Below are 43060 nucleotides of genomic sequence, written 5' to 3' on the forward strand. Positions count from 1 at the left end.
AAGTTCGTTTTGTTATCAAATTACAATGAGGCCTGATGAATGCGAACGTTCTAAATTAGCATTTGATGCCGACAATAGAATGTAATATAATAATAAATTTTTACAGATAAAATAAATATACTTAAGATAACGCCGAATTTATTCAGGAGCATTTGATTTATCCCTTGCTAATATTCTTTATTATAGCATTAGGTTATATCAATTATAAATATAAAAACAATTCAATATATGTTTAGAACATTTAAAAAAGTAGTTATAGGAGAAATATTATGAAGAAATATAGAGATGTAAGAATAACAACAAAAGTAACCTTATCTATTGCAATAATTTTAATAATGGGTTTAACTTTGTTGGTAAGTGTTAGTACTTTTATGTCCTCTAAACAACTATCCCGTTCCCTTGAAGCGCAGATGATGCAGGTGGCTAAAAATAATGCTGAAATTGCACAAGGAGTCTTATCTACATCAGCTAAAGCCACAAAACTTTTGGGTAACTACATAGGTGACGCACTTTTTAGTATCGATACAATCGATAAAGCTGTACCAAGCAAAGTTTTTAATACGTTGATATCACAAAATGCAGGCGACATTGAAAGTTATGCAATTGAAAGCATACATTCCAATATGAAATCTAGTCCTGAAATTGTAGGGATGGGATTATTTTTCGAGCCAAATGCTTTTGATAATGCAATTAAAGATTACACATTATATTTATCCGCAAATGACGTTCAGAATAATACAACTCAAACATATGGAAATTACGAAAATTATGCTAATGAAAGCTATTATAGTATAGCAAAAGATACCCAAAATCTCTATATGACAGAAGTTTATGAAGATCAAGGGATTAACATGATTACGGCCTGTTACCCTATTATTAAAGACGGAAAATCAATTGGTGTAGTTACAGGTGATATTAATATTAATATTTTTGAAGCAATAAACAAATCGGCTACAGCTGATTATGATTCTATGCAATTTTCTATATATAGTGATAATGGTATTAAGATTTATGATATGGCGGGGATAGAAACTATCGGTTCAGAGTTGGACGCGTCAACCAAAGATAAGTTTGAAGCATCAGAACCGTTTATGATTGATTCTGGTATGATTTATGAGTTTTTTAGTCCTATCCAGGCTGGTAACCAAATTTGGTGGTCAAAAGTTTCTATTTCAGAAAAAGAGATGACAAAAGCTGTAAAAAATACTGTTTATATGCAAATTGTTTTAGCCTTTTTCTTTATATGTATTATTTGTATATCTTTATATATTATTGTAAAAAGAATATTAAATCCTCTTGGAAGTATCGTTGATGCATCAAATGACATTGTTAATGGTAGGTTTGATTATCAAGATAAGGCTAATGCAAATGATGAGATCGGCTTATTATCAAAATCATTTGAACTAATGTCACAAAATCTTAGTTTAATCATCCAAGATATCACAATATTATTACAAGAAATGACAAAAGGAAACTTTAATATAGAAAGTGCCTATAGCAATAAATATGTAGGTGATTTTAAACCTTTATTACTATCTTTAGATAAAATAAGCACAGGTTTAAGTGAGACCATTGGCGAAATTAATATATCGTCGGAGCAAGTGTCTTCAGGAGCAGAACAAGTTTCATCCGCATCCCAGTCACTATCTCAAGGCGCCACGGAGCAAGCAAGCTCCATAGAAGAGTTATCTGCAACTATTACTGAAATCGCAGACAAGATTAAAGAGAATGCAAATAATGCAGTTGAAGCAAGTGACCTTTCAAGTGAAGCTGGCAAGAGTGTTATAGAAAGCAATCAACATATGCAAGAGTTAAAGGTAGCGATGACGGAAATTACTAATACATCAAACGAAATTAATAAAATTATCAAAACTATTGATGACATTGCATTCCAAACCAATATACTTGCGTTAAATGCCGCAGTAGAAGCTGCTCGTGCAGGTGCTGCAGGTAAAGGATTTGCAGTGGTAGCAGACGAAGTTCGTAATCTTGCAGGCAAATGCTCACAGGCAGCCCAAAATACAACTTCACTTATTGAAAATTCCATTATTGCTATTGAAAATGGCAGAATTTTGGCAGATGAAACTGCAACTTCACTTGAAGCAGTTGTAACAAAAGTAAGAATAGTAAGTGATAAGGTGCAGATGATAGCACAGGTTTCAGAAGAACAATCGAGTGCAATTGATCAAATTAATGTAGGCGTAGACCAAATATCTTCTGTCGTACAAACAAACTCTGCTACTGCAGAAGAAAGTGCTAGCGCCAGTGAAGAACTTTCAGGACAAGCTCAAATGCTTAAAAGCTTGGTGGATACATTTAAATTGAAAGAAGAAACATTGGAAAAAAAATAAATATTGTTTCAGAATCTGAAGCAAAGCTATAGAGACTATCATTTTAGAATTACTTTCTTTTTTGATTAGTCTCTTTTTTTTATTGTAAAATATAAATGGATATATTGAAAATAATTGTGAATTATCAGCAGGTTATCCTTATAAAATACTTATAATTGACCTTTATACTTGAGAAAACAGAAGTATGGAGTTTTTTTTATGAGAAATATTCTAGAAACTAAAAATTTGTGCAAGAATTATAAATGGAAGAATTTCAGAAATATATAGATTTGTTAATGTATGAAAATAAAAAAAGCAAAAGCTAAACCCCCCTCTAGAAGAATATTTATTATCAAGCGTCAAGCAAATATAAATTGCATTGTGAATTTTTGTGTAGTAAAATAGATTTATTTATTTATAAAATAGAGGGGATGTTTGTAGCATGAAACGATTTATTTCTGGAGTGAAAACCGGATTACCCATATGCATGGGAGTCATACCGATTGGAATTTCTTTTGGCATTATAGCAAGGCAGGGAGGATTAGAATCGTGGCAGGCAATACTGATGTCAATTATCGTATTTGCAGGGGCAAGTCAGATTATGTCTGTAGGTATGCTTGTTCAGGGAGCATCAGTTCCGGCAATTATATTTGCTACTTTTTTAATTAACCTTAGGCATTTAATAATGAGTACATATGTGATGAACAGATTAAAAGAAAAAGGACTGCTGAAAAAAATGGCGTTGGCTTATGTATTGTGTGATGAGTCTTTTGCCTTGTTTTCCATGAGTGAAGAAGGCGAGGATGACGATAAATTTTTATTCGGAATAAATACATCTCTTGGTATTTCATGGATAGTATCCACAGCGATTGGCTGTATTGCACTGAGTGTCTTGCCTGATACCATATCTAAAAGCCTTGGAATAGCTTTTTATGCTTCATTTATAGCTATATTGATACCTAATATTCGAAAAAATATGCAGTTATTTTTTGTCGTGATTATTACTGGAATTATTAACAGTATTTTTGGAATATTTTTTTCGTCCAGCACGGCACTTATACTTTCTATATTGACAGGCGCATGCTTAGGGATGTTCATTATAAAAGACAAGGAAAGGGGTGCGTAGAATGAGGATACTTATTTTAATCATTGGGATGGGAATTGTAACATATATACCTCGAATGCTGCCCGCAGTGCTGGTTGAAAAGATAAGATTTAATAAAAAAACGGAAAAGTTTTTAAGCTTAATTCCTTATACAGCAATGGCAGCATTGATTTTTCCAGGAGTTTTGTCAGTAGATGAAGGAAATATGGCGATTGGGATTGTTGGTGCTTTTGTGGCAGTTATATTGAGCTTGTTAAAGATGCCCATTATGTTAGTAGTAATAGGTGCAATAGTAACTGATATGGTTTTTTATATGATAATGTAGGAAAAATAAACAATTATTTATATAGAGGCTATCATTTTAGAATTATTTTCTATTTTGATAGTCTCTATTTTTTATTGTTAGATACCAACTGGTGTATAGAAAAAAATTCCAAATTATCTATAGTCTACAATAATTATCCTTTATACGTTGCAAAATATGGTAATAATAGATATAATTATGACGTATGATTTATTATTAAATTGTGGGGACAAACCTTAATTGCAATAGTATAATTATGGATACTTAGCTTTATTAGACAATAAATAATTAAATATCATATCATAGCAAGATCCCTCTGTTTTTTAATTATTAGGTTAGCTAAATAATAATTTAGAATAATATCACAAATTATGGAAATAATAGAATTTGTGATATTTTTTTATTATGGAGGATAATATGAAGGTAGGAATTCCAAAAGGGCTGTTATATAATAAGTACCATCCCTTTTTAATTACGTTTTTTGGTGAACTTGGAGCTGAAATCATTACTTCAGCAGATACAAACAAAGATATTCTAGATGAAGGAGTTAAATATTGTGTTGATGAAGCATGTCTTCCTGTTAAAATATTTCATGGACATGTCGCATCAATAAAAGATAAGTGTGATGTTATTGTAATACCAAGAGTAATGCAATTAAGAAAAAATGAATTTATTTGTCCTAAATTTTGTGGACTACCTGAAATGGTAATTAACTCAATTGAAAATATGCCAATATCAATTACCGAGCCTATTTATGCAACTTCGAAAAAAAGTTTGTATAAATGGGCTAAAACTGCAGGAAAAAAAGTAACCAGCAACAACTTTAAAATTAAAAGCGCATTTATCAAAGCATTAAACGCACAAGAAAAGTATCATACCGGAATTCTGGACGAAGGTTTTGACATGAAAATTGCTTTGGTAGGTCATTCGTACAACATTTATGATAATTTCATTAATATGAATTTAGTAAAAAAACTGAACAATTTGGGAATAGGTGTTGAAACGATGGAATTCACTAATAATTTAATAATTGATTTACAAATTGAAGAATTGTACAAAAAACCATTTTGGACATTTGCAAGAGAAAATTACGGATTTGCTGCAAATGCTGTAAAAGAAAGAAAAGTTGATGGAATAATTTATGTTTCATCTTTTAACTGTGGAACGGATTCTGTAATAATAGAACTTATAAAAAGTAATATAGGAAATTTCCCATTATTAATATTGAAAGTTGATGAGCATACAGGCGAGGCAGGAATTGATACAAGAATTGAAGCTTTTGCAGATATGCTTGAAAGGAGGGTGTGCAATGAAAGCGACATTCCCACACATGGGTAATGTATATATAGGGGTTAAAACTCTTTTAGACGGTCTAGGTATAGATTATGTTATTCCTCAAAAAAACAATAAAACCTCCTTAGATATAGGTTCCTTATATTCACCCGAAGAAATATGTCTTCCTTTTAAAATAATGATTGGAAATTATATTCAAGCTATAGAGCAGGGAGCTGACACAATAATTATTCCCGGTAGCTGCGGCCCTTGCCGATTTGGAGAATATTGTGAGCTTCAAATGAATTTATTGAAAAGTATGGGGTATGATTTAAATTTCATTGTGCTGGACTATCCAAAAGATATTGGAATAGAAGAATTAATCAAAAGAATTACAAAAATTTCTTCAAATAGCACTAAGACTACTCTTGAAAAATTCAAAGCACTTTATGATGCTCTTTTAGCAATGAAGTTAATTGACAAAATAGAAGAATTATCTCATTTTTATGCAGGCTTTGAAAGAAACAAAGGAGAATGTAAAAGCATACTGAATGATTGCAAGAATGAGGCAATGAAATGCTTAAGTTCTGAAGAAATGATTCATCTGTTAAAACACTATAAAGAAAAAATAAACCATATAGCCGTTGACATAAACAAAAACCCATTAAAAATAGCAATAATAGGAGAAATTTACACAGTTATTGAACCATACTCTAATTTTTACATAGAAGATAAACTCATGGATTATGGAGTTTCCACAAAAAGAGGACTCACTCCAAGCTGGTGGGTTAAAAATACAATTCTTAGCCCATTTAAATTAAATTCCCTCAATATTAAAAGAAATGCTAAACCATATTTGTCCATTGAAATTGGAGGTCATGCATTGGAATGTGTAGGGGAAGCTGTTACAGCATGTAAAGAAGGTTTTGATGGTGCAATACAAATTTTCCCTATGGGATGCATGCCTGAAATTGTATCAAAATCAATACTTCCTACTATTTCAAAAGACAATGACTTTCCAATAATGTCACTTGTAGTTGATGATATGACAGGTGAAGCTGGTTACATTACAAGAATAGAAGCTTTTATAGATTTGCTTGAAAGGAGGCGGGATAATGTATTATCTGGGTGTTGATGTAGGCTCTGTGAGTACAGACCTTGTATTGTTGGATAAAAACATGAATGTAGTTGAAAAAATTTACTTAAGAACAAAAGGAAATCCCATTAATGCCATACAAGAAGGGTTCAAAGTTTTAAAAGAGAAATATGAAAAATCACAAATTGCTGCCGTTGGCACAACAGGAAGCGGGAGGATGATTGCTTCTGCAATTATCGGAGCTGACTCTGCTAAAAATGAAATAACTGCCCACGCAACAGCTGCTTTAGAAATTGACAAAAATGTTAAAACTATTATAGAAATAGGCGGACAGGATTCAAAAATAATTCTATTAAACAATGGCATCGTATCTGATTTTGCCATGAATACAGTATGTGCTGCAGGAACTGGATCGTTTTTAGACAGGCAAGCTGAAAGACTTGATATTCCCATAGAAGAATTTGGAGATTATGCTTTAAGAGCAACTTCATCGGTAAGAATTGCTGGTAGATGCGCGGTATTTGCAGAATCTGACATGATTCATAAGCAGCAGCTTGGATACAATAAATCTGAAATAATAAGAGGGTTGTGTGATGCTTTGGTGAGAAATTATTTAAACAATATTGGAAAAGGTAAACAAATACTACCAAAAGTTTTATTTCAAGGTGGCGTTGCTGCAAATATTGGAATGAAAGCTGCTTTTGAAAATGTCCTTGGTTTTGAAATATTTGTTCCTGAACATTTCAGCATGATGGGAGCAATTGGTGCCGCCATAATTGCAAAATCAACTGTTAAAAAAACAGGAATTTCAAATTTCAGAGGATTTGAAATTGCAAACAAAAGCATTATATCTCGAAGTTTTGAATGTGAAGGTTGCGCAAATAAATGCGAAGTAGTAAAAATTTTTGAAAACAATAATATAATAGGTTATTTTGGCGACAGATGTGGAAAATGGAGCAACAAGCTTACAGAAACTAAAAAAAATATGCTTGCTTAAAATTCTTAAAACATTATAAAACCCAGATAAATTAAATTATCCGGGTTTATTTTTTTAAACAGCAATATTATCTAATGTATCTAATACATCTAATGCTTCTACCAATACTAAATCTTCGTTTCGCTCTTGGAAACTCTTCAATGCATATTGATTTGTAAACAAAAGAACCGGTCTTTCATAATGATCAAAAACAAGCATGCAACGAGTATTTTGATATTTTTTCAAGCTGTCCGGATTGTCAGTTTTAACCCAACGTGCAACAGTAAAATCTATGTTTTCCATACGAATGTCAGTATTGTATTCATTCACCAAACGGTATTCAAACACTTCAAATTGAAGAATACCTACAGCTCCTAATATAACTTCATTGTATTCATTTTTATAAACCTGTATTGCTCCTTCTTGAGCAAGTTGTTCAACGCCTTTTTGAAAGTTCTTTCCCTTAAGAGAATTTTTAGCGCTTACTCGGCAAAACATTTCAGGAGGAAATGTAGGCAGAGGTTCAAATAATATTTTATCTTTTCCATTAGTTAAAGTATCACCAATTTGGAAATTGCCTGAATCATATATTCCTATAACATCCCCCGCATATGCTGTATCTACAGTTTCACGCTCATTAGCCATTAAGTGAGTTGACTGACTTAATTTCAATTGCTTTCCTGTTCTTGACAATGTAACATTCATTCCTCTTACAAAAGTTCCGGAACAAATTCTTAAAAACGCAAGACGGTCTCTGTGGTTAGGATCCATGTTTGCCTGAATCTTGAAAATAAAGCCTGTAAATTCCTCATCTGTTGGATTAACATTTCCTTTTGTAGTTTTTCTTGCAGATGGTGGAGGAGACATTTGCAGAAAATGTTCTAAAAATTCTGTTACTCCAAAATCAGCTAAAGCTGAACCAAAAAATACAGGTGAAAGTTTCCCTTGTTTTACTAAATCCAAATCAAATTCATTTCCGGCACCATCAAGAAGTTCCATAGCATTTCTCAAATTTTTTAAATTTATAGGATTTAATACTCCATCTAGTTTGTTTGAATGTACGCCTTCGCCATCAAGGTATATTTGTTCCTTTTTTCTGAACAAATAAATTGTATTTCTAAGTCTGTCAAAAATTCCTTCAAATTCTTTTCCACATCCAATTGGCCAAGTTACTGCAACTGAAGGAAGTCCTAAAACTTCTTCAAGCTCCTGCATTGATTCAAGTGGATCCATGGATTCTCTGTCAAGTTTATTAATAAAAGTAAATATTGGAATACCGCGCATGCTGCAAACCTGAAACAGCTTTTTAGTTTGTGCTTCTATACCTTTTGCTGCATCTATTACCATTACTGCACTGTCAACTGAAGTCAAAATACGATATGTGTCTTCACCAAAGTCATTATGTCCTGGTGTATCCATTATGGATATTACTTTATCATCGTATTCAAATTGCATAACTGAGGATGTAACAGATATACCACGTTGTTTTTCAATTTCCATCCAGTCTGATTTCGCAAATTTAGAATTTTTTCTTGCTCTAACTGTACCTGCTTCTCGTATTGCACCTCCGTGCAATAAAAGTTTTTCTGTCAATGTAGTTTTTCCGGCATCAGGGTGTGAAATTATACCAAAGATGCGTCTTTTGTTGATAATATCTATATTATTCATTTAATATCCTTTCTAAAAAATAACAATTATTCTATTCATGGTATTTTACATCAAATTTATATAAATTTAAATATTTATTTTTATTTTTGACAATATATTTTCTTTTAATACTTTAAGAAAGTTTTTTTATTGAACAAATTATTATAAAATGATATAATACTCAAGAAATAACAGGATATAAATAGAAAGTTGGAGAAATATGAGCAGTAGAAAAATAGATTACATAAACAAACACGGAAAACTTGAAAGTAACAAAATAATAGAGTTACAAAACAATAATGAACAATTTTTAATTATGAATTGAAAAAGAAAAACTTATCACATTTTAACATACGGATGTCAAATGAATGAACACGATTCGGAAAAAATATCCGGTATGCTCACATCAATTGGATACGAAGAGACTGACGACGAAAACAATGCTGACCTAGTTATATTTAACACTTGTCTTATACGAGAAAATGCAGAGCTTAAATTTTTCGGAAAACTCGGAGAAGTAAAAGGATTAAAAAGAAAAAAACCTGATATGTTAATTGCCGTTTGCGGATGCATGATGCAAAAGGAAGAAATAAGACAAAAGGTTCTTAAAACTTTTTCTTTTGTTGATATTATATTTGGAACAAACACAATTCACGAACTTCCAAGTTTAATTTATAATGCGGAAATCAATAAGAAAAGAAGTGTTGATATTATTGACAATACTGAACTTATTTATGAAGATATGCCTAAACAAAGAAAGTTTAAATACAAGGCTCTTGTAAATATTACTTATGGTTGCGATAATTTTTGCACATATTGTGTAGTGCCTTATGTAAGAGGGAGAGAGAAAAGCAGAGAACCAATAGATATTATCAATGAAGTAAAAGCTTTGGCAGAAGATGGCTATAAAGAAGTAACACTTTTAGGACAAAATGTAAATTCTTACGGGAATAATTTGAAAAATGGAATTACATTTGCAGAGCTTCTGTATGAACTGAATAAAATTGACGGTATTGAACGAATACGCTTTATGACATCACATCCTAAAGATTTAACAGATGATTTAATCAGGGTTATAAAAGAATGCGATAAAGTATGCAACCATGTTCATTTGCCTGTTCAGTCAGGAAGCAGTGACGTATTGAGAAGAATGAACCGTAAATACACAAAAGAACATTATCTTGAATTAGTTAATAAATTAAAAAAAGAAGTACCGGATGTGGCTATTACAACAGATATAATTGTAGGTTTCCCGGGAGAGACAGAAGAAGATTTCCAGGAAACAATTGACGTAATAAAAAAGGTTAAATATGATTCGGCATTTACTTTCCTTTATTCTATTAGAGAGGGAACAACTGCTGCTTTGATGGAAAATCAAATACCGGATGAAGTAAAGCATGAAAGGTTTGATAGGCTGTTGGATGTTCTGTACCCAATTGTTTTAGATAAAAACCAGCAGTGCATTGGAAAAGTTTATCCTGTTTTAGTTGAATCAGTAAGCAAAACAAGTGAAACATTTTTGACGGGAAGAACTGAACATTTTAGACTTGTTCATTTCAAGGGAAGCGAAGATTTGATAGGCGAAATAGTAAATGTAAAAATAACTAATGTAAAAACATTCCACATGGAAGGCGAAATAGAATAATAGATAGACAAAAGTGGGAAAAGGAGTTGCAATGGCTAAATATACACCTATGATGGAGCAGTATTTCAACATCAAGAATCAGTACAAAGATTGCATACTTTTGTACAGGCTGGGGGATTTTTATGAAATGTTTTTTGACGATGCAATTACAGCATCAAAGGTATTAGAAATAGCCCTTACAGGCCGTGACTGCGGTCAAGAAGAAAGAGCACCTATGTGCGGCGTTCCTTATCATGCAGTTAATAATTATATTTCAAAACTCATTGAAAATGGCCACAAGGTTGCAATATGTGAACAGCTTGAAGATCCAGCAGCCGCAAAAGGAATTGTTAAGCGTGATGTTATAAGAGTAATAACACCTGGCACAATAATTGACCAAAATATGCTAGATGAAAAAAGTAATAACTATTTATGCTGTACTTATATTGACAAGGGTTTTGGCATGTCCTATGCAGATATTTCTACAGGTGACTTGTATGTAACAGAAAATATATCACTGAATGATTTTAATATAAATACCAGCAAGAAATTTGATTTCTTAAAAGAAGAAATATTTAAAATAAATCCATCAGAAATAATAAGCAATAAACTTACAGACAATGATGCAATAGATTCAATGGTCACCTGCACAGAAGTGCTCAGCTATTCTGAATATAAAGAAATAATATTAAAGCACTTCAACGTTGTTTCATTGGATTCATTTGGACTTTCAGACAACAATTATGCAGTGATGTCACTGGGAATGCTGATAAATTACTTGAATCAAACTCAAAAAATATCTTTGGAACACATAAACAAGCTACATTTTTATAATGTGGGAGAATATTTGTACCTGGATTCAAGCACAAGGAAAAATCTTGAGCTCATTGAAACTGTTAGAGGCAAAAAAGGACAAGGTACATTGTATAATGTGCTAGATTATACAATGACTGCCATGGGCGGGAGACAGCTGAAAAAATGGATTGAAGAACCTCTTAAAAATATAAATCTTATTAACAACAGACTTGATGCAGTTGAGGAACTTTACAACAATGTAATGGTTTCCAACAACATAAAGGAATATTTAAAAAGCATTTATGATATTGAAAGGCTCATAAGCAGAATAGTTTACGGCAATTGCAACGCAAGAGATTTAAACGCATTGAAGCAGTCCGTATCAAGTCTTCCTGATTTAAAATCTGAAACATCCGAACTTTCATCTAAATTGTTTGCTGATATTTATGAAAGTTTTGACACTTTAAGAGATATCTATGAACTTATAGACAAATCAATTGTAGATGAGCCGCCAATTTCTGTGAAAGAAGGAGGCTTAATAAAAAGCGGGTATAATGATGAACTTGATGAAATCAAGGAAATAACTGTAAATGGCAAGAACTGGATTTCTGAACTTCAAAACAAAGAAAGAGAAGAGACGGGCATTAAGAATTTAAAGATTGGTTATACAAAGGTTTTTGGCTACTACCTTGAAGTGACACAGTCATATCTAAAAAATGTTCCTGATTATTATATAAGAAAGCAGACTTTGGCAAACTGTGAAAGATATGTTACACCTGAACTTAAGGAAATGGAAGCCAAAATTTTAAATGCCGATGAACTGCTGATAAAACTTGAATATGAGTTGTTCCTGGAAATCAGACAGAATATTAAAGACCAGGTAATAAGAATTCAAGAAACAGCATATAGCATTGCCGTAATTGACACACTGAATTCTTTGGCTGTATCTTCAGTAAAAAATAACTATGTAAGACCTGAAATGAACAACAAGGGATACTTAAAAATAGTTGACGGAAGACATCCTGTTATAGAAAAAATAATGAAAAACGAAATGTTTGTTCCTAATGATACTTTCATAGACAATAAAGAAAAACGCATGTCAATTATTACAGGACCAAATATGGCAGGTAAATCCACTTATATGAGGCAGGTTGCTCTAATAGCTCTTCTTGCGCACATAGGAAGCTTTGTTCCTGCAAAAAGTGCTGAACTTTGTGTATTGGATAAAATATTTACCCGAGTTGGAGCTTCAGATGATTTATCCCAGGGACAAAGTACATTTATGGTTGAAATGAGTGAGGTTTCCAACATCTTAAACAACGCTACAGAAAACAGTCTTTTAATTTTAGATGAAATTGGAAGGGGAACCAGCACATATGACGGCTTAAGCATCGCATGGAGTGTTGTAGAATACATCACAAAAAAAATAAAAGCTAAAACATTGTTTGCAACGCATTACCATGAACTTTCAGAATTAGAAAGCAAGTTAAAAAGTGTTAAGAATTACAGAATATTAATTAAAGAAACAGATGATAAAATAATATTTCTTCGAAAAATTGCAGAAGGTAGCGTAGACAGAAGTTACGGAATTCAAGTTGCAAACTTGGCAGGACTTCCTGATGAAGTAGTTGTAAGGGCAAAGGAAATTTTAAATCAATTAGACGAAAGTGATATAAACAAACCATTTGCCAAAAAGAAAAGAGACAGAGTAACTGACAATTTCCAAGTTTCCATGTTCCAGACAGACCCAGTTGAAAAAAGCAAGAACAAGGAATATAAGGAATTAGCTGAAAATATAAAAAATATTGACATAGACAATTTAACACCACTAAAAGCATTCACACTATTAAATGACATAATAGAAAAGGTAAGACACATTTAAAGAAGGTAAATTATGGCTAAAATACATTTGTTAGATAATGAAACTATAAATAAAATAGCTGCCGGTGAAGTTATCGAAAACCCAAAGTCAATAGTAAAGGAACTTGTGGAAAATTCTATTGATGCAAATGCTGATGAAATAATTGTTGAAATTAAAAATGGCGGGAAAATTTTAATTCGAATAACCGATAATGGAAAAGGAATTAATAAAAATGAAGTTGAAGATGCTTTTAAAAGGCACTGCACGAGTAAAATAGAAACATCAGACGACTTAAATTCCCTTTTTACGCTTGGCTTTCGTGGTGAAGCTTTAGCTAGCATTGCAGCAGTTGCCCGTGTGGAAGTTATCACAAGAACAAATGATGATCCCTATGGCATAAAAATTCACATAGAAGGCGGAGAAATTAAACTTAAAGAAGACGTGGGATGTCCCGTAGGAACTACTATAACCGTAACAGAACTTTTTTATAATGTGCCTGCGAGAAAAAAATTCTTAAAAAGCGACACAGCAGAAAGCAGCAATATAAATGAAATTGTAGTTTCATTAGCATTAAGCAAACAAAATATATCATTTAAATATATAACCAACAATACAATAGCTTTTAGAACACCTAAAACAACTGATTTTATAAATACCATTTCAAGCCTTTATGAAAAAGAACTTTACAACTCGCTTTTAAAAGTTGATTATTGCAGCAATATTGTTAAAATTAATGGTTATACAACTAATTTGAATTATTATAGGGGAAACCGCAAACAGCAGATTATATTTGTAAATGACAGGTTTATTAAACACAAACGCATGAACTATTTCATAGAAGCTGCATACAACACGCTTCTTCCAAAAAACAAGTACCCAGCCTGCTTTTTAAAAATTGAAATAAATCCTTCTCTTGTTGATGTAAATGTACATCCTGCTAAAACAGAAGTTAGATTTCAAAATGAAGATATTGTTCTAAATGAAGTTAAAAAAGCAATATATTCGGCTTTAAATTCAAATAATATAATGAAAGAAATTACAAAAGAGACAATTGTGCCAGATTGTTTATCTAATAAATCAGAAAAAAGCAATAATACTTTCTCAATATTTGAAAATAACAATACCTACGAAAAAAACAGATATAACTCGAATAAGTATGATGATAAGTATGATAATGCTACAAATAATGAGGATTACGAAAATATTACTTTTAAAGAAATTAATTTAAATACAGAAACAACCGGCAATATATTTGATGACATCATTGAAGAATCAGCAGATGAAAAAACAATTAAACAAGAAACATTTTATCAAGCAGAAAAAGTAGAAGAGATACAGCATTCTTTCATAGAAATTGAAGATGAAAAAAACAGCAAAATACCAGAACTTTCGATAATAGGGATTTTAATGAACACATACATTATTTGCGAAAATATTGAAAAATCGGAACTATACATGATAGATCAGCATGCTGCACATGAAAGAATAAATTACGAGAAATTTTTAAATCAATACAACAACAAAGGAATTATTAGACAGGAACTTTTAATGCCTGAAGTAGTTAATTTATCTTATGATGATTATTACGCAACAATTAACAACACAGAAATATTTGAAAATTTAGGTTTTTCCATTGAAAACTTCGGAAATAATGCTATACTTATAAATACTGTACCTGTTATATTCAGAGATTCAAATATTAAGGATATTTTTTATACTATTCTTGATTCCCTGAAAAATATAAATAAAACGAACTTGAATTTAGCATTAGATAAAATAATAAAAAATGCTTGCGTAAAATCCGTAAAATCAGGAGATAAGCTTCATATACCTGAAGTAAAAGCACTGTTAGACAACTTGAAAACAACTGAAAATCCCTATACATGTCCTCACGGACGTCCTACTATAATAAAAATGACAAAATATGAAATAGAAAAAATATTTGAAAGAATCCAAAAATAAAGGAACATTAAATAATGAACAATAAAATAATTGTTATAGTCGGACCTACTGCAGTAGGAAAGACGCATGTATCTGTAGAGCTTGCAAAAAAACTGAACACTGAAATAATATCTGCTGACTCAATGCAAATTTACAAGGGTATGGATATAGGAACAGCTAAAGTATCCAATAAAGAAACGCAGGGAATAATTCATCACATGATTGATTTGATAAATCCAGATGAAAATTTTTCAGTATCGGATTTCAAAAATGATGCTGAAAATATCATAAATAATATGCTTTTAAATAATAATATTCCTGTAATTGTTGGAGGTAGCGGGCTATACATCAATTCTCTTATTTACGACCTAGATTTTGGAAATGCTAAATCAAATAGCCAATTAAGAGATTATTATACTTATTATTATGAAGAACATGGGGAAGATACTCTTTATGAAAAACTAAAGAAAATAGACCCTGAATCTGCAGAAAAAATACATAAAAAAAATGTAAAACGAGTTATTCGAGCTTTAGAAGTTCATGACATAACAGGAAAAAAATTTTCCGAGCTTAACACAGACATCAGAAAACAAAGCAATAAATATGAATGCATCCTTATTGGACTGAGCTTGGACAGAAAAATCCTTTATGACAGAATAAATCAAAGGGTAGATAAAATGATTGAAGACGGCCTTATTGATGAAGTTAAAACTTTAATTGATAAGGGATATGACAAAAATCTTGTTTCTATGCAAGCTATAGGATACAAAGAAATTATTGAGTACCTTGAAGGCAATACAACATTAGAAGATGCAGTAAATATTTTAAAGCGCAACACCAGGAGATTTGCTAAAAGACAATATACATGGTTTTTTAAAGACAATAATGTTAAATGGTTTCAAGTTGAAGATGTAAATGAAATTGACTTGACTTTAGAAAAAATTTATGAATATTTAAAAACGAAAATCTAAGCCGAAAGGAGGAGATTAGATGGTAGCAATTAATATGCAGGATTCTTTTTTAAACAATGTAAGAAGAGAGAAAATTACAATAACAATATTTTTAAACAATGGCTACAAGCTAACAGGAACTGTAACAGGCTTTGACAACTATGTTGTTTTCATTGAAACTGATAAAGGACAACAATTAGTTTACAAACATGCAATAACATCTATATTGCCTTATAAGCAAGTAAGACTTTTTAGTAACGATACAATAGAGGAGTAATAAATGTTGACAGAAGATATATTATGTAAACGGTTTAACGTTAGTAAGACTGTTTTTAATTACGTAACGAAAATTGAAAAAGAAATTAAAGAAAAATATTTTGAACAAATCGAAAAAATAAGGGAATACAATCAATTTAAAGTAATCAGTGCAATGCAGGAGCATAAGCTTGATTATACTAATTTTTATTGGAATACAGGATATGGATATGACGATGTGGGAAGAGAGAAAGCCGAAAAAATATTCGCTTCTGTTTTTCATACAGAAGATGCTCTTGTAAGGCCGTCAATTGCCTCAGGAACTCATGCTTTATACTTGACCTTGTCGGCTATACTTAAATATGGTGATGAAGTTATTGCAATATCAGGGCGTCCATACGACACGCTCCTTACAGTCCTTGGTGAAGAAGGAAATGAACCATGCAATTTAAAAGAAGCAGGAATTATATATAAAGAAATTCCTCTTTATAATAATGATATTGATTGGGAAAGTGCAATTAAATCAGTAACAATGAAAACTAAACTATTGATGATACAGCGTTCGACAGGTTACAGTTTTCGTCCTGCACTGACTATTTCTAAAATAAAAACTGCAATAGAAAAAATACGAGAAGTGTATCCAAATATATATATAATGGTTGACAATTGCTACGGAGAATTCGTAGATGAATTTGAACCATCAGATGTCGGTGCAGATGTAATTATAGGATCTTTGATTAAAAATCCGGGTGGAGGAATATCTCTTTCGGGAGGATATGTAGCCGGCAAAAAAGTTATAATTGACCGAATTGCAAACCGCTTGACTGCTCCAGGTGTTGGAAAAGAAATCGGCCTTACATTCGGAACAACAAGAAATACACTTCAAGGTTTATTTTTTGCACCGCACATAGTAAGTGAAGCCTTAAAAGGTGCACTTCTGTTTGGAGGGGTATTCAGCTCACTAGGTTTTGAAATTACTCCTACATTAGAAGATGGCAGAAGCGACATTGTCCAGGCAATTAAATTTAATAATAGTGATATGGTCATTAAAATATGTGAAGCAATTCAAAGTTCTTCACCTGTTGATTCTCATGTTTCACCAATCCCATGGGATATGCCGGGATATACAAACCAAGTAATTATGGCATCAGGTGCTTTCGTATCAGGCTCATCTATAGAACTTAGTGCAGATGCACCAATGAGACCTCCATATATTGCCTATATACAAGGCGGATTGTTCTACGACCATGCAAAACTTGGAGTTATGCTGTCTTTGCAAAAAATGATGGAGTTTGAAGAAATTAAAAATAAAATATGACGCTAAAAAGCGGCTGTTACCTTAAAATATAAGGTCACAGACGCTTATCTTTCTTAATTTAATATTTTCTAACTACGGCTTTAACTACGCCTAAAATATACGGGTCCTTGATTAAAATAGGGTCCATTGCGTTGTTTTGAGGCTGCAGACGAATGTGGTCCTTTTCTTTATAAAAAGTTTTTACCGTTGCTTCATCATCTATTAGTGCAACAACTATGTCTCCGTTTTTTGCGGTATTTTGAGAATTTACAATTACAAAATCTCCATTTAAAATACCTGCTTCAATCATACTTTCACCTTTTACTTTCAGTACGTAAGATTCTTTATTTCCTACAAAATCAATTGAAATAGGGAGGGTATCATCTACATTTTCAACAGCAAGAATTGGTGCTCCTGCAGTTACTGTGCCTATTATTGGAACATTGACTATTTCTTTTTTAGGAAGATTGCAGCATATATCATCTATATCAATCAATTCGAGAGCTCTTCGTTTATTGGTTCCTTTTTTTAAATAACCTTTTTCTTCTAAAGTGTTCAAGTGAGCATGTACCGAAGAAGTAGAGCTTAAACCTACGGCCTTGCAGATTTCACGGATGGACGGGGGATAGCCTCTTAAAGATAATTCATTCTTTATGTATTGTAATATTTTAACTTGCTTATCGCTTAAGCCTTCATAATTCATGTATCCACCTCTTTTGTTTTTTTATATATTATCATACTTTTCCAAATAAATCAAACATTTGTTTGAGAAAATCAAAAAAACATGTTGACATCGAACTAATGTTCTGTTAAAATTGAAATAGAAAATATGTTCGAGGTGGATTATGATAATATTAAACAAATACAAAGTGAACAATATTAAAAAGTTTAAAAGATTTATGTTTTTATCGATATTATCAATAAGCATGACTGTTTTTACATTTGCTGCAACTTTTAACGCATATTCCAAAGATATACCTCAGTTTGAACTTGTAACAGTAAAAAACGGAGACACTCTTTGGTCAATTGCATCTGATTATTCTGGGGACACAGAAATCAGAGAATTGATTTACAGCATATCAGTAGAAAACAACATAGAAGAAGCATCAATTTACCCTGGAGACGTAATCAAAATACCGCTTAACTAGTCAAATCATTCAGAGGATTTAATTTAACTGCATCACGAAGCTGTTCCTTGTCAATGTGGGTATAAATTTGCGTAGTTGAAACACTTTCGTGGCCTAGTATTTCCTGTAGGGCACGAATATCCACATGTCCATATTGATACATGAGAGTAGCGGCAGTGTGGCGAAGCTTATGTGGAGAATAGTGCTTGCCTGACAAACCTGCTTCTGTCAGATATTTGTCCAACATGTGCTGAACGCCTTTTTGCGAAAAGCGGCTTTTCTTGTTGCTTATAAACAAAGCTTTTTCATGGCCAGGCTTGGGATCAGTCCTTTCTTCAAGATAATCTTCAATGGCTTTAACACATACATCATTTAAATATATTGTCCTTTCCTTGTTGCCTTTTCCTACAACTGTAAGCGTATCTCCCTTAATTTTGTCGATATTTATGCTTATAAGTTCAGACAAACGAAGACCGCAATTTAAAAACAGTGTAATAATGGCATAATCTCGTTTTTCGTTTGTACCGCTTATGGATGTGAGAAGATTCTTGGATTCATCCAGCGACAAAGCCACAGGAAGGCGGCTGTTTTTCTTTGGAGTTTCCAAATCAAGGGCTGGATTTTCCGGAATGAGTTTAACTATGGAATATAAATATTTGAAAAATGAGCGAAGACATGCTATTTTTCTAGCTTTTGTCCTATTAGAATTATTTCTTTCCCTGTCAATATAAGCAATGAAGGAATGCAGATCCATAATTTTAATTTTTTTTAATGTATCAATAGTGACAAGGGAGATGTCTATTTCTTCAAAAACATCAATTTTGTCACTTAATTTAAATCTCATAACCAAAAATCTGTAAAAAGTTCGAAGATCCAAAAAATATTCGTTAACTGTTTTTTCTGATTTGCCTCTGATGGATAATAAATATTCTAGAAAACTGCTCATGGGAGCAGGGCATAAGTCATTATAATTTGTGTACATAATTTTCTCCTTGTTATCGCAGCAAAAATGTCGCAAAATATTTTATAATTTTATTATATACAAAAATTGCATTAAATGCAATTAACAATTATAAATTAATATTTTTAAATTATTATCTAAATAAAATTCATGAAAATATTAGACAAAACAATCAGCAGCTAGCGGGTTAAAATATGAAATTATAAATTTTTGCAGAAAAAGCTGTATTTGTAATATATCGTAAGGTAATAAGTCAAGAAGCAAAATAACTTTTGTTTAAACGCATTTTAGAGGTTCGGATTTTTGAACTTAAAATCAAGCAAATTGATATATCAACGAATTTCGTAGATTTCAATTTATAAATATGCTAAAATATATTCTCAATATAGTTTTAATCTTAAATGTAAAAATCAAATTTGAAAAACTTCTGGATATAAATTATTCCGTAGAAATTCTATAAAAATATAATCAATTAATCATAATTTAATAAATTTAAACCAAGAGACCTAAAACGTTAGAATTGCAAGGATTTAAGCGTCTACCTCGCGTTATAATAATTTAATGTCGCAAAATATCTATTTTGCGACATTAAAATTCGTAATTTATACAGGGATTTTTACCAAATCTCCTCTATTTCATATAAAATTCTTGATTCTTGCGAAACAGCTTTAAATTCTTTAAGCAGCGTTTTAGTTACAGCAGTTGCTGAATTTACAAAACGCCGTAAATAAGGAAAATTAATTATAAAATAGATAGCACCTAATTTTCGCATTTCTTTGAAAATTAGGTGCTATCTGTTTTCCATGAGATTTTCCATAGAGACTCCTCTCATTTTTTACCAAACAATCCTACCTTTTAACTATTAACTATTAACAGATATTTGGCTTTGAAAGATTTCTTTTGAAATCTTACCATCCCTAAATTTATTCATGTCTTCTTTTTATACTACCGGTTATGAATATAACTTATCTAATTGGCTTTCGAAGTTTATCTAATAATTTACCTAAATTACATTTTAAAAGCTTGGCTTTGAAAATATATTGTAGTCCAAATCATTTTATAAATTCTAAACATCCAGTAATTATAACCTACATCATTTTGTACTGTATTACTCGGTCAACACTTATAAACCTATGACAGCTCATATCTCTATAGCGATAAATTCAAATTATCTTAATTAATATTGAGTTATTTAGGCAATAAATTTATTTGGTTTTACTTATATACCCATAGAATATTTCTTTAAACACAATTTAAAAAATTATTTTTAAAAAATAATCTCATTTAATTACATAAACTCTTTAACTCCGATTTAAAAGCTCTATGTTATGAAAACATTTTGTAATAATAATCCACCTACTTTGTTTATACAACCCAGCTAAAACCCATGATAGCTTGGTCAACTATATGTTCATAAACAATATTAGTTTTTTGTGTAAATATGTCACGTTCATAACTAGATGGCAAAAAATCATTTAATACTGAAATTATTTCACTCTTCACTTTTTCTTTTGGTTGAGCATGATATTGCCAACCTACAATAAAAAGTTCGAATTTTTTCATAGTTAATGTTTCATAAAGAGATTTTGCCGCAAGTTTTACCTTTTTCTCTTCATCATGTGTTAATTTGTCTTTTCTTAGAAGATCATAAATTTTAAGTTCTTCTTCACTTAATTCTTCTTTTATATGACGCTCCTCTTCTTGTTTTTATAGCCATAGTTATTCCTTGGTCAACTATTGAATATGAATATTATAACATTAGAAACAGCATAAAATACACAGATGAACAGATGAAAGCATTTGAAGATTCTATTAATTCATATCTAAAAAGCATGGCAAACGCCGCTATTAGTTCAATGCCTACAAAGAAGATAAGAGGTGGATTTTTAGAAGCTGGGTATAAATATCCTAATTTAAAAATGGATTATTACGAGAATACCATCTTTGGATGGAAAAATTATGATTACTTGACTAGAATTTTCCCATATTATGAGGATACCAGGATTACTGAATTTCATTGGCACAATTTCGGAGAATCGGGTGCTCCATTTGATGAAATATGATTTTATGAAATTTTAAAATGAAATCAACTACTTTTTTGAAGATGTGTTAGAAAATGAAAACAAATATGATGAATATAAATTAGGTTATTAGATATTTAAAATCAATTTTGATGAATCTGTAACTTATACTATGGTCAGAGCAAAATATCAAAAATATTAGATATAATCAAATGTAGTGATAATAACTAAAGAGCATAACTAACAGAATTAATATATATGTTTAAAAATATAATTTAGATAGATTTAATTTAATACTTCTATAAAAAATATAAAGCATCTATCAAATGATAGTTGCTTTTTTCATGCCCATTTTTAAGGAGAGATGTCTATGGGATTATTAAAAGGAATATTTAAGGCTCGTGACAAGCCAATAGATAGCTTAAGTGGCAGCCGCTACAGCTTTTTTTTGGAGGAACTACTGCCGGAAAACAAATTAATGAACATACCGCTATGCAAATGTCGGCTGTATACTCGTGTGTAAGGATACTTGCTGAAACAGTGGCCTGTCTCCCCCTTCATGTGTACAAATATAATAGTTCAGAAGGTAAAGAAAAATATTTAAAACACCCGTTATATAAACTGCTCCATGACGAGCCAAACCCAGAGATGACTTCATTTTCGTTTAGAGAAACGCTTATGAGTCATCTTTTATTATGGGGCAATGCTTATGCTCAGATTATACGTAATGCTCGTGGTGAGGTTATTGCTCTCTACCCTTTAATGCCAAACAAAATGACAGTCGACCGTGACAAAAATGGTCGGCTCTTTTATTTGTACCAAAGAAGCACTGAGGATGTACCCACTCTTAAAAGATAGTCAGGTATATCTTGACCCTTCAGATGTTTTGCATATTCCTGGCTTAGGGTTTGATGGATTGGTAGGCTATTCCCCTATTGCAATGGCTAAAAATGCAGTTGGTTTATCTATGACAACAGAAGAATATGGAGCAAAGTTTTTTGCAAATGGTGCTGCTCCTGGTGGAGTTTTGGAACATCCCGGCACAATCAAGGACCCGCAGAAGGTAAAAATAACTGGCATATGAATTAATCTCGGGACAACGCCACAAGTCAGTCATGAATTTGTTTCTTCATTGAAAATAATTCATATTAACTACTTATTGCTATCATAAATATTATTTGATATAATTAAGAAAATTAACCTAAGGTATAATAAATAAAAAAATGGAGGTAACAATGGAACTATATTCAAATAAGAGATTTTCATTATTCGAATTTAATGATTTAAAAACTAAAGATGAAAACAAATATGAATTAATTGATGGAATTGTTTTAATGTCTCCTCGTCCAAATTACAAGCATCAAGAAATCATGAGCAGATTAAATCTTGAAATAGGAACCTATCTTAGAGGAAAAAACTGTATGGTATTCACTGAAGCTGAATTAGAATTTAATAATGATGTGTTAATTCCGGACTTATCAGTTATTTGTGGGTTAGATAATAGCGATTTTCAAAGATATAAAAAAGCACCTGAAATTGTAATTGAAATAATAAGCCCAAGTAGTAAATATACGGATACCTTCACAAAACTCTATAAATATGAATTGTTTGGAGTTAAAGAATACTGGATTGCTAATCCTAAAACAGAAACTTTAACAATATATAATTTTGAAAATAAAACAAATAATGATTATTGTAAACATGAGAATTTAATATCCTCAGTTTTTAATGATTTAATAATTAATTTATCTAATATATTTCTGTAAACTTTTACTATTTCGGTCATAAATTTATTTCTTCTTTTATAATATTGTGAATGTTTATATTTAAGCTTTCCTGATATGTGGCTCTTTTTTCTTTCTTGATGCACTCTGCTATAATTTTTAATTTAGTATCTTTAATTTTATCCAATTGTTTTAATCTTTTATCAGAAACAATCTCACTTGACAAGGCAGAATAATAATTATCCTCATTATAAAATAAAGGCTCAATTTTATTCTTGTATCTTTCTAATAATTTGTCAGCTATGAGCAGACCTTCAGGGTCAAAGTCACCTGAATAATAAAATCTGCAATCATTTTTGCTTAGCATATCCAATATCATTAATGTTGACAAATTAATTTGTCCATTTGAACAAATTAAAGTAAATTTGGTATTCTCTTTCGATAAAAGCTCATAATATTTCATAAATACTGTCGGATTTTCTAAAATTATTACTTTTTTGTTCATGGGCTTTAAAATATCCAACTTATTTAAATTTACTAAAGACAACGCAAATGGCTCATACCTGTCGGACAAATTATTCCACCCTTCATGCCCTTTTAGAATATTACCGTCATATGAATATGCATACACGCCCGTAACTAATGTATTATTCGATAGATCATCCTTTAATATATTATTTTCATACAGCAATGCATTTTTTTCCTCTGCGTTAGTTGGAATTTTAGCACCACTTTTTTTGCATAAATAATATGTCAGAATTTTGTTTAAAAATGTAGTCTCGTCTAACGCATGTGGGTTATTTGTTGTCTCAGAAGCTAATATAGCCAATCTAATTTTAGATTCACCTTCTGTTTTACGAATAATATGATTTAAATGGATTAATTCCTCTAAAAGTATATTACCCAACCCATCGTCATTAAATTTGCTGCTGACTAAATTATAACTGCCGCTGCTTTTACTGCTGAATATGTCTATCACAAAATTATAAACATTTTCATCTGTGTAATTTTTTAATTTTTCTAAGAAATTCTCTCTTTTTATTCTATTATCTTCTTTTAAATCTCTTTTTATTTTAATCTGCTCTCCAAAATATAAACACAGGAAGTCATAGAAATCAACTCCTTCAAATTTTGTGTCTTTGAAGGATTCCACCAAATCATTAACCTTTATTATATTTGATTTATTAAGATAAAACTTTTGCCCTAATAAATTTATCAGGGCCGATTTTTCCCCATCAGTAATATTATCCAACTTTATTGTACCGCCAAAGGTTCCAATACTAATATATTTATCTTTTACTTTTGTAAAAACTCTTTTGTATTCCTTATTACTTTTAAAATAAGATACACACTCTACAAGTAATACATCACTCATACTATCTCACCATTTCTCTGTACTTACCATTCCATTTGTATCTAATAACCGTTACAAACTTTGAATTGTTTGGTCTTATAATTTCTGCAATAGCTAATTCAGGCACAGTATCATAATCACCCCACAGCACCTGGGAATTTACTATGAAGCTTAAATCTAATTCTACCAACAGTCTGAACATATCCCTTATATTCTTAGAATCCACACCAGCAAATGCTTCATCCAGCGATATAATTCTCGGGCTATCCTTCCTCGCTGCTCCATATCTGGCATATACAGCTGAAAATAAAGGAACATACATAGCCATTGCTTTTTCCCCGCCGCTGAAGGTGAAAAACGCATTATTGGTAAGCTCTTTTTTCTTTTCATTGGTTTTAGTATAATATAGTTGAAATTCAAACCATCCTCTATAATCCAATATCTCTTTTATTGTAGCATGGAAGCTTTTTGTTTCACCCTTATCAAGCATAGCTGCCCTTGCTCTTTCTATTTTGGACTTAAAATGACGTATAAATTTTTCTATATCTTCTTGCTTCATAAGCTGTGAATCTCTTTCCAAAAATTTGACCAAATCTTCTGAGCTCAGTTCTTCTTCTGTCTCCGCCTTTTTACCTACCCACTTCAGACTGAATGTCAATCCCATTGAAGTATCAAGTGATTCCATGAGATTGTTCATATCATTAACCCATTTTCTGCTATGAAATATTTTGGCTCTGATTTTTTTGCTCAAATTATTTGCCAATATATCCTCAAACATTTCTCTATCTTTATCCTTAATTATCTGGCTTTGAATTTCAATATTTTCTGAAATCTGATTCTGCAGCTCATAGAAATTTAAATTTTTACCTAAATGCTTAGCTCCTATTAAACTTCTGTCATTGTATGATTCTAAACTTAATTTATATTCAGCAAGGATACCCCTTTCTGCAAAATACACCTCTCTTAAATTAATTTCCATTTCCTTGCTTGACTTCTTATAATTTTTTACTTCATCTAAAAGTGTCATAAGCTTTTTAGCTGTATTTATAATGTTATCACTGTCACGATATTCAAATACAAATCCCTGTGCATACTCACCTTTAAAGGTTTCCGAAGCAAGCTGCAATTTTTCAGATTCTTCTTGTTTCTTTAGATACAGCAAATTTAAATCAACTGTAATATGTTTGATACTGGTTTCATAAGCGCTTATTTCTCTTGACAACTCAATTATTAATTTAGGAAGCTCTTCTAATTTTTCAATACATTCTTTTATTTCTTTTTGTATATTAATAATTTCAGATGATTGAAGCTGCTCATTGATGCTGTTAATACCAGACTCTGTTTCTACTGCCAATTTTTTAATACTGCTTATTTCTCCGATTATATCCGATATATCAACTTCTATATCCTCTTTGTCATCCATTTTGCCGGCTAAATTAATTTTATAATTAAGATATAGGATGTGCTCATGTTTCAAATCCTTCAAACAGCCACTATAATCATTGGAGCTTTTAATTGCCTCTGTAAAAGTATCATAATTTTTAGGCTCAATGAACACTTTTTCACAGGCATAGTAGCACTTTTCCTTGATTTTTAATAATTCTATTTTAACCTTCTCATATTCTTCAGTAATAACTTCTAATTCGTTGATTGTTGCTGCTAAAATGTTTTTCGAATCAAAGAGTATATTTTTAGCTGTATTCAATTCATTTTCGGATGGAAAATTATTACCCTCCTCAAGCATAGAATCATGCCTCTTCATTAATATATCCAGTTCCGCTGATATTTTTGCCTTATCATTCACTAATGCATCAAGCTGCAGAGTTAACTCTTTTAACTTTTCCTCTCTGAACTTCTTTCTTGCTGTAATTCCTATGTATTTAGTCTTATATTTGCCTGTGACCCTTCCTCTTAAAATACCTATCCCGTAAATTCCATCCTTAGTGATAAAATTACTGTTATCAACTTCATCAATAAGTATGCTTTTTAATACGTCATCTAAGCTGAGACTAATGTCATCATAATTTTTCTCAATATGCATTACGCGAGACAATTCATAGTTTAAATAATTAGGTTCAGAAAATATATATTTATCACATATATCACCATCCATTTCAAGGACAGTTTTTCTATACTCTTTTGGTATAACAAGTGCATCCAGCAAACCCATTTCAAATAATGATTCTTCAATAACTGATCTGGTTTTTTCATCAGCGTCTTCATTAAATTCTATAGCTTTATATAATGGTACAAATGGTATATTTAATTCCTTTAGCTTATTTCTGTTATCAACGACTTCTCGCCTTCTGTCCGGCTCTGGATCTGTTTTATCTTTCCAGTTTTCAATTTCATCATTTTTTTCATTTATTTCAACTTGCTTTCTATCTATTTCATTTTTCTTAAATTCAACCTGCAGCTTAATTTCATTAACCTGCTCATTTAGGCAATCTATAAATATTTTACGTATATTATCAAAATAATCGTTGGTAGTATAATTGTAAATAGCTTCTATAATCTTATGTAATTTAATTTTTTCAATCTTTAAAAAATGATTATTTTCATTATATTTATTGATGTTTTCAATATATTCTTCCTTGATTTCAAAAAACATTTCCTCCGATTGCTTTACCTTTAACTCCGCAGCATCCTTTGCCTTTGCCTTTATGCCCATTTGCTTTTCTTTTTCATCATAAAGCTTTGTTATATCAGCCTTTTCTTTTAGTAATTCTGCTGAAGCTTCAATTAAGGATTTATATATATCAAAACTTTTTTGTAAAAACGAAAAATCATATTGAGCGTTAAAGTTTTTGGATAATTCTTCTCTCATGAAGGCATGCTCACCAAAGCCTATAAATTCAGATAAATCGTTCATTTCATCGAGTATTACCAGTATGCTTTTTTCTTTTCCCTGACAGTTATCTGCAATTGATTTAATACTGTTATTTATTTCTATTTCTTTTACCTTTTTCTGCTCTAACTGTTCTTGTTTTTTTAATAATTTTTCAGTATCCTCTTTTAATTGCTTTTCAAGCTGTGATAACTTTTCCAGTAATTTAAATTCGTCTCTGTCCTGTAAATTCTCTTTTTTAGTTTTAAATAAACTTTCTTCTACTTTTGCATTTTCTAATTTTTCATTGAACGCTTTAATATTTTCTTGTTTTTGTATTATATCTTTTTCTTTTTTTACAACATCCTTTTCTAAATCATTATATATATTGTTTGTATTTAGCAAATCTTTAATTTTTTCATACAATATTATCTGGTTATATCTATCATATACATTTTTTATTTTATTGCATGATTTTTTTGCTTCTTCAAGACTTTCAAGCCTGTTTTTAGTTATATCCATACTTTCAATAGCTTCTGACATGGGTCTTAAATCTTCATCTGTTAAAGTCTGCAGGGAATTAGTCATAATTTCATATAATACTGTAGGTTTGAAATCTTTAGACAATTTTGGACTTCTAAGCTGTATCAACAATTTAATAAGCTCGCTGTAATCATCTATATCACTGTATCCGAACAGCAGGTCATTTACCTTGCTCATATAGTCCTGCATCTTATCCGTGACATAGCCGCCCGTACCTAATCGATTCTCCAACTCCTTCTTTGTTAAAGGTATATCTCCTGTTGTTATCTTTGTCAGGTTGAAATCAATGCCGATTCGTCTTCCGTCTATTATGCAGAACCCCCACGACGATACAGGAGTATTTTTCTTGGCTCGTATACCTAGTCCAATTGTAATGTATGTATCTGAATCATCCTTTTTAAACTCCATAAAAATGTATCCTGTACGCTCATCATCATCGGAATTTTCATCTAACAAATAATTATCGATTTTTCTGGCTCTTGAACCAAATGGATCTAGTCGCTCCGGCCTTTTATCACCATCTAATATCAGCGGTATAAGGCTCTGCATGGTTACAGATTTGCCCGAACCGTTGCTGCCTCTCAAAAGCAGTCTGCCATCTTCAAATTCATAGATTTCATTATCATAATACCAAAAGTTAATAAAGCCCGCTCTGTTCATTTTCCATCTTGTCATTACCGTCACCTCCCGCTTTGTAATCTTTAGGATATTTACCGACAAATTTTCCCGCTAAAGGTAAAATTATAATTCTGTCATTAATTTTATCAACAGCTATCATCTGAAAGTCCTTCATTTCAAATATAATCTCTTCTATTAACCTTTTTATATGCATTTCACGAAAATTTTTACTCCATCCGTCAGAATACAAATTAACACATTTCTTGATAATATTTTCGAATTTTTCTAACGGTATATCAATTTTGCCATCAATTGGTGAACTATCCGCATTTGAATTACTGCTGACGAAAAATTCATCATATTCCTGCCTGATTAAATAGCATATTTGTAAAACAATATCTGATATATTTCTATTATTGGGAAACACATTTTTATAACTTCCGCTGTGCAAAAGAACCATTGCGCTGTTTTTATGTATATGCAGCTCTGCGCCGATATATTTTGACATATCATTTTCCAGCATACCTCTGTAATTCTTTATATATATTAAATCATTCTCATAACCATCATACTTATACACCACAGGAGACATTACAAGACTTCTGTAAACTCTGTTTTTACGTACTACACCTTTATCTTCATCGAACTTATTGTATTCGTTGTTTTCAAAATCCTTATAAGATTCAAAACCGGATATGTCATCCCAAAACCTATTTACCAAATATTTAGAAATACCTACATTTTCGTAAAGTACTTCCGCTTCCGGACTATCTGCGAAATATATCTCACTGCCGTCGTTTGCCCGTATAATATTAATGTCTGCACAATATTTTAAAACTTTAATGAATTTTTTTCTTAAATCATATTTCGTCCAATCAACGGGGTTTTCTTTGTCTGTCCAATTAGCCTGAATATAATCTACCAACTGAGACAATACAAACTGTTCACCTTTTTCCTTATCTTCAAGAAACATTAAAATTATACAAAGCAATGCGTATTGAATGCTACTGTCGAAGCCTTCAATACCCATCCATGACTCAGCTTTCCCAGGTATTTTTTCCAATTTAATGAAATCAGAAGTAATGATTAGCTGGTAACCCATCTTGTCTTTTAAGAAATCCTTAAAGTCTTTTAATTTGTCTTTAACACTATAATACAGCTCTTTATCCTGCTGTCTTATTATCCATTTGTTTTCAAGTAGGTAAATTAATTCTCTCATTTTCTTCCTTTTCCTGTGCTTATGTATTCTGCTTTACGCGTAGCACAAACGCCGGCATTAAAAAGTCTCCGTCTTCACATGATATAAGACATTTCTTTTCTTCATCCGGATTTAATACTCTGATAATATTTCCATTTTCATTTTTTGCGGTATAATTATTTGAAGTCATAGAATTGCTGAGCCATCTTAATAAGGTTGTACGAACGTACTGATTTATGAAGCCCAAATTTTCAAAATCGATTTTTCCATCATTTATATATTTATTAATAAGCTCCTCTTCTGCTTTTCTTTCTTCTAATATTTTATTTAGCATCTCCTGCTTTTCTACAGACTTATCCTTTATTGCATTTCGCTCTGCCCTTTCTCTATAGGTTCTTGTTCTGGGCTTAGTAATTACTTCAAAAGGTTCCTCGTCGAAAACGTCAGAATTTACGCTTTCTGTTTTTCGTTCAAATTCCCCCTGTATATGTCTCATATTTTCAATGCCGAACACATATGCAGACAGACGATGTGTATCGTCAATGCTTGGGCTTTTCAGAAATAGCTCACACAGTTTTTTATAATCTTCCTTTCTGTTAATGCTATTTGTCATAGACTCAGATAGCTGTGCCGCATATCTGGTCAGTTTTCTGATTATTTCATTGGTAATATCAAATAATTTTTCAGCTTCGCTCGTTCTGTTTATATCGCCTGTAAACCATCTCTTAATATTTTTCCATTTTGGCATTATGTTTTCTGATATCTCATCATAGGTTACAGTTTCAGCTCTTGGTATATTCAAGCTGTACCTTGTAATTTTATCATACATTTTCAGTTCATCATCAGGCGATATATTTTTTAATATGTCTTCTATTTCATATATGTTAAACTGTAAAGTTTTTATAAAATCTCTCAAATAATCAATCAGCTTTTCTTTAAAGACCAAAAACACACCGGTTTTCATCATTTCTTCAGGCTTTAAGCTGTATATCTGTTTTATATAATCCTGATAATGTATATTCAATCTTTCAAAATTAGATATTAAATCACTCCACCACTCAAAAAAGAGTTTGTCATCTTTATTCAAATTATCTTTCATCAACGCTAAGTAATTTTTAATTCTTTCTAACAGTGAAGGCTCCAAGGATGCGCCTTCAACCTTCAAATTTTCTAATTTTACTGTAAGTCTTTCTATTTCAATGGTATATTGAGTAATTTCATATCTGTATTTTTTATTTTTGAATTCAGTAATAGTCTGCACCTTAGCGGTATCCTGAATCGCTATAAGATTGCCCCAGCTTGTTAAAGCTTCTAAATCCAGTGAACACTGCTCAATAGTATAATCAGAAAACACAGAATGCTTTATTAGCTCATCATATACATCTTCTTTATACAGAATATAATTAATCTGTTCAAACTGTTCATAAAAATATCTGATAATAACCCTGTATCTCCAAGAGTTTTCAACAGCAAGATATTTTGTCTCTGTAATTTGTTTCATCAATTTATCTGTAATTTTCATAATAATCCTTCGTTAATTAATTAAAAATACATTTTCCATAACATATGCTAGTCGTCAAAATACACTACAAACCAAATATATCTGATATATCCTTTTCTGAAATTTCTCGTTTGCTTTTTTTGCCAGCGTTTTTAAGCATACTTTCGAGTTTTTGTTCCACTGATTTCCTAACAAGCTCTTGACTATCAATATCTCTAAGCTCGAAAAAAAACATTGGATTGGAATCTAATCTGGCACCTATTCCATACAAGACTGCTGCTACATGCTTGCACATACTTGCCCAATCAGGGCAACTACAATCAAAATGAATTTCCTTGGGTGATGGAAATATGCCATACTTTTTCTCTTTAAATAAGACATCTAATTCTTTTGGAAATTTACCTTCGATTAATTGTTCCAGTGAATCTATACTATTATTGCATAATGTGGTAACATGTTGCCATTTTTCACTGCTTAAAGCATCAATTAAAATCTCAACATCATAGGGCTTTGACCTACTACCCTGTACCTTAGCTATTACTTTTCCTTTAGTTATCTTTAAATCCAAGACCATGTTGTTGCGAACATAGCTTTTACCCCTTGCAATTCTATTTTCATAATCTGCATAGCTCTCAAGGTTTAAGTTCCAAGCCTTTCCCCACCAGCTTTTTGCCAAGGTCCGACCTTCTATAATTATAGGTTCAATATTCGGATTTTTCTTTTTTAATTTTGCAATGGAACTATTCGCCTTTTCCTTTTTTTCTGCTGCTGAAACATATTTTGGAAATCCACCATAGCTCATTAAACATCACCGCCTAAAGCAAATATCTTCATTAGTTCCTCATTATTGTACTCTGTTATCCACTGCTCTCCTGCTGACGTTAAGATATCTTTTGATAATTTCTGTTTTTGTTCAATCATAGTATCAATCTTTTCTTCAATTGTCCCTGTTGTTACAAATTTATGCACCATTACATTCTTAGTCTGACCTATACGAAAAGCACGATCTGTTGCTTGATTTTCAACGGCTGGATTCCACCATCTGTCAAAATGAATCACATGATTGGCTGCAGTCAAATTAAGACCGACTCCACCAGCTTTTAAAGATAATACCATATAAGGTATATAATGTTCACTATTAAATTCTTTCACCATTTCATTTCGTTTTTTTACAGGTGTACCTCCGTGAAGTACAAAACCTTCTTTGGGAAATATGTCACTTAAAAAATCTGATATTGGCTCAGTCATCTCCTTAAATTGAGTGAAAACAATAACTTTTTCTCTTTTTTCATATATTGTTTCACATATTTCCCTCAATTTTTCGAATTTACCGCTTTGTTCCGCTTTATATTCTTCTCTGCCTAAGTATTGGTCCGGATGATTACAAATTTGCTTAAATTTCATTATACTTGATAAAACAAGTCCCTTTCGTTCAATTCCTTCCGCTACCTTCAATTTTTCTTCAATCTGTTCAATAAGCTGCTTATAAAGGGCAATCTGCTTCTTAGTCAAGTTAGTGTATTCATTCATTTCCATCTTATCTGGCAAATCTGATATAATACTTTTATCAGTTTTTAGTCTTCTCAGTATAAAAGGTTGAATCATCTTTCGTAACTTGGAATATCCAACGGTGTTATCTTTGAGCTCTTTTGTAAAATCAGTAAATTCTTTAGCTGTTCCTAGCAACCCCTGATTAAGAAAATCAAATAACGACCAAAGGTCACTTAAGCGGTTTTCAATTGGTGTTCCTGTCATTGCAATTCGCATCTTGGCCGGTATTGCTTTAATTGCTTTTGTTTGTTTAGTTCCTGGATTCTTTATGGCTTGTGCTTCATCTAAAATTAAAAAATCCCAATGTTTGTTTTTTAATTCTTCTAACCGTACTGCCATGCCATAAGTAGTTATGTATAAAAATTCTCCATCTCTATACTGGATAATTTCTGAGCTTTTTAAATCGCTTTTATGTAGTATCTGATATGGCATTTCAGGAGCAAACTTTTCAATTTCTTTCTGCCAGTTTCCAATCAAAGAAGCTGGAAGGATAAGTAAAGCCCGTCCTCCATTATTGACTCTGTGATATTCTAAAAAAGCAATCATCTGAACCGTCTTACCTAATCCCATATCATCAGCCAAACATGTGCCGAACCCAAATTGAGACATTTGATTAAGCCAGTTATACCCTTTTTCTTGATATTCTCGTAATTTTGCATGAAATGAAGGTACAATAATTACTTTTTCAATATTATTAGAATAAAGCATGGTTTCTTTTAACTTTCTTAACCAATTACCATTAGATACTGATACTTCAAACTCACTGGTTGGTATATTCAGTAAATCATTCATATTTAATTCTAATCGCATTGCATCAGCTAAAGATAAGTCTTCGTCTTCTGCTAAGTCCTTAACTCTTTCAAAAGCCTTAAGCACTGCCTCTAGTTTATTTTTGCTAATTTCAACCCACTTACCTTTATATTGAACTAGCCCTTCTGCCATTTTCAAAAATTCTTTTAATTCACTCTCTGTTATTGCTTCATTACCTACAATAAAGGAAGGCGAAAAATCCAAAATTGCCGATAACCCAACATTAGACGGCTCCTTTTCTCCAACCTTGACTGATAGTCCTATTGAATTACTTTTTTTACGCCACCAGTCTGGTACTCTGCACATTATTCCGGCTTCTTCATAAATAACAATTTCCTTCAGAATTATGTATGCCTCTTCTGCTGTGAGTTTCAAAGGAGAAAACAATTCACCGCTTTCAAGCAATTCTGAAACGAATGAACTCTTTTCAGCAGCTTTTACTACCGTTGAAATCAATGATATTAATTTCTTTTCATCACCTTCAAATTCTGATAGCGCATTTTTCAATGGTGTGTGCACCGCACGCTTACTTTTAACCGTTTTTGTTGAATAAGTAGCCATAAATGCAAATGGATATTTACCATCTTTGTTTTCAACCAAATGAAAAAATACCCTTCCAACTACATTTATATTAGCGTTGTACTCTGCGAAATACCGAACCACTGTACCATCATAATTTTTTATCTCTGATTTAAAAACTGCAAATAATGATTCCCAAATATTCAATAACCAATCATTGTCAATATGTTCCATCCCAATAGCAAATGGTATTTCATCTTTAAGTTCACTAAATTCTTCATCCGTCAATTCAACCTGTACTTTTTCCCTAAAAAATTCAATTTCTGATTGTTGGCTCAATTTTTTTATGAGAATTGCTGCTATGTGGTGAAGATATTCTATTGAAGGTGTAAACCATTTTTCTTTATTTAAAAAGCCAAGATGAAATAAGGCTGCATATTTATCATTATCAAATGCAGTCTTCCATGTCTTTAGTGTATCTGATGATAAATTAATAACCTCATCAATTACAAATCCTTCCGGTAAAAAGCAAACATTTAATTCTTGAATTTCCTTAGTTTTCATTTGCGCCATATATGATACTCCGTAATTAAAATTTAATTATTAAATTCTTCTAACCTTATTACTTCATTAACAGGATCTGATAATATTCACTTTTCAGCATTGAATAAATAATTTGATCTAGATAACCTCTTTCTGATTTATAATTCTGCCTCAACACACCGTCTTTGTGCATTCCAACTCCTTCATATAGCTTAATACCAAATGAATTGTCAGGATATACGTCCAGCCAGAAACGGTTCATATTCAATTCTTCAAATGCAAATTTAAAAAGTGCAGCCATGACTTCCTTGCCATATCCCATTCCTTTTTTTGAAATAACAATTCTTCTTAATTCAAATCGTTCAGATTTGTTATCTAAATTAATCAAAATAAAACCAACATTTTCATGGTTATACTTTTGTTTAATTACAAAAATATAGAAATCATCATTTTCTATTTCTGTTTTATGTTCTTCAAAAGTACCCTTACATACGAAATTTCTGTTTTCCTTTTCATTTTCCATTTCCATTATTGCTTCTATGTCAGATTCTTTTGCATTATCTAAATAAAGCCTTTTTGTGTATATCATCACTGCCCCCTTAATAAACGCTATACGTTTAATTCAACATTTACACCAAGAAGTTCCTTGTTCTCTTCAAGAATCGGTTTTATTGTTTCCGTATAAAATTCTTCAACTTGCTTTGGTGCTCTTCCAATATAATTTATTGGATTGATAGTTTCGTCAATTTCTTCTTTTGACATATTTATTAATTTACTTTTGTACATTCTTTCTATCAAATCATTTTGTTTGCCTAATTTTTTCACCTGCTCTGCAGCCTGCATTGACAATACCCTGATTTCTTCATGAAGATCTTGTCTGTTTCCGCCGCGCTTTACAGCTTCCATAATAATATTTTCAGTTGCCATGAAAGGAAGTTCTTCCAGGATGTGCTTTTCAATTACCTTTTCATTTACAACCATTCCGGAAAATATATTTATTGCTATACTAAGTATTGCATCGGTAGCCAAAAGGCCCTGAGGTATGCTCAAACGCTTAATTGCTGAATCATCCAATGTTCTTTCCAGCCACTGAGTTGAAGCTGTGTTTGCCATATTTGCTTCATTAGAAATAATAAATCTAGCTAAAGATGCAATTCTTTCACTTCTCATTGGATTTCTTTTATAAGCCATTGCAGAAGATCCAATTTGATTTTTTTCAAATGGTTCTTCAATCTCTTTTTGACTTTGCAATATTCTAATGTCATTAGTTGCCTTGTGCAAACTTTGAGCTATACCGCTTAAAGAAGCTAATACATAGAAATCTACCTTTCTCGTGTATGTTTGCCCTGTCAATTTAAATGCTTCCTTAAAGCCCATTTTATCTACAACAAGTTCTTCTAACTTTTTAACTTTTTCTCCATCATTATCAAATAAGCTCATGAAGCTTGCCTGTGTCCCTGTAGTTCCTTTTACCCCTCTTAACTTAACCATTGATATCACATGATTTATTTCTTCATAATCAAGGTGCAAATCTTGTAGCCACAAACTTGCTCTCTTACCTACAGTTGTAAGCTGTGCAGGCTGATAATGAGTGTATCCTAATGTTGGTATATCCTTATATTTCATGCAAAATTCTGACAATACACTTATAAGGTTTACCAACTTCTTTTTAATCAGCATCAACGCTTCTTTCATTAAGATTGCATCTGCATTATCTACCACGTACATGCTTGTAGCACCAAGATGGATTATCGGCATTGCTTTTGGACATACTGTTCCAAAAGTATGTACATGAGCCATGACATCATGTCTGAACTCTTTCTCTTTTTTTGCTGCAAGGTCATAATCAATATTATAAATATTAGCTCTCATTTCATCTATTTGTTCATCATTAATATTCAGACCTAGTTCTTTTTCTCCTTCTGCTAACGCAACCCACAATTTTCTCCATGTAGAAAATCTTTTTTCGTCAGAAAAAATATAGCTCATTTCTTTACTTGCATATCTGGTAATTAATGGATTTTCATATGTATCTCTTGACATTTATTATTACCTACTTTCATTATTATTTTTTAACTCTTTATTGCTTTTTTTAATATTTTATATCTAAATTAAAAAGAAGTAAACAATAAATTAGTTTACTTCCATATATTTCAAATTTTATTTTGCATATTCTGTTGCTCTTGATTCTCTTATTACATTTACTTTTATTTGTCCAGGATATTCCATTTCTTGTTCAATCTTCTTAACTATATCTTTTGCAATAAGAATTATACTTGCGTCACTTGTAACTTCTGGTTTTACAATGATACGTATTTCTCTTCCTGCTTGAATAGCAAATGACTTTTCTACTCCTTCAAAAGAATTACAAATTTCTTCTAATTTTTCTAATCGCTTAATATATGTTTCGAGAGTTTCTCTTCTAGCCCCTGGTCTTGCAGCTGAAATAGCATCGGCTGCCTGAACTAAAACTGCTTCTATAGTCTGAGGCTCTATATCTCCATGATGGGCTGCAATTCCATTTATTACAGCTTTGCTCTCTTTATACTTTCTTGCTAAATCTTCTCCTATTGTAACATGAGGCCCCTCTACTTCATGATCCACTGCTTTTCCTATATCATGCAATAATCCTGCACGTTTAGCTAATTTAACATCCGCACCTAATTCGGCAGCCATTATTCCAGCTAAATACGATACTTCTACAGAATGTTTCAATACATTTTGCCCATAACTTGTTCTGAACTTTAATCTTCCTAATAATCTTACTAGTTCAGGATGAAGCCCGTGGACACCAGTGTCAAGGGTTGCTTGTTCACCTTCATCTTTTATTTGTTGTTCTACTTCCTTTTTAGCTTTTTCAACCATTTCTTCAATTCTTGCAGGATGTATTCTTCCATCTGCAATTAATTTTTCAAGAGCCAATCTGGCAACTTCTCTTCTAATAGGATCAAATCCAGAAATAACTACTGCTTCTGGTGTATCATCTATTATTATATCTATACCGGTAAGTTGTTCAAGAGCTCTGATATTTCTACCTTCTCTTCCTATTATCCTACCCTTCATTTCATCGTTAGGTAAGTCAACTACAGATACAGTTGTTTCCGCTACATGATCTGCAGAACATTTTTGAATTGCATATGTAACAATTTCTCTTGCTTTTCTATCTGCAGTCTCTTTTGCTTCTCTCTCAATTTCTTTAACAGCTATTGAAGCTTCTTGTTCTGCTTCTCTCTTAATGTTATCAATCAGCATATTTTTAGCTTCATCTGTAGATAATCCGGAAATTCTTTCAAGTTCCTCAATTTGTCTTTCATGAATTGCTTCCATTTTATTTTGTTTAGTTTCAATATCTTTTAACTTCTTTTGAAGCGCTTCTTCTTTCTTTTCAACCTGCATACTTTTGGAATCAAGCATTTCTTCTTTTTTAATTAATCTTTTCTCTGACCTTTGTAATTCGTTTCTGCGTTCTTTGTTTTCACGTTCATATTCATTTCTCATCTTATGAGCTTCATCTTTTGCTTCAACAAGAATTTCTTTTTTCTTTGTTTCAGCATCTTTTGTTGCATCGTCAACTATTCTTTTAGCTTCTTCTTCAGCACTACCAATTTTGCTTTCAGATATATTTTTTCGAACTATAATTCCTATAATTATACCTATTATTGCACAGATAATACCTACTATAACTTCAACTTCATTGAACAATTCAGCACCTCCCAATATTAAATTTTCAAGCTGCGAAATATATACATCCTCACATATCTATAAGTGTGATACATAAAAAATGTTTATCTTCTATAGTTTATTTAAATAGTAAAAGTTATTTCTTAATACTTGAATATACTATATTTTATAATTTTTTATGCTTAATGTCAAGAATAATGTTTAAAATTGAATTATTTAAACAATTCATGCTTTTTTATATTTAATATCTAGTTTACAGATTATAATTTCAGTCATCTGAATATAGAATAAAAATAAAAAAGGTACATATGTACCTTTTTGATAATAATTATTTATTTTATTCGTCAAAATCACTAGATTTTTTTTCTGCATCTTCAGAAGTTAATACGATATCTCCTAATTCAAACTTTTCTCTTACTCTCTTTTCAATTTCATCCATCAACTCTGGATTTGCTAATAAAAATTCTTTGGAATTTTCTCTTCCTTGTCCAATTCTGTTAGTCTCATAAGAATACCATGCACCGGACTTATTTACTATGCCTGCTTCAACTCCCATATCAAGTATACAGCCCTCTTTTGATATTCCTTTACCATAAATTATATCAAATTCAGCTTGTTTAAAGGGAGGCGCAACTTTATTCTTAACTACTTTTACTCTTGTCCTGTTTCCGTAAACATCATCACCCTTTTTCAAGGATTCAATTCTTCTTACATCTAAACGCATTGAAGAATAAAACTTTAATGCTCGTCCGCCTGTTGTAACCTCAGGATTACCAAACATTACTCCAACCTTCTCACGCAATTGGTTTATAAAAATAGCCACTGTGTTAGACTTACTGATGGCACCAGCCAATTTTCTCAATGCTTGAGACATAAGTCTCGCCTGCAATCCTACATGAGAATCTCCCATTTCACCATCTATTTCTGCTTTTGGAACTAATGCAGCAACAGAGTCCACAACTATTACATCAACAGCACCGCTTCTCACAAGAGCTTCAGCTATTTCAAGGCCCTGTTCTCCTGTGTCAGGCTGAGATATAATCAAATCTTCTATATTGACTCCCAGTTTTTTTGCATACCCAGGGTCGAGAGCGTGCTCAGCATCTATAAATGCTGCTATGCCTCCCCTTTTTTGTGATTCTGCAACTATATGTAATGCAACTGTTGTCTTACCGGATGACTCAGGTCCAAATATTTCAATAATTCTTCCTTTAGGGACTCCGCCTATTCCTGTTGCTATATCAAGAGGAAGTGCACCTGTAGGGATAGCTTCTATATTCAATTTAGCATTTTCTCCAAGTTTCATTATAGAACCTTTTCCAAATTGCTTTTCTATTTGAGCAATTGCCAGCTCAAGGGCCTTATCTTTTTCCATTTCACGACTCCTTCTAGAACATTTGTTCTTTAAATGTATTATACATATATAACACTATTTTGTCAATATGTATTTACATATTATGAATTCTAGTTTTACTGAGAAAACTATACTATTTTATTACATCCATATTTTCATAAATGTAAGTTGCCCCAGATGTAACAGTCAATAAAACAACAATAGCCACAAGAGGTGTAATCCAAGATGCAACAAATCCTATATATGTGGTATAATCCATCAATATGACAACTATCAATATCATTTGAAATACAGTTTTAATTTTTCCCCATGGGTTAGCAGCAATTGTAACCCCTTTAGAGGCTGCCAATGTTCTGAAACCCGACACTAAAAATTCCCTCGATATAATTAAAACCACAACCCAAGAACTTAAATATCCAATTTCCACAAACGCAATAAATGCAGAAGCTGTTAAAAGCTTGTCTGCAAGAGGATCCATGAACTTGCCAAAATCTGTGATTAGATTATCTCTTCTTGCAATATGTCCATCAATCGCATCGGTTAAAGCTGCTCCTATAAAAATTAGCAGAGGCAAGAACCGAAATATTCCTTTGCTTATGTATAAGAATATTAAAAACACAGGTATTGCCAATACTCTTATTACAGTAAGCTGGTTAGGTAAGTTCAATTTTTTAAACCAACTCATAGAATCACATCTCCTATCAAATCATATTCTAAAGCATCATTTATTTTTACTTTATAAATATTGCCTAAAACTAACTCTTTATCTGATGTCACATAGACGCATCCGTCAATATCTATTGAATCCATATATGTTCGACCTACATAAACATTTTCAACATCTTTTTCTTCAATTAAAACATCATATATATTTCCAATCTTTGCAAGACTGTTCTCGTAAGATATGTTAAGTTGTACTTCCATTAAATCATTATGCCTTTGTTCCATAACTTCTTCACTTATTTGATCCGGCAATTTAAAAGCAGGTGTATTTTCTTCTCGTGAATATTTAAAAATTCCTACCTTATCAAGCTTATACTGCAGTAAAAATTCTTTCAACTCTTCATGTTCTTCATCCGTCTCACCAGGAAAACCAGTTATTAAAGAAGTTCTTATTACAGCACCTTTAACTTCATTTCTGATTTTTTTTATTAAATCTGTAATTTGCTTACTGCTTGTATTTCGGTTCATTCTTTTTAAAATTCTGTCATTAATGTGTTGCATTGGTATGTCAAAATATTTTACCAATTTATCGTTATTTATAAATTCATTTATTAATTCTTCATAAATATCTTCAGGATATAAATAATGAACTCTAATCCACTTTACACCGTCAATTTCAGATATTCTTCGAATTACTTCATGAAGCTTTCTCTCATTATAAATATCAAGACCATATTTGCTTGTATCCTGAGCTATAATTATAATTTCTTTTGCACCTTGTTCTGCAAGTTGTCTTGCTTCTTTAACTATACTTTCAATTTTTCTGCTTTTATATGGCCCTCTAAGCTGCGGTATTACGCAGTAAGTACAGTTATTGTCGCAACCTTCGGAAATTTTTAAATATGCGTACCATTTATCAGTTAAAGTAATTCTCGGAAGATCTTTGTCAATATCTAACTGCATTTTTGTATCCACTATCAAGGACTTTTCAATTTCAAATTGTTCAATATACTCATCAATTTTTTCAAAACCGCTTGTTCCTATAATAATGTCAACTTCAGGAATTTCTTTTGCAATATCTTCTCCGAAACGTTGAGACAAACATCCCGTTACAACTATTTTAACTTTATTGTTTACCTTGTTTTTAATATCCGCTGCATATAGTATTGCATTTACTGACTCCTGCTGGGCATCATTAATAAATGCGCATGTATTTATTATAATGTAATCTGCCTTATCGGCAAAATCTGTAATCTCATACCCTTTTCTCGTCAATATGCCCAACATGTTTTCTGAATCCACAAGATTCTTTGAACATCCCAGTGAATGCATATAAATTTTTTTCATTAATTTCCTCTCATTTCTTCGAATTCTTCTTTTGTAATAAGCACTTTTCTAGGCTTGCTTCCTTCATGGCCCCCAACAATGCCTCTTTCTTCAAGCTGATCAATAATTCTTGCAGCTCTTGAATATCCCACCTTAAATTTTCTTTGAATATAAGATGCAGAAGCTTGACCATCATTTACAACCATTTCAACTGCTTGCTCTAATAATTCATCAACTTCTTCATTTTGAGTTGGTGATTTTTCTATTTCTTCAATTATTTCATTTTGTTTTCCGGTTTTTATTTCTACTTGCTGTTCTCTTATGTTATCCACAACTCTTTTTATTTCATCATCCGAAATAAATGTTCCTTGAATTCGTATAGGTTTTGGTAAACCAATTGGATGATAAAGCATATCACCTTTTCCAAGAAGCTTTTCAGCACCGCCGGAATCTAATATTGTCCTTGAATCTATGTGTGATGAAACTGCAAAAGCAATACGAGATGGTATATTAGCTTTAATAACTCCAGTAATAACATCAACTGATGGTCTTTGTGTTGCAATAACAAGATGCATACCGCAAGCTCTTGCAAGCTGTGCTATTCGAGTTATATATTCTTCAACTTCACTTGAAGCAACAGTCATCAAATCTGCAAGCTCGTCTATTATTATTACTATTTGAGGCATTTTTTCAATATTTTCCTTAACCATCTTTTCATTGTATGAATGAATGTCTCTAACGCTGTTTTGAGCAAATATCTTATAGCGCGTTGTCATTTCTGAAACTGCCCAATTTAAAGCATTAGCTGCTTTTCTTGCATCAGTAACAACAGGTATTAGAAGATGCGGTATTCCATTATAAATGCTGAGCTCAACGACTTTAGGATCTATTAAAATCAGTTTAACCTCATCCGGTTTTGCTTTAAATAAAATGCTCATGATGAGAGAGTTGATACATACGCTTTTTCCCGAACCAGTAGCTCCCGCTATAAGCAGGTGAGGCATTTTATCAATGCTTGCTATAATATTCTTACCTGCAATATCTTTTCCTAAAGCAAAAGGTATATTAGTAATTGCTGCTTTATATTCCTTTGATTCAATAAGGCTTCTTAAAAATACACTTGTTTTGTTTTTGTTTGGAACTTCTATGCCTATTGCTGCTTTTCCGGGTATAGGAGCTTCCATACGAATATCCGAAGTTGCAAGTGCAAGAGCAATATCGTTAGACAGTCCTGTAATTCGGCTTACTTTTATGCCAGGGGCTGGCTGTATTTCATATCTAGTAAT

At 31.7% G+C, this 43060-nt stretch carries 32 protein-coding genes and 1 pseudogene; 16 read left to right on the plus strand and 17 right to left on the minus strand.

Annotation, left to right across the window (positions count from 1 at the left end; translation table 11 throughout):
* Positions 1-269: 269 nt before the first annotated feature.
* From SA378_RS07020 to SA378_RS07045, 6 genes are all read left to right on the plus strand, one after another.
* Positions 270-2351 (plus strand): methyl-accepting chemotaxis protein, encoded by a 2082-nt coding sequence (locus SA378_RS07020; RefSeq protein WP_318525272.1) that lies wholly within the window; start codon positions 270-272, stop codon positions 2349-2351.
* A 421-nt stretch (positions 2352-2772) separates the two neighbouring features.
* Entirely contained in the window at positions 2773-3456 is a 684-nt protein-coding gene (locus SA378_RS07025; RefSeq protein WP_318525273.1) for an AzlC family ABC transporter permease, read from the plus strand.
* 1 nt (position 3457) lies between these two features.
* Positions 3458-3760, plus strand: a complete 303-nt coding sequence (locus SA378_RS07030; RefSeq protein WP_318525274.1) for an AzlD domain-containing protein — start codon at positions 3458-3460, stop codon at positions 3758-3760.
* Positions 3761-4156: 396 nt separating this feature from the next.
* Positions 4157-5077: an acyl-CoA dehydratase activase-related protein gene (locus SA378_RS07035; RefSeq protein ID WP_318525275.1), complete on the plus strand. Its 921-nt coding sequence runs from the start codon at positions 4157-4159 to the stop codon at positions 5075-5077.
* Positions 5049-6146, plus strand: coding sequence for an acyl-CoA dehydratase activase-related protein (locus SA378_RS07040; RefSeq protein ID WP_318525276.1), 1098 nt, complete (start codon positions 5049-5051; stop codon positions 6144-6146). The genes SA378_RS07035 and SA378_RS07040 overlap by 29 nt, the downstream gene beginning before the upstream one ends.
* The gene (locus SA378_RS07045) at positions 6127-7104 is read left to right on the plus strand and encodes an acyl-CoA dehydratase activase (RefSeq protein ID WP_318525277.1); all 978 of its coding nucleotides are present in this window, start codon (positions 6127-6129) and stop codon (positions 7102-7104) included. The genes SA378_RS07040 and SA378_RS07045 overlap by 20 nt, the downstream gene beginning before the upstream one ends.
* A gap of 54 nt (positions 7105-7158) precedes the next feature.
* Here SA378_RS07045 and SA378_RS07050 read toward each other — a convergent pair whose 3' ends face one another.
* Entirely contained in the window at positions 7159-8751 is a 1593-nt protein-coding gene (locus tag SA378_RS07050; protein WP_318525278.1) for a peptide chain release factor 3, read from the minus strand.
* 322 nt (positions 8752-9073) lie between these two features.
* Here SA378_RS07050 and miaB point away from each other — a divergent pair, with 322 nt between their 5' ends.
* The 6 genes from miaB to SA378_RS07080 are packed head-to-tail and all read left to right on the plus strand — an operon-like array spanning position 9074 to position 17474.
* Positions 9074-10375 carry a tRNA (N6-isopentenyl adenosine(37)-C2)-methylthiotransferase MiaB gene (gene miaB / locus SA378_RS07055; protein ID WP_318525303.1) on the plus strand — a complete coding sequence of 434 codons (1302 nt, stop codon included), beginning with the start codon at positions 9074-9076 and terminating at the stop codon, positions 10373-10375.
* Positions 10376-10406: 31 nt separating this feature from the next.
* On the plus strand, positions 10407-13031 hold the full coding sequence (gene mutS / locus SA378_RS07060; RefSeq protein ID WP_318525279.1) for a DNA mismatch repair protein MutS: 2625 nt from the start codon (positions 10407-10409) through the stop codon (positions 13029-13031).
* A gap of 12 nt (positions 13032-13043) precedes the next feature.
* Positions 13044-14972 carry a DNA mismatch repair endonuclease MutL gene (gene mutL / locus SA378_RS07065; protein WP_318525280.1) on the plus strand — a complete coding sequence of 643 codons (1929 nt, stop codon included), beginning with the start codon at positions 13044-13046 and terminating at the stop codon, positions 14970-14972.
* Between the two features lie 14 nt (positions 14973-14986).
* Complete coding sequence (miaA, locus tag SA378_RS07070) at positions 14987-15922, plus strand: tRNA (adenosine(37)-N6)-dimethylallyltransferase MiaA (RefSeq protein WP_318525281.1); 936 nt, start codon at positions 14987-14989, stop codon at positions 15920-15922.
* A 19-nt stretch (positions 15923-15941) separates the two neighbouring features.
* Positions 15942-16178, plus strand: coding sequence for an RNA chaperone Hfq (hfq, locus tag SA378_RS07075; RefSeq protein ID WP_318525282.1), 237 nt, complete (start codon positions 15942-15944; stop codon positions 16176-16178).
* 3 nt (positions 16179-16181) lie between these two features.
* Positions 16182-17474: an aminotransferase class I/II-fold pyridoxal phosphate-dependent enzyme gene (locus SA378_RS07080; protein WP_318525283.1), complete on the plus strand. Its 1293-nt coding sequence runs from the start codon at positions 16182-16184 to the stop codon at positions 17472-17474.
* A 58-nt stretch (positions 17475-17532) separates the two neighbouring features.
* Here the strand turns inward: SA378_RS07080 and lexA are convergent, their stop codons facing one another.
* Positions 17533-18156 carry a transcriptional repressor LexA gene (gene lexA / locus SA378_RS07085; RefSeq protein WP_318525284.1) on the minus strand — a complete coding sequence of 208 codons (624 nt, stop codon included), beginning with the start codon at positions 18154-18156 and terminating at the stop codon, positions 17533-17535.
* 142 nt (positions 18157-18298) lie between these two features.
* Here lexA and SA378_RS07090 point away from each other — a divergent pair, with 142 nt between their 5' ends.
* Positions 18299-18601, plus strand: coding sequence for a LysM peptidoglycan-binding domain-containing protein (locus tag SA378_RS07090; RefSeq protein WP_318525285.1), 303 nt, complete (start codon positions 18299-18301; stop codon positions 18599-18601).
* Here the strand turns inward: SA378_RS07090 and SA378_RS07095 are convergent.
* Positions 18594-19562: a tyrosine recombinase XerC gene (locus SA378_RS07095; RefSeq protein ID WP_318525286.1), complete on the minus strand. Its 969-nt coding sequence runs from the start codon at positions 19560-19562 to the stop codon at positions 18594-18596. The two genes, SA378_RS07090 and SA378_RS07095, sit on opposite strands and share 8 nt — an antisense overlap.
* A 1344-nt stretch (positions 19563-20906) precedes the next feature.
* Positions 20907-21104 (minus strand): hypothetical protein, encoded by a 198-nt coding sequence (locus SA378_RS07100; RefSeq protein ID WP_318525287.1) that lies wholly within the window; start codon positions 21102-21104, stop codon positions 20907-20909.
* 227 nt (positions 21105-21331) lie between these two features.
* Here SA378_RS07100 and SA378_RS07105 point away from each other — a divergent pair, with 227 nt between their 5' ends.
* The 3 genes and pseudogenes from SA378_RS07105 (at position 21332) to SA378_RS07115 (ending at position 23328) form a co-directional block, all read left to right on the plus strand.
* A complete protein-coding gene (locus tag SA378_RS07105; RefSeq protein ID WP_318525288.1) occupies positions 21332-21604 on the plus strand; it encodes a hypothetical protein in 273 nt (90 codons plus the stop codon).
* Positions 21605-21932: 328 nt separating this feature from the next.
* Positions 21933-22631, plus strand: a pseudogene (locus SA378_RS07110) (phage portal protein); the annotation flags it as partial.
* A 166-nt stretch (positions 22632-22797) separates the two neighbouring features.
* A complete protein-coding gene (locus tag SA378_RS07115; RefSeq protein WP_318525289.1) occupies positions 22798-23328 on the plus strand; it encodes a Uma2 family endonuclease in 531 nt (176 codons plus the stop codon).
* A 16-nt stretch (positions 23329-23344) separates the two neighbouring features.
* On the opposite strand, the gene SA378_RS07120 is transcribed toward SA378_RS07115, so the two are convergent.
* The 13 genes from SA378_RS07120 to SA378_RS07180 form a co-directional block, all read right to left on the minus strand.
* Complete coding sequence (locus SA378_RS07120; RefSeq protein ID WP_318525290.1) at positions 23345-24661, minus strand: TIGR02679 domain-containing protein; 1317 nt, start codon at positions 24659-24661, stop codon at positions 23345-23347.
* 1 nt (position 24662) lies between these two features.
* Entirely contained in the window at positions 24663-28685 is a 4023-nt protein-coding gene (locus SA378_RS07125; protein ID WP_318525291.1) for a TIGR02680 family protein, read from the minus strand.
* On the minus strand, positions 28648-29847 hold the full coding sequence (locus SA378_RS07130; RefSeq protein WP_318525292.1) for a TIGR02678 family protein: 1200 nt from the start codon (positions 29845-29847) through the stop codon (positions 28648-28650). The genes SA378_RS07125 and SA378_RS07130 overlap by 38 nt, the downstream gene beginning before the upstream one ends.
* Positions 29848-29866: 19 nt before the next feature.
* Positions 29867-31348 (minus strand): TIGR02677 family protein, encoded by a 1482-nt coding sequence (locus tag SA378_RS07135; protein ID WP_318525293.1) that lies wholly within the window; start codon positions 31346-31348, stop codon positions 29867-29869.
* A gap of 64 nt (positions 31349-31412) precedes the next feature.
* Positions 31413-32129 carry a hypothetical protein gene (locus SA378_RS07140; protein WP_318525294.1) on the minus strand — a complete coding sequence of 239 codons (717 nt, stop codon included), beginning with the start codon at positions 32127-32129 and terminating at the stop codon, positions 31413-31415.
* On the minus strand, positions 32129-34780 hold the full coding sequence (locus SA378_RS07145) for a DEAD/DEAH box helicase (RefSeq protein ID WP_318525295.1): 2652 nt from the start codon (positions 34778-34780) through the stop codon (positions 32129-32131). Before SA378_RS07145 ends, SA378_RS07140 begins: the two co-directional genes overlap by 1 nt.
* A gap of 49 nt (positions 34781-34829) precedes the next feature.
* Positions 34830-35339, minus strand: a complete 510-nt coding sequence (locus SA378_RS07150; RefSeq protein ID WP_318525296.1) for a GNAT family protein — start codon at positions 35337-35339, stop codon at positions 34830-34832.
* Between the two features lie 20 nt (positions 35340-35359).
* Complete coding sequence (gene purB, locus SA378_RS07155) at positions 35360-36793, minus strand: adenylosuccinate lyase (protein WP_318525297.1); 1434 nt, start codon at positions 36791-36793, stop codon at positions 35360-35362.
* A 117-nt stretch (positions 36794-36910) separates the two neighbouring features.
* Positions 36911-38452: a ribonuclease Y gene (gene rny / locus SA378_RS07160; RefSeq protein ID WP_412178680.1), complete on the minus strand. Its 1542-nt coding sequence runs from the start codon at positions 38450-38452 to the stop codon at positions 36911-36913.
* A 316-nt stretch (positions 38453-38768) separates the two neighbouring features.
* Positions 38769-39806: a recombinase RecA gene (recA, locus tag SA378_RS07165; protein WP_318525299.1), complete on the minus strand. Its 1038-nt coding sequence runs from the start codon at positions 39804-39806 to the stop codon at positions 38769-38771.
* Positions 39807-39918: 112 nt separating this feature from the next.
* Positions 39919-40470, minus strand: a complete 552-nt coding sequence (gene pgsA, locus SA378_RS07170; RefSeq protein WP_318525300.1) for a CDP-diacylglycerol--glycerol-3-phosphate 3-phosphatidyltransferase — start codon at positions 40468-40470, stop codon at positions 39919-39921.
* Positions 40467-41795: a 30S ribosomal protein S12 methylthiotransferase RimO gene (gene rimO / locus SA378_RS07175; protein WP_318525301.1), complete on the minus strand. Its 1329-nt coding sequence runs from the start codon at positions 41793-41795 to the stop codon at positions 40467-40469. Before rimO ends, pgsA begins: the two co-directional genes overlap by 4 nt.
* Positions 41795-43060 (minus strand): DNA translocase FtsK (locus tag SA378_RS07180; protein WP_318525302.1); only part of this gene is annotated, 1266 nt, incomplete at its 5' end. The genes SA378_RS07180 and rimO, both read right to left, overlap by 1 nt.

This window comes from Sedimentibacter sp. (assembly GCF_033447055.1).
Classification (GTDB): Bacteria; Bacillota; Clostridia; order Tissierellales; family Sedimentibacteraceae; genus Sedimentibacter.

Coding starts and splice junctions, on each gene's coding strand:
- SA378_RS07130 (WP_318525292.1), bottom strand. CDS start 29,847: ATGAGAGAATTAATTTACCTACTTGAAAACAAATGGATAATAAGACAG.
- SA378_RS07040 (WP_318525276.1), top strand. CDS start 5,049: ATGAAAGCGACATTCCCACACATGGGTAATGTATATATAGGGGTTAAA.
- SA378_RS07035 (WP_318525275.1), top strand. CDS start 4,157: ATGAAGGTAGGAATTCCAAAAGGGCTGTTATATAATAAGTACCATCCC.
- SA378_RS07125 (WP_318525291.1), bottom strand. CDS start 28,685: ATGACAAGATGGAAAATGAACAGAGCGGGCTTTATTAACTTTTGGTAT.
- SA378_RS07135 (WP_318525293.1), bottom strand. CDS start 31,348: ATGAAAATTACAGATAAATTGATGAAACAAATTACAGAGACAAAATAT.
- SA378_RS07105 (WP_318525288.1), top strand. CDS start 21,332: ATGAAAGCATTTGAAGATTCTATTAATTCATATCTAAAAAGCATGGCA.
- SA378_RS07090 (WP_318525285.1), top strand. CDS start 18,299: ATGATAATATTAAACAAATACAAAGTGAACAATATTAAAAAGTTTAAA.
- SA378_RS07095 (WP_318525286.1), bottom strand. CDS start 19,562: ATGTACACAAATTATAATGACTTATGCCCTGCTCCCATGAGCAGTTTT.
- pgsA (WP_318525300.1), bottom strand. CDS start 40,470: ATGAGTTGGTTTAAAAAATTGAACTTACCTAACCAGCTTACTGTAATA.
- SA378_RS07150 (WP_318525296.1), bottom strand. CDS start 35,339: ATGATATACACAAAAAGGCTTTATTTAGATAATGCAAAAGAATCTGAC.
- SA378_RS07100 (WP_318525287.1), bottom strand. CDS start 21,104: ATGAAAAAATTCGAACTTTTTATTGTAGGTTGGCAATATCATGCTCAA.
- lexA (WP_318525284.1), bottom strand. CDS start 18,156: ATGAATTATGAAGGCTTAAGCGATAAGCAAGTTAAAATATTACAATAC.
- mutS (WP_318525279.1), top strand. CDS start 10,407: ATGGCTAAATATACACCTATGATGGAGCAGTATTTCAACATCAAGAAT.
- SA378_RS07080 (WP_318525283.1), top strand. CDS start 16,182: ATGTTGACAGAAGATATATTATGTAAACGGTTTAACGTTAGTAAGACT.
- SA378_RS07020 (WP_318525272.1), top strand. CDS start 270: ATGAAGAAATATAGAGATGTAAGAATAACAACAAAAGTAACCTTATCT.
- SA378_RS07050 (WP_318525278.1), bottom strand. CDS start 8,751: ATGAATAATATAGATATTATCAACAAAAGACGCATCTTTGGTATAATT.
- mutL (WP_318525280.1), top strand. CDS start 13,044: ATGGCTAAAATACATTTGTTAGATAATGAAACTATAAATAAAATAGCT.
- SA378_RS07145 (WP_318525295.1), bottom strand. CDS start 34,780: ATGGCGCAAATGAAAACTAAGGAAATTCAAGAATTAAATGTTTGCTTT.
- recA (WP_318525299.1), bottom strand. CDS start 39,806: ATGGAAAAAGATAAGGCCCTTGAGCTGGCAATTGCTCAAATAGAAAAG.
- SA378_RS07140 (WP_318525294.1), bottom strand. CDS start 32,129: ATGAGCTATGGTGGATTTCCAAAATATGTTTCAGCAGCAGAAAAAAAG.
- hfq (WP_318525282.1), top strand. CDS start 15,942: ATGGTAGCAATTAATATGCAGGATTCTTTTTTAAACAATGTAAGAAGA.
- miaA (WP_318525281.1), top strand. CDS start 14,987: ATGAACAATAAAATAATTGTTATAGTCGGACCTACTGCAGTAGGAAAG.
- SA378_RS07045 (WP_318525277.1), top strand. CDS start 6,127: ATGTATTATCTGGGTGTTGATGTAGGCTCTGTGAGTACAGACCTTGTA.
- SA378_RS07025 (WP_318525273.1), top strand. CDS start 2,773: ATGAAACGATTTATTTCTGGAGTGAAAACCGGATTACCCATATGCATG.
- purB (WP_318525297.1), bottom strand. CDS start 36,793: ATGTCAAGAGATACATATGAAAATCCATTAATTACCAGATATGCAAGT.
- SA378_RS07030 (WP_318525274.1), top strand. CDS start 3,458: ATGAGGATACTTATTTTAATCATTGGGATGGGAATTGTAACATATATA.
- rimO (WP_318525301.1), bottom strand. CDS start 41,795: ATGAAAAAAATTTATATGCATTCACTGGGATGTTCAAAGAATCTTGTG.
- SA378_RS07115 (WP_318525289.1), top strand. CDS start 22,798: ATGGAACTATATTCAAATAAGAGATTTTCATTATTCGAATTTAATGAT.
- SA378_RS07120 (WP_318525290.1), bottom strand. CDS start 24,661: ATGAGTGATGTATTACTTGTAGAGTGTGTATCTTATTTTAAAAGTAAT.